Origin of the sequence: Pelomonas margarita (genome assembly GCF_043555875.1) — a bacterium.
Classification (GTDB): Bacteria; Pseudomonadota; Gammaproteobacteria; order Burkholderiales; family Burkholderiaceae_C; genus Pelomonas; species Pelomonas margarita.
This window is the reverse complement of the sequence record NZ_JBIGHW010000002.1, coordinates 109,020-164,995: the sequence shown is the minus strand read 5'-3', so window position 1 is coordinate 164,995 and position 55,976 is coordinate 109,020. Positions and strand designations below refer to the sequence as shown.

Annotated in this window: 48 protein-coding genes (2 of these 48 cut by a window edge); 26 read left to right on the top strand and 22 right to left on the bottom strand. The window is 68.9% G+C overall.

The annotated features are described in order from the left end of the window. The 5 genes from ACG0Z3_RS04360 to ACG0Z3_RS04340 all read right to left on the bottom strand — a co-directional run. Positions 1–799, bottom strand: partial view of a serine/threonine-protein kinase gene (locus ACG0Z3_RS04360; RefSeq protein WP_394395646.1) — the 5' end (the start) only. The gene continues 1,976 nt to the left of window position 1, outside the view; only the first 799 of its 2,775 coding nucleotides appear in the window; it begins with the start codon at positions 797–799; its stop codon lies beyond the left edge, outside the window. Further along, positions 799–1,392 (bottom strand): ECF-type sigma factor, encoded by a 594-nt coding sequence (locus ACG0Z3_RS04355; RefSeq protein WP_394395644.1) that lies wholly within the window; start codon positions 1,390–1,392, stop codon positions 799–801. Before ACG0Z3_RS04355 ends, ACG0Z3_RS04360 begins: the two co-directional genes overlap by 1 nt. Positions 1,393–1,414: 22 nt before the next feature. Beyond that, entirely contained in the window at positions 1,415–2,713 is a 1,299-nt protein-coding gene (locus ACG0Z3_RS04350; protein ID WP_394395641.1) for a tryptophan--tRNA ligase, read from the bottom strand. Positions 2,714–2,800: 87 nt separating this feature from the next. After that, positions 2,801–3,823 carry a LacI family DNA-binding transcriptional regulator gene (locus ACG0Z3_RS04345; protein WP_394395640.1) on the bottom strand — a complete coding sequence of 341 codons (1,023 nt, stop codon included), beginning with the start codon at positions 3,821–3,823 and terminating at the stop codon, positions 2,801–2,803. Positions 3,824–3,854: 31 nt separating this feature from the next. After that, on the bottom strand, positions 3,855–5,792 hold the full coding sequence (locus ACG0Z3_RS04340; protein ID WP_394395639.1) for a glycoside hydrolase family 3 protein: 1,938 nt from the start codon (positions 5,790–5,792) through the stop codon (positions 3,855–3,857). Between the two features lie 186 nt (positions 5,793–5,978). Between ACG0Z3_RS04340 and ACG0Z3_RS04335 the strand changes: the two genes are divergently transcribed. The 8 genes from ACG0Z3_RS04335 (at position 5,979) to ACG0Z3_RS04300 (ending at position 18,213) form a co-directional block, all read left to right on the top strand. Continuing rightward, positions 5,979–8,717 carry a TonB-dependent receptor gene (locus ACG0Z3_RS04335; protein ID WP_394395637.1) on the top strand — a complete coding sequence of 913 codons (2,739 nt, stop codon included), beginning with the start codon at positions 5,979–5,981 and terminating at the stop codon, positions 8,715–8,717. A gap of 54 nt (positions 8,718–8,771) precedes the next feature. Continuing rightward, complete coding sequence (locus ACG0Z3_RS04330; RefSeq protein ID WP_394395636.1) at positions 8,772–10,127, top strand: GH1 family beta-glucosidase; 1,356 nt, start codon at positions 8,772–8,774, stop codon at positions 10,125–10,127. A 135-nt stretch (positions 10,128–10,262) separates the two neighbouring features. Then, positions 10,263–11,495 (top strand): ABC transporter substrate-binding protein, encoded by a 1,233-nt coding sequence (locus ACG0Z3_RS04325; RefSeq protein ID WP_394395635.1) that lies wholly within the window; start codon positions 10,263–10,265, stop codon positions 11,493–11,495. Between the two features lie 163 nt (positions 11,496–11,658). Then, positions 11,659–12,534: a carbohydrate ABC transporter permease gene (locus ACG0Z3_RS04320; protein ID WP_394395634.1), complete on the top strand. Its 876-nt coding sequence runs from the start codon at positions 11,659–11,661 to the stop codon at positions 12,532–12,534. After that, positions 12,534–13,397 (top strand): carbohydrate ABC transporter permease, encoded by an 864-nt coding sequence (locus tag ACG0Z3_RS04315; RefSeq protein ID WP_394395631.1) that lies wholly within the window; start codon positions 12,534–12,536, stop codon positions 13,395–13,397. Before ACG0Z3_RS04320 ends, ACG0Z3_RS04315 begins: the two co-directional genes overlap by 1 nt. Further along, positions 13,394–14,449, top strand: coding sequence for an ABC transporter ATP-binding protein (locus ACG0Z3_RS04310; protein ID WP_394395628.1), 1,056 nt, complete (start codon positions 13,394–13,396; stop codon positions 14,447–14,449). Before ACG0Z3_RS04315 ends, ACG0Z3_RS04310 begins: the two co-directional genes overlap by 4 nt. A gap of 12 nt (positions 14,450–14,461) precedes the next feature. After that, positions 14,462–15,844, top strand: a complete 1,383-nt coding sequence (locus ACG0Z3_RS04305) for a glycoside hydrolase family 30 protein (protein WP_394395627.1) — start codon at positions 14,462–14,464, stop codon at positions 15,842–15,844. Between the two features lie 101 nt (positions 15,845–15,945). Beyond that, positions 15,946–18,213 (top strand): putative bifunctional diguanylate cyclase/phosphodiesterase, encoded by a 2,268-nt coding sequence (locus ACG0Z3_RS04300; RefSeq protein WP_394395626.1) that lies wholly within the window; start codon positions 15,946–15,948, stop codon positions 18,211–18,213. Here the strand turns inward: ACG0Z3_RS04300 and asd are convergent. Further along, positions 18,185–19,018, bottom strand: coding sequence for an archaetidylserine decarboxylase (gene asd, locus ACG0Z3_RS04295; RefSeq protein WP_394395625.1), 834 nt, complete (start codon positions 19,016–19,018; stop codon positions 18,185–18,187). The genes ACG0Z3_RS04300 and asd overlap by 29 nt on opposite strands. A 35-nt stretch (positions 19,019–19,053) precedes the next feature. On the opposite strand from asd, the gene trhO reads away from it, so the two are divergent. Further along, positions 19,054–19,851 (top strand): oxygen-dependent tRNA uridine(34) hydroxylase TrhO, encoded by a 798-nt coding sequence (gene trhO, locus ACG0Z3_RS04290; RefSeq protein ID WP_394395624.1) that lies wholly within the window; start codon positions 19,054–19,056, stop codon positions 19,849–19,851. Positions 19,852–19,863: 12 nt separating this feature from the next. Here the strand turns inward: trhO and ACG0Z3_RS04285 are convergent, their stop codons facing one another. From ACG0Z3_RS04285 to ACG0Z3_RS04270, 4 genes are all read right to left on the bottom strand, one after another. After that, on the bottom strand, positions 19,864–22,008 hold the full coding sequence (locus ACG0Z3_RS04285; RefSeq protein ID WP_394395623.1) for a peptidase domain-containing ABC transporter: 2,145 nt from the start codon (positions 22,006–22,008) through the stop codon (positions 19,864–19,866). A gap of 587 nt (positions 22,009–22,595) precedes the next feature. Next, positions 22,596–22,976, bottom strand: coding sequence for a hypothetical protein (locus ACG0Z3_RS04280; protein WP_394395621.1), 381 nt, complete (start codon positions 22,974–22,976; stop codon positions 22,596–22,598). A gap of 72 nt (positions 22,977–23,048) precedes the next feature. Continuing rightward, positions 23,049–23,645 carry a beta-barrel domain-containing protein gene (locus tag ACG0Z3_RS04275; RefSeq protein WP_474101252.1) on the bottom strand — a complete coding sequence of 199 codons (597 nt, stop codon included), beginning with the start codon at positions 23,643–23,645 and terminating at the stop codon, positions 23,049–23,051. A 76-nt stretch (positions 23,646–23,721) separates the two neighbouring features. Next, the gene (locus ACG0Z3_RS04270; RefSeq protein ID WP_394395620.1) at positions 23,722–24,426 is read right to left on the bottom strand and encodes a biotin/lipoyl-containing protein; all 705 of its coding nucleotides are present in this window, start codon (positions 24,424–24,426) and stop codon (positions 23,722–23,724) included. A gap of 246 nt (positions 24,427–24,672) precedes the next feature. On the opposite strand from ACG0Z3_RS04270, the gene ACG0Z3_RS04265 reads away from it, so the two are divergent. The 5 genes from ACG0Z3_RS04265 to ACG0Z3_RS04245 all read left to right on the top strand — a co-directional run bounded on the left by ACG0Z3_RS04265 (position 24,673) and on the right by ACG0Z3_RS04245 (position 30,203). Further along, entirely contained in the window at positions 24,673–25,974 is a 1,302-nt protein-coding gene (locus ACG0Z3_RS04265; RefSeq protein ID WP_394395619.1) for a UDP-N-acetylglucosamine 1-carboxyvinyltransferase, read from the top strand. Further along, positions 25,974–26,882: a TIGR02285 family protein gene (locus ACG0Z3_RS04260; RefSeq protein ID WP_394395618.1), complete on the top strand. Its 909-nt coding sequence runs from the start codon at positions 25,974–25,976 to the stop codon at positions 26,880–26,882. The genes ACG0Z3_RS04265 and ACG0Z3_RS04260 overlap by 1 nt, the downstream gene beginning before the upstream one ends. Continuing rightward, entirely contained in the window at positions 26,879–27,817 is a 939-nt protein-coding gene (locus ACG0Z3_RS04255) for a pseudouridine synthase (RefSeq protein WP_394395616.1), read from the top strand. Before ACG0Z3_RS04260 ends, ACG0Z3_RS04255 begins: the two co-directional genes overlap by 4 nt. Before the next feature lie 203 nt (positions 27,818–28,020). Continuing rightward, positions 28,021–29,109, top strand: a complete 1,089-nt coding sequence (locus ACG0Z3_RS04250) for a GGDEF domain-containing protein (protein ID WP_394395614.1) — start codon at positions 28,021–28,023, stop codon at positions 29,107–29,109. Positions 29,110–29,213: 104 nt separating this feature from the next. Continuing rightward, positions 29,214–30,203, top strand: coding sequence for a GGDEF domain-containing protein (locus ACG0Z3_RS04245; protein WP_394395611.1), 990 nt, complete (start codon positions 29,214–29,216; stop codon positions 30,201–30,203). Positions 30,204–30,326: 123 nt separating this feature from the next. Here ACG0Z3_RS04245 and ACG0Z3_RS04240 read toward each other — a convergent pair whose 3' ends face one another. Together ACG0Z3_RS04240 and ACG0Z3_RS04235 are read right to left on the bottom strand one after the other, a co-directional pair. After that, entirely contained in the window at positions 30,327–31,145 is an 819-nt protein-coding gene (locus ACG0Z3_RS04240; protein ID WP_394395609.1) for an HDOD domain-containing protein, read from the bottom strand. A 40-nt stretch (positions 31,146–31,185) separates the two neighbouring features. Then, positions 31,186–31,947: a sulfite exporter TauE/SafE family protein gene (locus ACG0Z3_RS04235; RefSeq protein WP_394395607.1), complete on the bottom strand. Its 762-nt coding sequence runs from the start codon at positions 31,945–31,947 to the stop codon at positions 31,186–31,188. Between the two features lie 442 nt (positions 31,948–32,389). Here ACG0Z3_RS04235 and ACG0Z3_RS04230 point away from each other — a divergent pair, with 442 nt between their 5' ends. Next, on the top strand, positions 32,390–33,784 hold the full coding sequence (locus ACG0Z3_RS04230; RefSeq protein WP_394395605.1) for a TIGR03790 family protein: 1,395 nt from the start codon (positions 32,390–32,392) through the stop codon (positions 33,782–33,784). 187 nt (positions 33,785–33,971) lie between these two features. Further along, complete coding sequence (locus tag ACG0Z3_RS04225; protein ID WP_394395603.1) at positions 33,972–34,361, top strand: hypothetical protein; 390 nt, start codon at positions 33,972–33,974, stop codon at positions 34,359–34,361. A gap of 81 nt (positions 34,362–34,442) precedes the next feature. Here ACG0Z3_RS04225 and ACG0Z3_RS04220 read toward each other — a convergent pair whose 3' ends face one another. Next, on the bottom strand, positions 34,443–34,997 hold the full coding sequence (locus tag ACG0Z3_RS04220) for a PEP-CTERM sorting domain-containing protein (RefSeq protein ID WP_394395601.1): 555 nt from the start codon (positions 34,995–34,997) through the stop codon (positions 34,443–34,445). Positions 34,998–35,428: 431 nt separating this feature from the next. Here ACG0Z3_RS04220 and ACG0Z3_RS04215 point away from each other — a divergent pair, with 431 nt between their 5' ends. Beyond that, complete coding sequence (locus ACG0Z3_RS04215; protein ID WP_394395600.1) at positions 35,429–37,996, top strand: S8 family serine peptidase; 2,568 nt, start codon at positions 35,429–35,431, stop codon at positions 37,994–37,996. Between the two features lie 102 nt (positions 37,997–38,098). On the opposite strand, the gene ACG0Z3_RS04210 is transcribed toward ACG0Z3_RS04215, so the two are convergent. Then, complete coding sequence (locus tag ACG0Z3_RS04210; RefSeq protein ID WP_394395599.1) at positions 38,099–38,482, bottom strand: hypothetical protein; 384 nt, start codon at positions 38,480–38,482, stop codon at positions 38,099–38,101. Between the two features lie 74 nt (positions 38,483–38,556). On the opposite strand from ACG0Z3_RS04210, the gene ACG0Z3_RS04205 reads away from it, so the two are divergent. Next, the gene (locus ACG0Z3_RS04205; protein WP_394395598.1) at positions 38,557–39,060 is read left to right on the top strand and encodes a CAP domain-containing protein; all 504 of its coding nucleotides are present in this window, start codon (positions 38,557–38,559) and stop codon (positions 39,058–39,060) included. A gap of 9 nt (positions 39,061–39,069) precedes the next feature. Here the strand turns inward: ACG0Z3_RS04205 and ACG0Z3_RS04200 are convergent, their stop codons facing one another. Together ACG0Z3_RS04200 and ACG0Z3_RS04195 are read right to left on the bottom strand one after the other, a co-directional pair. Then, complete coding sequence (locus ACG0Z3_RS04200; protein WP_394395596.1) at positions 39,070–39,723, bottom strand: response regulator transcription factor; 654 nt, start codon at positions 39,721–39,723, stop codon at positions 39,070–39,072. After that, the gene (locus ACG0Z3_RS04195; RefSeq protein WP_394395595.1) at positions 39,714–40,934 is read right to left on the bottom strand and encodes a sensor histidine kinase; all 1,221 of its coding nucleotides are present in this window, start codon (positions 40,932–40,934) and stop codon (positions 39,714–39,716) included. The genes ACG0Z3_RS04200 and ACG0Z3_RS04195 overlap by 10 nt, the downstream gene beginning before the upstream one ends. 85 nt (positions 40,935–41,019) lie before the next feature. On the opposite strand from ACG0Z3_RS04195, the gene ACG0Z3_RS04190 reads away from it, so the two are divergent. Both ACG0Z3_RS04190 and ACG0Z3_RS04185 read left to right on the top strand, forming a co-directional pair. After that, positions 41,020–42,549, top strand: a complete 1,530-nt coding sequence (locus tag ACG0Z3_RS04190; RefSeq protein ID WP_394395593.1) for an alkaline phosphatase PhoX — start codon at positions 41,020–41,022, stop codon at positions 42,547–42,549. Positions 42,550–42,565: 16 nt separating this feature from the next. Further along, positions 42,566–43,141 carry a PEP-CTERM sorting domain-containing protein gene (locus ACG0Z3_RS04185; protein ID WP_394395590.1) on the top strand — a complete coding sequence of 192 codons (576 nt, stop codon included), beginning with the start codon at positions 42,566–42,568 and terminating at the stop codon, positions 43,139–43,141. Here ACG0Z3_RS04185 and mnmA read toward each other — a convergent pair. Together mnmA and ACG0Z3_RS04175 are read right to left on the bottom strand one after the other, a co-directional pair. Further along, positions 43,132–44,256 (bottom strand): tRNA 2-thiouridine(34) synthase MnmA, encoded by a 1,125-nt coding sequence (gene mnmA / locus ACG0Z3_RS04180; protein WP_394395587.1) that lies wholly within the window; start codon positions 44,254–44,256, stop codon positions 43,132–43,134. The genes ACG0Z3_RS04185 and mnmA overlap by 10 nt on opposite strands. Positions 44,257–44,281: 25 nt before the next feature. After that, on the bottom strand, positions 44,282–44,779 hold the full coding sequence (locus tag ACG0Z3_RS04175; RefSeq protein WP_394395585.1) for an NUDIX hydrolase: 498 nt from the start codon (positions 44,777–44,779) through the stop codon (positions 44,282–44,284). Positions 44,780–44,864: 85 nt separating this feature from the next. Here ACG0Z3_RS04175 and ACG0Z3_RS04170 point away from each other — a divergent pair, with 85 nt between their 5' ends. The 5 genes from ACG0Z3_RS04170 (at position 44,865) to ACG0Z3_RS04150 (ending at position 50,062) form a co-directional block, all read left to right on the top strand. Next, positions 44,865–45,980: a Re/Si-specific NAD(P)(+) transhydrogenase subunit alpha gene (locus tag ACG0Z3_RS04170; protein ID WP_394395583.1), complete on the top strand. Its 1,116-nt coding sequence runs from the start codon at positions 44,865–44,867 to the stop codon at positions 45,978–45,980. 2 nt (positions 45,981–45,982) lie between these two features. After that, the gene (locus ACG0Z3_RS04165) at positions 45,983–46,300 is read left to right on the top strand and encodes an NAD(P) transhydrogenase subunit alpha part 2 (protein WP_394395580.1); all 318 of its coding nucleotides are present in this window, start codon (positions 45,983–45,985) and stop codon (positions 46,298–46,300) included. After that, entirely contained in the window at positions 46,300–47,721 is a 1,422-nt protein-coding gene (locus ACG0Z3_RS04160) for an NAD(P)(+) transhydrogenase (Re/Si-specific) subunit beta (protein WP_394395578.1), read from the top strand. The genes ACG0Z3_RS04165 and ACG0Z3_RS04160 overlap by 1 nt, the downstream gene beginning before the upstream one ends. A gap of 89 nt (positions 47,722–47,810) precedes the next feature. Beyond that, positions 47,811–49,484 (top strand): long-chain-fatty-acid--CoA ligase, encoded by a 1,674-nt coding sequence (locus ACG0Z3_RS04155; RefSeq protein WP_394395577.1) that lies wholly within the window; start codon positions 47,811–47,813, stop codon positions 49,482–49,484. A gap of 68 nt (positions 49,485–49,552) precedes the next feature. Further along, positions 49,553–50,062, top strand: a complete 510-nt coding sequence (locus ACG0Z3_RS04150; protein WP_394395576.1) for a hypothetical protein — start codon at positions 49,553–49,555, stop codon at positions 50,060–50,062. 117 nt (positions 50,063–50,179) lie between these two features. On the opposite strand, the gene ACG0Z3_RS04145 is transcribed toward ACG0Z3_RS04150, so the two are convergent. After that, entirely contained in the window at positions 50,180–50,740 is a 561-nt protein-coding gene (locus ACG0Z3_RS04145) for a thymidine kinase (RefSeq protein WP_394395575.1), read from the bottom strand. Positions 50,741–50,907: 167 nt separating this feature from the next. On the opposite strand from ACG0Z3_RS04145, the gene ACG0Z3_RS04140 reads away from it, so the two are divergent. Beyond that, on the top strand, positions 50,908–51,111 hold the full coding sequence (locus tag ACG0Z3_RS04140) for a hypothetical protein (RefSeq protein ID WP_268167836.1): 204 nt from the start codon (positions 50,908–50,910) through the stop codon (positions 51,109–51,111). A 23-nt stretch (positions 51,112–51,134) separates the two neighbouring features. On the opposite strand, the gene ACG0Z3_RS04135 is transcribed toward ACG0Z3_RS04140, so the two are convergent. The 3 genes from ACG0Z3_RS04135 to ACG0Z3_RS04125 form a co-directional block, all read right to left on the bottom strand. Next, positions 51,135–52,499: an efflux transporter outer membrane subunit gene (locus ACG0Z3_RS04135; protein ID WP_394395571.1), complete on the bottom strand. Its 1,365-nt coding sequence runs from the start codon at positions 52,497–52,499 to the stop codon at positions 51,135–51,137. A 5-nt stretch (positions 52,500–52,504) separates the two neighbouring features. Continuing rightward, positions 52,505–55,738 (bottom strand): efflux RND transporter permease subunit, encoded by a 3,234-nt coding sequence (locus tag ACG0Z3_RS04130; protein WP_394395570.1) that lies wholly within the window; start codon positions 55,736–55,738, stop codon positions 52,505–52,507. Positions 55,739–55,867: 129 nt separating this feature from the next. Beyond that, a protein-coding gene (locus ACG0Z3_RS04125; protein WP_394395568.1) for an efflux RND transporter periplasmic adaptor subunit crosses the window boundary here: on the bottom strand, positions 55,868–55,976 show its end. It continues 1,091 nt past the right edge of the window; the window shows 109 of its 1,200 coding nt (coding positions 1,092–1,200); its start codon lies beyond the right edge, outside the window — the gene reads right to left on this strand; it ends in the stop codon at positions 55,868–55,870.

Genomic DNA, 55,976 nt, shown 5'->3' with positions numbered 1-55,976 from the left:
CGGGCGCCGCGTAGGCCGGCGTTAGCCGCCGGCCAGACAGCTGCGTGAGCTGGCTGTCGGCCTGCTGGCCCGAGGAGTCCAACAGCCCGGCGATGCCGAAGTCCAGCAGCTTGGTGTTGCCGGCGTCGTCCACCATGACGTTGCTGGGCTTGAGGTCGCGGTGGACGATGAGCTGCGCATGCGCATGCTCCACGGCGCGAGCGATCCTGATCAGCAGGCGCATGCGCGCGCTCAGGTCCAGCCGCTGAGCGCGCACATGTTCGGACAGCGTGTGCCCCACCACATGCTCCAGCACCAGGAAGGCACGCCCGTCCTGCTCGCCGGCATCCAGCAGCCGGGCGATGCCGGGGTGGGTGAGGCGGCCCAGCAGCGCGCGTTCGCGGGCGAAGCGGGCGGCCAGGCCGGGGCCGGCCACGTCGTCGCGCAGCAGCTTGATGGCCGCCTGGCCCTGGTACAGCCCGTCGGCGCGCTCGGCCCGCCACACCTGGCCCATGCCGCCTTCGCCCAGCAGCTCGCACAGGCACCAGGCGCCGAAACGGTCGCCCGATCGCGGGGCGGCGGCGTCCGGGGCCGGGGCGGCCAGTGCATGCGCCAGCTGGTCACCGAAGCCGGACACGCCCAGCGTGACGGTCGCGCCGTCCGGCGGCAGCGCCGCCAGCATGCGGGCCAGCCGCGCGGCCAGCTCGGGCGGCTGCAGCGTGGCCAGCCGTTCGGCGCGGGCCACCGCCGGCAGCTCGGCCAGCTCGTCGAACAGCGGGGACAGCCGCTGCCAGTCCTCGGGCTGCAGGCCGGCGCTCATCAGTAGACGGTGTTTGGCGGGTCGCCCAGCAGTTCCTGCAGCAGCGCCCGGGCCTTCAGCAGCTCGCGGTTGATGCTGCGCGTGGAGACCTCGCGCAGCGCCGCCACCTCGGCGATGGTCAGGCCGGCGAAGCCGATCATCTCGATCAGCTCGTACAGCGGCTCGTCGAGCGCGCGCATGCGCGCCAGCGCCTGATCCAGGCCGATCAGATCCACGGCCTGGCTCTGCACGGCGGCCACGTCCCCGGCGGCCGACAGCGTCACCATGACGGCGTCGCCGCCGCGCTTGTCACGGCCCTCGGTGCGCAGGTGGTCGATGACGACCGAGCGCAACACGCGGCCCACGTAGGCGAAGAACTGGCCGCGCGTGTCGCCCTGCAGGCCTTGCTGGTCGGCCATGCGCAGAAAGCCTTCGTGTACGAGGGCCGTGGTGTCCAGCCCGCAGGCGCGGCCCTGGGCTCCGCTCTGCGCCAGCCGCATGCGGGCCACGCGCTTGATTTCGGGGTACAGCAGCGCGTAGAGCTGCTGCAGCGCCGCCGCATCGCCGCGTGCCGTGCCGGCCAGCAGCTCGGTGATCGCGGGGGTGGTGACCATCAGTGCAGCGAGGCCGCCCGGATCAGGCTGCGTCGGCCTGGAACGCAGCCAGCGCGGCGGCGATGTCGGCCTCGGCGGCCTCGCGCTGCACGGGGGCATCGGTGGTCAGCGCGGCGGCGCCGCCCTGCTTCAGTCGCGCCACCCACTGGCCGGCCTCGCGGCCCTGTTCAAAGGCCTGGCTCTGCAGCAGCAGCGCGCCGTCTGCCGACAGCAGCTTGAAGTAGAACTTGCCGTCAGCCTCGCGGTACTGCTTGAACACCGGCAGCGCGACCTTCTCGGCCTTGGCGACGGCCGTGGTGGCGGTCTGCGTGTAGGGGCGCAGGCCGACGGCCTCGCGCAGCGTTTTCAGGAAGGGCACGGCGATGGCGCGGGCCTTGGCGGCGCCGGCCTGCAGGATGGCTTCCAGCTCGGCGGGGTTGGCCATCAGCGCCTCGTAGCGGGCGCGCATGGGGCCGATCTGCGACTCGATCAGCGCCACAAGCTGCTGCTTGGCCTCGCCCCAGCCCAGGCCGGCGCGCAGCGCAGCGCGGAAGGCGGCGCGCTCGTCGACACTCGCGAACGCGTCGTAGAGCGCCACCAGCGTCTGGCCGTCGGGGTCCTTGGGCTCGCCGGGCAGCTTGCTGTCGGTGACGATGCGGGCCACCGCGTCTTGCAGCGCCTTGGGGCCGCCGTCAAAGAGCGGGATGACGTTGTCATAGCTCTTGCTCATCTTGCGGCCATCCAGGCCGGGCAGCAGCTCCATCTCGGCATCGGTGACGGCTTCGGGCAGCGTGAACAGCGCCTGACCGCGGCCGAACAGGTGGTTGAAGCGCTGGGCCACGTCGCGGGCCATCTCGATGTGCTGCACCTGGTCCTTGCCCACGGGCACCTTGTGCGCGTTGAACATCAGGATGTCGGCAGCCATCAGCACGGGGTAGCTGAACAGGCCCATGGTGACGTTGGCGTCCGGCTCCTCGCCGGCCGCCACAGCGGCGTCCACGGCAGCTTTGTAGGCATGGGCGCGGTTCATCTGGCCCTTGGCGGTGACGCAGGTCAGCAGCCAGGTCAGCTCGGGGATCTCGGGGATGTCGCTCTGGCGGTAGAGCGTCACGCGGTCGGTGTCCAGGCCGGCGGCCACCCAGGTGGCGGCGATGGAGCGGCTGGAGCGTGCGATGCGGTCCGGCTCGTCGCACTTGATCAGCGCGTGGAAGTCGGCCATGAAGAAGAAGCTCTCCACGCCGGGCGCCTGGCTGGCCAGCACCGCGGGGCGGATGGCGCCGGCATAGTTGCCGAGATGCAGGGTGCCGGTGGTGGTGATGCCGGTCAGGACGCGCTGGGACATGAGGGGATCGAGGGAGAAAGTTCGACCCGGATTGTGGCCTCTGCTTCGATGCGGCGAAAAGCGAAGGCCGACCAGGCGCGCCCGCGTTCAGCGGCGCGCGGCTGGGCGGGGGGCAGCCACTGACGCGCGCCAGGTGACGGTGATCTCGAACTCCCGCGAGACCGGCAAGGTGAGGTCGTAGCAGCGGTTGAGGAGCCAGTTCAGACCGGCCAGCGTGACTTCGCGGCTGGGCACGTGCACGGAGGTCAGGCGCGGCGCGGCGAACTCGGCGCTGGGCGAGTCGTCATAGCCCAGCACCGACACCTCGTGCGGCACCGACACGCCGCGCTCCTGGAAGTGCGCCAGCATGCCGATGGCCATCTCGTCGTTGGCGCAGAACACGGCGGTGGGCAGCTTCTTGTTCGTCAGCAGCGTGCCGGCGGCATCCCAGCCGGCCTGGTTGGAGAAGTCGCCGGGCACGGTCAGCACCTTGCCCATGTCCAGCCCGCGCGCGGCCAGCTCGCCCATGAAGCCGGCCAGGCGGGCCACGTTGTCCGGCGACGTGGTGGGGCCGGAGACGACCGCGATGTCCTTGTGCTTGTACTGCAGCAGTGCGCGGGCGGCCTGCACGCCGCCCTGCACGTGGTCGGCCATGAAGCACTGCTCCTTGATGCGATCGAAGTTGCGGTTCAGCACGACGACCTGGCGCTGCGCGGTGCCCAGCGCCTTGATGTCCTCGTCCTGGATGGCGTTGGACAGCACGATGAGGCCGTCGCAGTCGCGGTCCAGCAGGAAGCGCATGCCCTCGTTGGTCTCGACGCGTTCGTCCTCCAGCCCGTCGCCGAAGGCCACCACCATGTGCAGGCCCTGGCCGCGCAGCACGGTGTCGATGACGCGCAGGATGGGCGTGTAGTAGGTGCCGCGTAGGAAGGGGATGTAGACGCCGATCAGCTTGGACGTGCCGGCGCCGAGCGAGCGCGCCGTGTGCGAAGGACGGAACTTCAGCTGCGCGATGACCTTGCGCACCCGCTCGGCCGTGGCCGGCGCGACGGAACCGTTTCCGCTGATGACGCGTGATGCGGTGCCAACGCCCACGCCGGCCAGCCGCGCTACATCCTTGATCGTTGCCATTCGCCCTCTGCTCTTTGGAGCAAGGATTGAATCACAGGGGGCAGATGGGTTGCGGGTCGGCCGGCTCGGGCAAGGGCCGCGTGCTGGCTCGGGTCTCCTTGCCGCTCAGGCCGCCACCCACCGGCCACCAGGGCTTGGCCTCGTGGCTGCTGAACTGGCAGGGCCCGGCCGGCCAGGGGAAGGACAGCCGGCCCGTGAAGCCGGGCCAGGGCTTGCCGCCGGCCGGGGCGACGAGCACGTCCGTCAGGCCAGCGCCCTCGCTGCCCGGCTGCCACGCCGCGATGAAGGCGTCGCTCTTGTTGGCCAGGTCGTTCACGTACAGCGGCCGGCCCGAATACAGCAGCGTGACGACCGGCGCGCCGCGGCCGGCAACGCGCTGCAGCACGGCGGCGTCCTGTGGATGGCGGCGGCTGTGGCGAAGGTTCTCGGTGATGCGCACATCGCCCTCGCCCTCGGCGTAGGGCGTCTCGGCCAGCACAGCGACGACGGCGTCGAACTGCTTGGGGTCGTGCGTGCTGCCGTCGGCATCGAAGACGACGTTGGCCGCACCGAGGCGCTGGCGCAGCGCGGCCAGCAACGAGGTGGCTTGGGGAAAGTCGGCATTGGTGGTGTCGCGGCCCTGCCAGGTGATGCTCCAGCCGCCGGCCTGGTGGGGAAGGCTGTCTGCCGCCGCGCCGACGACCAGCACGCGGGCATTGCCCTTCAGCGGCAGCAGGCCGGGCCGGTGCTTGAGCAGCACCAGCGACTCGCGCACCGCGCGGCGCGCCAGTTCCGGCGCCTGCAGGGCCTCCACGGTGGCGGGCACGGCGGTCGGCACCGACATGCTGAACTTCACGCGCAGGATGCGTCGCACCGCATCGTCCAGCCGCGCCATCGGGATGCGCCCCTGCTCCACGGCGCGCACGGTGTTGTGGAAGAAGGCCTTCCACTTGAAGGGCACCATGACGACGTCGATGCCGGCGTTGATGGCCTGGGGGCAGTCTTCGTCCTTGCAGCCGGTCACCTGGCCGACGCCGTCCCAGTCGCTGACGATGAGGCCGTCGAACGCGAGACGCTCCTTCAGCAGGTCGGTCATCAGCGTCTTGTTGCCGTGCATCTTGCCGTGCGGCGTGAAGCTGGCGCTGTCGGTCCAGCTGCTGAACGAGGCCATCACGGTCAGCACGCCGGCATCCAGAGCGCCGAGGTAACCGGCGCCGTGCACGTGGGCGAGGTCGGCTGGCGAGGTCTGCGCCAAGCCCTGGTCGATGCCGCGGCGCGTACCGCCATCGGCGATGTAGTGCTTGGCTGTGGCCAGCACGCCGCGGCCGTCCTTCAGCCCGTCCTGCAGGCCTTCGACGGCGGCCTGGCCCAGCCGCTTCACGAGCGCCGGGTCGGCGCCGTAGCTCTCGTAGGTGCGTCCCCAGCGCACGTCCTGCACGACGGCCAGCGTCGGCGCGAAGGCCCAGTGCACGCCGGTGGCGCGCACAGCGCGCGCCGTGGCGCGGCCGATGTCGCGCACCAGGTCGGTGTTGCGCGTGGCGCCCAGTGCAATGTTGTGCGGGAACAGCGTGGCGCCGCGCAGGTTGTTGTGGCCGTGGACGGCGTCCGTTCCCCAGATCAGCGGGATGCCCGGCGTGGCCTGCAGCGCGGCGGCCTGAAACTTGTCGGACAGCTCGCGCCACTGTGCCGGCGTGGCGGCGCGGTCCTGCCCCGGCCAGCCGCCGCCGCCGTTGAGGATGGTGCCGATGGCGTACTCGCGCACCTCGTCAGGCGTGATGGCGCGGATCTCGGGCTGCGTGATCTGGCCGACTTTCTGGCGCAGCGACAGCGTCTTGAGCGCCGCCTCGACGCGGGCCTCCAGTGCGGCGTCGCGTTGCGGCTGGCGCACCGGCCAGGGCTGCAGAATGGCATCGGTTCCATCGGCGAGCGCGCCGGTGGTGGAGAGCAGCAGTGCCAGGGCCAGCCCCAGGGGGTTTTGTCTCATCGTCATGGCTTTCATCAGGGGACGTGACGGTAGTGGGTGAAGCAAAAAAACGTCAACCCCCGGGCCGGCTCGGTTGACAACATATTTGTCCAAGCTTTAGATTTGCGCCGCGTTTGGAACCGGTTCCACATTTTCTCCAAGTGGCCGATATCCAGACCAGCGAACAAGACGAACCAGACCCAGGAGACAACCATGACCCGCTCCCTGTCGCGCACCCCCTGGCGCGCCCTGACGCAGCTGCCCGAGCAGCGCCTGCGCCTCACCCCCGTCGCTGCGGCCGCGCTGCTGTGCGCACCGCTGCTGGCGGCAGCCCAGGCCGCACCGGCCGCTGAGCAGAAGCTCGAGACCGTCACGGTGACGGGCTTCCGCGCCAGCCTGGAATCCTCGATCAGCACCAAGCGCAATGCCGACGCCATCGTCGAGGCGATCTCGGCCGAGGACATCGGCAAGCTGCCCGACGTGTCCATCGCCGACGCGATCTCGCGCCTGCCGGGCCTCACCGCCCAGCGTGTGGCCGGCCGCTCGTCGGTCATCAGCATCCGCGGCATGGCGCCGCGCTATGGTGTGACGCTGCTGAATGGCCGCGAGATCGTATCCACGGGCGACAACCGCTCGGTGGAGTACGACCAGTTCCCCAGCGAGCTGATCAACGCCGCTACGGTCTACAAGACGCCGGACGCCAGCCTGTCCGCGCAGGGCCTGTCGGGCACCATCAACATGAAGACGCTGCGGCCGCTGGACTTCGGCAAGACGCAGGCCGTCGTCGGCGCCCGCCTGGAGCGCAACTCCAACGGTTCGCTGAACCCCGAGATCTCGGGCAACGGCAACCGCCTTTCGGCCTCGTACGTGACGCAGTCGGCCGACCGCACCTGGGGTGCGGCCGTGGGCTTCGCGCACCTGGATTCGCCCAACCAGGAGCGGCACTACAAGAGCTGGTGGTGGGCCAACACCAGCGTGTGGGGCTCGCCGCTGCCGGGAACGCCGACGGACTCCGTCGCGCTGCAGGGCTTCGAACTGGGCGCGGCGTCGTCCCGCCAGAAGCGCGACGGCCTGATGGCGGTGCTGGAGTACAAGCCCGGCAACGGCTTCCACAGCACGCTGGACGCCTACTACTCCAAGTTCGACCAGACCGAGGCCCGCCGCACGGTGATGTCGGACATGTCCGTGTGGTCCGGCGCCAGCTGGGCCAATGCGCAGACCACGGTGGTCAACGGCGACAAGCTGGTCACCAGCGGCACGGTGAACAACGTCAACCCGGTGGCGCTGACCACCTTCAACCAGCGTCAGGACGACGTGCGCGCCCTCGGTTGGAACAACGAGCTGAAGCTGGCCGACTGGAAGCTGGCGGCCGACCTGAGCTGGTCCAAGGCCAAGCGTGACGAACAGAACGCCGAGTTGGCCGCGGGTGCGACCTCGCGCGTTAGCCTGGGCCAGGTCAACATCGCCACTGGCGACGGTCTGTCGACCTTCCAGCCGAGCTTCGACTATGGCGACGGCAGCAAGGTCTACCTGACCGACCCGCCGAACTGGGGGCGTGATGGCCGCAGCCAGTTCCCCAAGGTGCGCGACGAGCTCAAAGCCTTGCGCCTGACCGCCGGCCGCAGCTTCGAGGGCGTGTTCAACAGCCTGGACGTGGGCCTGGACTACTCCGAGCGCGAGAAGCGCATGAACCGCACCGAGGTCAACTACAACCTCAAGAACAACCGCGCCCCCGTGCTGGTGCCGGCCAGCCTGCTGCGTGCGCCCACCGACCTGAGCTTCGCCGGCAGCAAGATCCGCATGGTCAATTTCGACCTGCCCGCCGCGCTGAGCCTGTACGACGCCGTGCCGACCTCGGAAGACCAGGCGCCGGGTCGCATCTGGGCCGTGCAGGAAAAGATCACGGCGGCGCATGCCAAGCTGGGCTTCGATGTCGAGTGGGGCCTGCCGCTGCGTGGCACGCTGGGCCTGCGCGTCGTGCACGCCCAGCAGTCCAGCGATGGTCAGCTGTGGAACGCGGTCACCAAGAAGGGCGACCCCATCAGCGGCAGCGCCAGCTACACCGATGTGCTGCCCAGCTTCAACCTGTCGGCCGACCTGACCGAGAAGACCATCCTGCGCTTCGGCCTGGCCAAGGTGCTGGCGCGTCCCAATATGGAAGACATGCGCGCCGGCATGTCCTACAGCCTCAGCGGCTCGGCGCCCTACCTGTGGTCCGGCAACGCCGGCAACCCGGCGCTGGAGCCCTGGCGCGCGGATGCGGTGGACCTGTCCGTCGAGCACTATTTCAGCAAGCGCAGCTATGTGGCGGCGGCGGCCTTCCACAAGAACGTCAAGAGCTCGGTCTACGGCCAGGGCAGTGACTTCGATTTCACCGGCTTCCCCAACCCCACGCCCAACACGCCAACCCGCAACGTCGGAACGCTGAACCGGCCCACCAACGGCCAGGGCGGCATGATCGCCGGCACCGAGATCAGCGCCTCGCTGGACGGCGGCCTGCTGACCCCGGCGCTGGACGGCATCGGCGTGAGCGTCAGCTACTCCAACACGCGCAGCTCCATGCACGAGGAGAACAACCCCAACAAGCCGCTGGATGGCCTGTCGGGCGTGGCGACCAACTTCACGCTGTACTACGAGCGTGACGGCCTCTCGGCCCGCCTGGGCAGCCGCCACCGTTCGCCCTTCGTGACCACGGTGCGCGGCACCTTCGGCGAGAACGTGCCCAGCATGATCTCGGGCGAAACCATCCTTGACGCGCAGCTGGGCTACGCCTTCGAGACTGGCAGCTTCAAGGGGCTGTCGCTGACGCTGCAGGTCAACAACCTGCGCGATCGCCCCTACCGTACCCGGGTGGGGGTGTCGTCCGGTGCCGCTGATCCGAATGCGACGCTGCCGGAGCGCTACACCTCGTACGGGCGCCAGCTGCTGCTGGGCGGCACGTACAAATTCTGACTCCGACCCATTTTGATAACTGCGCCGGCCGTCGTGCCGGCGCTCCAATTGCTCATGAGCTTCCAAAACGCCCCGACCCGCCAAGACTTCCCCGCCGACTTCCGTTGGGGCGTATCCACTTCCTCGTTCCAGATCGAAGGCGCCGGCGACGCCGACGGCAAGGGTGAATCGATCTGGGACCGTTTCTGCCAGGAGCCCGGCCGCATCCGCGACGGCGCCAACGGCCTGGTGGCCTGCGACCACTACCACCTGTACCCGCAGGACTTGGACATGGCCAAGGCCATGGGCGTCAACGCCTACCGCTTCTCCATCGCCTGGCCGCGTATCCTGCCCACGGGCCGTGGCGCGGTGAACGAGGCCGGCCTGGCCTTCTACGACCGCCTCGTCGACGCCATGCTCGAGCGTGGTCTGGACCCCTGGTGCACCCTCTACCACTGGGACCTGCCGCAGGCGCTGCAGACCCAGGGCGGCTGGACCTCGCGAGAGACGGTCGCTGCCTTCGTCGAGTACGCCGACATCGTCACCCGCCGCCTGGGTGACCGCGTCAAGCACTGGATCACGCACAACGAGCCGTGGTGCTCCTGCATGATGGGTTACTGGGAGAACGTGCACGCGCCCGGCGGCAGCAGCCTCGCCGACGCGCTGCAGGCCAGCCACCACGTGCTGCTGTCGCACGGACTGTCCATTCCCGTCATCCGCAAGAACGTGGCCGGTGCCGACATCGGTATCACGCTGAGCCTGCACCCCATCACCGCCGCCAGCGACAGCCCCGAGGACGCGGCCGCGCTGCAGCGCCACGACGGCCTGCGCAACCGTTGGTTCCTGGACCCGCTGTTCGGCCGCGGCTACCCGGCGGACACGCTGGCCCTCGTCGGCGACGCCGCCCCGACCGTGCTGCCCGGCGACCTGGACGCGATCGCCACGCCCACCGACTTCCTCGGCGTGAACTACTACTTCCCCGAGATGGTGAAGAACGATCCCGATCCGAAGACGGGTGGCCCGATGCGCGCCAGCCTCGTCGAGAAGCATGGCGTGGAGCGCACCGGCTTCGGCTGGGAGGTGTCGCCGCAAGGCCTGGTCGACCTGCTGGCCCGGGTGCAGCGCGACTACAACCCGGCCGTCATCCAGCTGACCGAGAACGGCTCCACCTTCGAGGACGTCCTGACGCCCGAGGGCCGCGTGCACGATAAGGAGCGCCTGTCCTACCTGCAGCGCCACCTGGCCGCACTCAAGGCTGCCGTGGATGCCGGCGTGCCGGTCAAGGGCTACTTCGCGTGGAGCCTGCTGGACAACTTCGAATGGGCCGAGGGCTACCTGCGCCGCTTCGGCCTGGCCTATGTGGACTACGCGACCCAGCGTCGCATCCTGAAGGACTCCGGCCTCTGGTATGGCCAGTTCCTGAACGAATAATTAACGCGGGTTCACCAGCTCGTTCGTGGGAACGGGCGGTTTCTAAATGAAATATTACAGGGTCATCCCGCAGGTCGGTTTTGCCGCCGCGGGGGACACTGCGGGCCTCGCTGCCCACAAGAATCCGGAGACAAGATGACCTATCCCCGCCTCGCCCTGCTCGCCGCCGCCCTCGCTGTGGCCGCCCTACCGGCCGCCGCCCAGGCGCCGCTGAAAGCCGAAGTCATCCACTGGTGGACGTCCGGTGGCGAGTCCGCCGCCGCCAAGACGTTGGCCGAGGCCTACAAGGCCCAGGGCGGCCAGTGGGTGGACACCGCCGTCGCGCTGGGCGAGCAGGCGCGCTCTGTCGCCATCAACCGCATCGCTGGTGGCAACCCGCCCACCGCCGCGCAGTTCAACACCACGCAGCAGTTCCGCGACATCGTCGAGCAGGGCTACCTGAACAACGTCGACGACGTGGCCAAGCGCGACGGCTGGGACAAGTTCCTGCCCGAGGCCGTGCTGAGTGCCATCAAGGTCAATGGCCACTACTACGCCGCACCGGTCAACATCCACAACATGAGCTGGTTCTGGTTCTCCAAGGCTGCCTTCAAGAAGGCCGGCATCGTGGAAGAGCCCAAGACCTTCGACGAGCTGTTCGCCGCGCTGGACAAGCTCAAGGCTGCCGGCCTCGTGCCGCTGGCGCATGGCGGGCAGCCGTGGCAGGACGGCATCGTCTTCACCGCCGTTCTGGCCCATTACGGCGGCCGCGAGCTGTACCTGAAGGTCTTCAAGGACCGCGACCCCAAGGCCATCCAGGGCGAGGCGTTCAAGAAGGTGCTGCTTGCCTACAAGAAGCTGCAGGGCTACACCGACAAGGGCTCGCCGGGTCGCAACTGGAACGACGCCACCGCCATGCTGATCAACGGCCGGGCCGGCGTGCAGATCATGGGTGACTGGGCCAAGGGCGAATTCGCGCAGGCCAGGCAGGAGGCCGGCAAGGACTACGGCTGCACGCCCGGCTTCGGCGCCAACGCGCCTTACATCATCCAAGGCGACGTGATGGTGTTCCCCAAGACGAACAAGCCCGACCAGATCAAGGCCCAGCAGCTGCTGGCCAGCGTCATCACGCAGCCGGCAACGCAGGTGGCCTTCAGCATCAAGAAGGGCTCCATTCCCATCCGCACAGACGTGGACGTGAGCAAGATGGACCTGTGCGGCCAGATGGGCGTGGCGGCGATGAAGGACAAGTCGCGCCACCTTGCCAACGGCGAGATCTACATCACGCCCGACCAGAACGGCGCGTTGCAGGACGTGCTGACCAGCTACTGGAACCGCAACCTGCCCGTCGAGAAGGTCCAGAAGGACATCGTCTCTGCGCTGAAATGAAGCCCCTCGCCCACTCTCGCCGCGCTGAACGCGGCCGAGCCTGGTCGGTCCCCCGAGGGGACGGCGATGCTTGCGGCATCGAGCCGCAAGCGCATCGCCCAACGGGCCGGCTTGGGAGCGGCCCGGCGCTCGGCCCGAAACACTCCATCTGGTAACGATCGTCATGAAGATTCGCTCCCTCGCGGCCTGGGGCGCGTTGCTGCCCCTGGCCCTCATCGTGGGTGTCGGCTATGTCGGCACCGTGCTGTGGACGTTGCGCACGTCCATGTCCAGCTCGCGCACCTTCCCCAAGGACGACTTCGTCGGCCTGCAGCAGTTCGAGCGCCTGCTGGACAACGAGCGCTGGCAGCTCGCCATCCACAACCTCGCCGTCTACGGCGTGCTCTACATCGTCGCGGCCATGCTGCTGGGCTTCCTGCTGGCCGTCTTCATCGACCAGAAGGTACGCGGCGAGGGCGTGCTGCGCACCGCCTTCCTGTACCCGTACGCGATGTCTTTCGTCGCGACCGGCTTGGTCTGGCAGTGGGTGCTCAACCCCGACAGCGGCCTGCAGAACGCGATGCAGCAGATGGGTTGGACGAACTTCACGTTCGACTGGATCGTCGATCAGGACATGGTCATCTACACCGTCGTCATCGCCGGCACCTGGCAGGGCGCAGGCCTCGTGATGGCGCTGATGCTGGCCGGCCTGCGCGGCATCGACGAGGAAATCTGGAAGGCCGCGCGGCTGGACGGCATTCCCACCTGGCGCGTGTATCTCTCCGTCGTGCTGCCCATGATGGGCCCGACGCTAGCGACCGTCTTCACGCTGCTGGCCACCGGCGTCGTCAAGGTGTTCGACACCGTCGTCGCCATGACCCAGGGCGGCCCTGGCACGGCGAGCGACGTGCCCGCCAAATTCATCATGGACCACCTGTTCGGCCGCGCCAACCTGGCACTGGCCTCGGCAGGCGCGGTGATGCTGCTGATCACTGTGTTGGCCCTCGTCGCGCCGCTGGCCTATGCCCGCAGCCGCAAGCAAGCGCAGGGAGGCCACTGATGAGCAAGCGCAAATCGACCGCCCTGTGGGCGCGGATCGGCGTCTACGCCTTCCTCGCCTTCGCCGCGGCCTTCTTCCTGCTGCCGCTGTACGTGATGCTCACGACCTCGTTCAAGAGCATGGAGGAGATCCGCCTCGGCCAGATCTTCGCGCTGCCGTCCAGCATCACCTTCGACGCCTGGCGCGCCGCGTGGAGCGAGGCCTGCACCGGCGTCAGCTGTGAGGGCGTGCGCGGCGGTTTCTGGAACTCCGTGACGATTGCCGTGCCGTCCGTCGTGCTGCCCATCCTGTTGGGCGCCATCAACGGCTACGCCCTGAGCTGGTGGAAGCCCAAGGGCAGCCAGTGGCTGTTCGGCGTGCTGATGCTCGGGGCCTTCATCCCCGTCCAGGTGATGATCTACCCGCTCGTCAAGCTGGAGGCGGCCATCGGCATCTACAGCAGCCTGCCTGGCATCGTGTTCGTGCACCTGGTGTTCGCCATGCCCATCATGACGCTGCTGTTCCGCAACTACTACGCGGGCCTGCCGAGCGAGCTGTTCAAGGCGGCGCGCGTGGATGGCGGCGGCTTCTGGCGCATCTTCATCCAGCTCGTGCTGCCGATGTCGACGCCCATGCTCATCGTCGCGGCCATCATGCAGATCACCGGCGTGTGGAACGACTACATCCTGGGCCTGACCTTCGCCGGCCGTGAGAACCAGCCGATGACGGTGCAGCTCAACAACGTCATCAACACGACGACGGGCGAGCGCCTCTACAACCTCAACATGGCCGCGACCATCCTTACGTCGGCCGTCCCCCTTCTTGTCTATCTGATCTCCGGCCGCTGGTTCGTGCGCGGAATCGCTGCCGGAGCCGTGAAATGAGTGGCGTGAACATCCAGGGCCTGAGCATCAAGTTCGGCGCCAACGAAGTCATCAAGGGGCTGGACCTGCAGGTCCGCGAGGGAGAGTTCCTCGTGCTGCTGGGCCCGTCGGGCTGCGGCAAGTCCACGCTGCTGCACAGCATCGCCGGCCTTATTGACGTGTCGGGCGGCAGCATCCACATCGGCGGGCAGGATATGACCGACGCCGAGCCCAGCGAACGCGGCATCGGCATGGTGTTCCAGAGCTATGCGCTGTACCCGACGATGACCGTCGAGAAGAACATGAGCTTCGGCCTGCGCGTGGCCGGTACGCCCAAGGCCGAGATCGAGCGCCGCGTCAACAAGGCGGCGCAGATGCTGCAGCTGACGCCGCTGCTGGGCCGCAAGCCGGCGCAGCTGTCCGGCGGCCAGCGCCAGCGCGTCGCCATCGGGCGGGCGCTGGTGCGAGAGGCCGGCGTGTTCCTGTTCGACGAGCCGCTGTCCAACCTCGACGCCAAGCTTCGCGCCGAGCTGCGCCGCGAGCTCAAGCTGCTGCACCAGACCCTGGGCAGCACCATGATCTACGTGACGCACGACCAGGTCGAGGCCATGACGCTGGCCTCGCGCATCGTCGTCATGAAGGGCGGCGTCATCCAGCAGATCGGCACGCCCGCCGAGGTCTACGAGACGCCGGCCAACCTGTTCGTCGCCGGCTTCCTCGGCGCGCCAGCCATCAACCTCGTGCCCGTCACGGTCGCGGCCGATGGCGTCACGGTGAACGGCGCGCTGTCGCTTCAGCTGGCGGCCGGCCGTGCGAAGGCCGGCCAGCAGCTGGTGCTGGGCATCCGCCCCGAGCATGTGCGCCTGCAGGCCGACGGCCGCTGGCGCGCCACCGTCGAGCTGGTCGAGCCTATGGGCAACCACCAGGTCGTGTGGATGACGTCCGGCGGCCAGGGCCTGTCGGTCGTCGTGCACGACGGCCGGCGCATCACGGCCGGCGAGACGCTGGCCTTCGACGTCGACGAATCCCTGCTGAGCGTCTTCGATGCCGCCAGCGAACTTCGCCTGAACTGACCCACCCCTGCCATGAAGAAAATTCTGCTGGCCCTCGCGGCCACCTGCGCCCTCGGGGCTAACGCCTCACCTGTGCGTGCTTTCCTGACCACGGCGGATCAGCAGCAGCTGATGGCGCCCAGCGCGGTGGCGGCGCCGGCCACGGCTGATCCGGTCATCCGCATCGACCCCCGCCGCCAGTACCAGCGCATGGCCGGCTTCGGCGCGTCCATCACCGAGGCCTCGGCCTGGTTGATCCGCAACGGCATGAGCCCCGCGCAGCGCGACGCGCTGATGAAGGAGCTGTTCACCCGCGAAGGCCAGGGCCTGGGCTTCGACCTGACGCGGTTGACCGTCGGCGCCTCCGACTTCTCGCGCCGCCACTACAGCCTGGCCGACATGCCGCGTGGCCAGACCGACCCCGAGCTCAAAAGCTTCTCGCTGGCGCTGGAGCGTGAGGACGTCATCCCCGCCGTCAAGCAGGCGCTGGCGTTGAACCCGCAGCTGCAGGTCATGGCCTCGCCGTGGAGCGCGCCGGGCTGGATGAAGACCACCGACAGCCTCGTGCAGGGCCAGCTCAAGCCCGAGCACTACGGCGCCTTTGCGCGCTACATGGTGCGCTACGTGGAGGAGATGAAGGCCGAGGGCGTGCCGCTGTTCGCGCTGACACTGCAGAACGAGCCGCACTTCGAGCCCGGCGACTACCCCGGCATGCGCATGACGCCGCGCACCCGCGCCGAGGTCGTCGGCAAGCACCTCGGCCCGCTGCTGGAAGCCAAGGGGATGAAGACGCAGATCCTGGAGTGGGACCACAACTGGGACGAGCCCTGGAGCCCGCTGTCCATGCTGTCCGACGCGACGGCGCGCAAGTACGTGTCGGGCGTGGCCTGGCACTGCTATGCGGGTGATGTGTCGGCCCAGTCGCAGGTGTCCCGGCACTACCCTGAGCTGGACGTCTGGTTCACCGAATGCTCCGGTGGCGAATGGAAGCCGCAATGGGCCGAGACGCTGCCATGGATGATGCGCCACCTCATCATCGGCAGCACCCGCCACGGTGCGCGCGGCGTGCTGATGTGGAACCTGGCGCTGGACCCCAAGCACGGCCCGCACCTGGGCGGCTGCAAGGACTGCCGCGGCGTCGTCACCATCGACCCCAAGGATGGCAAGGTCACGCGCAACATCGAGTACTACGCCTTCGGCCACGCCAGCCGCTTCGTGCGCCGCGACGCGCGCCGCGTGGACTCGACCGGCGGCACGCAGACGCTGGACCATGTCGCCTTCACCAACCCCGACGGCAGCACGGCCCTCATCGTCAGCAATTTCGGCGCAAAGCCGCAGCGCTTCACCGTGCTGGGCGCCGGCCAGCGCTTTGCTTACGAACTGCCGGCTAGCGGCGTCGTGACCTTCACCTGGTGAGGCCTGCGGGGCGGCCGCGCTGCGGCGCCCCGGCAACGAGGGGCTGACCGCGGGCTTGCGCCTACTGGCGCCGGGGGGGCGTCCCTCGCTAGGATGGCCCAATGACCGGGTCGCTCTTGATCAGCACCAGCCTCATCGCCATGCTGGGCGCGGCGCTGCTGGTGCTGGCGCGGCTGGAGCCCGGCCACCCCCACATCACCGACTGGGGCTGGAGCCATGTCTTGCTGGCCCTCGGGCTGGCGCTGGGCGTGGCGCTGGCGCCGCCTCACCTGGACCTGCCGCTCTACAAAGCCCAGGCCACGGTCGCCACCGCCAGCATCATCAGCTCGCTGGCGCTGCAGCTGGCGGGCTCGGCCCGCTACCGCGGCCTGGCCTGGCACTGGCGCCTCGCGGCGCCGGTGTTCGGGCTGCTGCTCGTCCTGATCCTCGGGCTGGCCCTGGTGCAGCAGCGCTACGCCATCGTGGCCGCCGCGGCCGTGCTCACGCTGGGCAGCTGGCTGGCCGCCTGGTGGTTGTGGCGCGGTGGGGCGCGGTCCGAGCGCTTCGTGGCCGGCTGCTTCGCCGCGTCGGGCCTGGTGCACCTCAGCGGCCCCGTGCTGGACCCGCTGGCCCGCTCCGGCATCACGCATGCGATGGGCACCTACGTGCAGGTGGCGCTGGCCATGGCGCTCATCCTGCTGTCGGTGCGGCGCGCGCACCGAGAGACGCAGCGGGTCAATTTACGGTTGCGGCAGCTCTACGAGCAGTCCATGCAGGGGCTGCTGGTGGTCTGCGAGCGCCAGGTCGTCTATGCCAACCCGGCGGCGCTGGCGATGTTCGGCTTCGACCGCGTGGCCGACATCGGCAGCGTCGGTCCCCTGATCGCGTCCAGCGAGCTGGACGCGGCCCGCAGCCGCTACGAGCAGCTGCTGCGCGACCGCCACGGCCACATCAGCTGGGAGGGCGAGCGCCATCGCCGCGACGGCAGCGTCGTTTATGTGCGCGGCACGTCCAGCTACTTCGAGTGGGAGGGCCAGCCCGCGCTGCTGGTGCTGATGCTGGACGACACCGAGCGCCAGCGCGCCACCGAGGCGCTGCGCCGCCAGGCCCTGCACGACGAGCTCACCGACCTGCCCAACCGCCACGCCGCGCTGGCCCGGCTGGCTGACGCCACCGCGCCGGGCAGCCCCGGCTTCGCGCTGCTGTCGGCCGACGTGGACCGCTTCCAGCTCGTCAACGAGAGCCTGGGCCACGCCACCGGCGACGCGCTGCTGCAGGCTATCGCCGCGCGGCTGCGGGCGGCGCTGCCGCCCGAGGTCATGCTGGCGCGGCTGGGGGAAGACCAGTTCCTGCTGCTGCAGCCTGGTGTGCTGGACGACGCGGCCGCGCTGCTGGCCGGCCAGCGCCTGCTGGCCCAGCTGAACGCGCCGTTCAGCGTGGGCCACCGGGCGCTGTATGTGCACGTGTCGGTCGGCGTGGCGCGCTACCCGGCCCATGGTGCCGACGGCACGGCCCTGCTCAGTGCGGCCGAGCTGGCCATGCACCAGGCCAAGCAGCAGGCCGGCGCGGCGGCGGTGGTGTTCCAGCCCGGCATGGCGGCCGGCTCGGGCGGGCTGCTGGAGATCGAACAGGCGCTGGCCGCGGCCATCGACAACGGCGAGTTCCAGCTCGACTACCAGCCCAAGTTTGCGGCCGGCACAAGGCGGCTCGCCGGCTTCGAGGCGCTGGTGCGCTGGCAGCGCCCGGGCCAGGGCCGCGTCAGCCCAGCGGACTTCATCCCCGCCGCCGAGCGCACCGGCCAGATCGTGGCGCTGGGCGCCCTCATCCTGCGCGAGGCCGTGCAGCAGCTGCGCGGTTGGCAGCAGCAGGGCCTGGCCTGCGTGCCCGTGGCCGTCAACGTGTCGCCGCTGCAGCTGCAGGACCTGGGCTTTGCCGACTGGCTGCTGGCGCTGGTGCAGGCCCACGGCGTGCCGCCAGGGCTGCTGGAGGTCGAGATCACCGAAACCGCCGCCATGGCCCATATGGAGCGCGTGCTGCCGCAGCTGGCCCGGCTGCGTGCGGCCGGCATGGGCGTTGCGTTCGACGACTTCGGCACCGGCCAGAGCTCGCTGACGCTGCTGCGCCGCCTGCCCATCACCACGCTCAAGCTGGACCGCAGCATGGTGGAGCCTCTGCCCGAGCCCTCGGCCGGCGCCGTGGTGCGTGCGGCCTGCGTGATCGCCGAGGCGCTGGGCCTTACCGTCGTCGCCGAGGGCGTGGAGACCGAGGTGCAGGCGGCCGAGGTAGAACGCCTGGGCTGCACCCACCTGCAGGGCTGGCTGCTGTCGCGGCCGCTGCGGGCCGATGCCGCCACGCAGCTGCTCAGCGCGCCATCGGATCGCCCATCCTGATCGCGCCGCCCGGCTGCCAGCCGGGGTTGAACTGCAGGCCGCTCTTCTCGAACAGCATGACGACCGTGGAGCCCAGCAGGAAGCGGCCCATCTCGTCGCCCTGCGCCAGCGTGACCTGGCCGGGCGCGTAGTCCCAGGCCTTCACGGTGCCGCCGCGCTTGATCTGGCCGTGCCACACGGTGGCCATGCTGCCCACGATGGTGGCGCCCACGAGCACCAGCACGTAGCGGCCCAGGGCGTCGTCGTCGAACACGCACACCACGCGCTCGTTGCGCGCGAACAGCCCCGGCACGCCGCGTGCCGTGGTCGGGTTCACCGAGAACAGCTCGCCCGGCACGTGCACCATGCGCACCAGCCGGCCGGCCGCCGGCATGTGGATGCGGTGGTAGTCCTTGGGGCTGAGGTAGAGGTTGGCGAACAGCCCGTCCTGGAAGCGCGCGGCCAGCTCGGCGTCGCCGCCCACCAGCGCCGTCGTCGAGAACGCCTGGCCCTTGGCCTGGTAGACCTGATCGCCCTGGATGCGGCCCACCTGGCTGATCGCGCCGTCCACCGGGCAGATCAGCGGTGCGCTGGCCAGTGGCCGCGCGCCGGGCTTGAGCGCGCGGGTGAAGAAGTCGTTGAAGGTCTTGTACGCCGTGATGTTCGGCTCGGCGGCCTCGGCCATGTTGACGCCGTAGCGGGCGACGAAACGGCGGATCGTCGACGTCGTCATGCGGCCGCGCGGCTTGCTCGCGATGCGGCCGGCCAGGCGCGTCATCGCGCCTTTGGGCATCAGGTACTGGGGAAGGACTTTGAGGCGGGACATAGGGGGCGGAGTTTAAGAGTCGACAATTCGGGCCCATGTCCTTTGTGCACAGCTCCTTCTACCGTTTTACCCCGATGGCGGACCCGACCGCCTTTGCCGGCTGGCTGCGCGAGCGCGGCGCTGCGCTGCGGCTGGGCGGTGTGATCCTCGTGGCCGAGGAAGGCCTGAGCGCGGCCATCGCTGGCGAGGCCGACGCGGTGCAGGCGTTCGAGGCTGAGTTGCAGCAGCAAGCCGGTTTTGCCGGCCTGCACTTCAAGCACAACCCCTGCGAGCGCCCGCCGTTCAGCCTGCTCAAGGTCAGCGTCAAGCGCGAGATAGTCGCCTTCGGCGTTCCCGGGGTGTCCGGCGGCGCGGCCAGCGACACGCACGTCAGCCCGCAGCGCTGGCGCGAGCTGCTGGACGACTCCGACACCGTCGTCCTCGACAACCGCAACACGTTCGAGTTCAAGCTGGGGCGCTTCCGTGGCGCCATCGACCCCGGCGTGGCCCACTTCCGCGACTTCCCGGCCTACGTCGAGGCGCATCGGGACGAATGGCAGGGCAAGACCGTCGCCATGTACTGCACTGGCGGCATCCGCTGCGAGAAGACGGCGGCGTGGATGCAGGCGCGCGGCCTCAAGGTGGCGCAGCTGGACGGCGGCATCCTGAACTTCCTGGAGGCCTTCCCCGACGCGGCGGCCGATTGGGAAGGCGAGTGCTACGTCTTCGACAAGCGCATCGCCATTGACGCCGCCGGCCGAGAGACGGGCACGACGGCGGAGGCGGTCTTCACCGACCCGGCGGATGCCTGGCGACTGAACCGGGCCAAGCGGCTGGACCCCGGCGAAACCTGAAGCCGCGCCTGTTCACGCCGGCACGGCGTCGGGCGCCGCTGCAGTGGTTGGCGTCGGCATCGCCCGCGCCACGTCCACCACCTGGCCGCCCTTGACCTGCACCACCCGCTGCGCCCCGGCAATCGTCTCCGGCCGGTGGGCAATGATCAGCCGCGTCAACTGCATGTGCGCAATGGCAGCCGTCACGGCGCGCTCATTGGCAATATCCAGGTGACTGGTGGCCTCGTCCAGCGCCAGCACGCGCGGCTGCTTGTAGAGCGCGCGGGCCAGCAACAGGCGCTGCTTCTGGCCGCCCGACAGGCCCGAGCCCAGGTCGCCCACCAGCGTCTCGTAGCCCATGGGCATGCGGCAGATGTCGTCGTGCAGTTGTGCCATCTGCGCGCAGACCTGCACGCGCTCGCGGTCCGGCTGCACGTCGAAGAAGGCGATGTTGTCCGCCAGGCTGCCGGTGAGCAGCACGTCTTCCTGCATCACGGTGCCGATCTGGCGGCGGAAGTTCTGCACGCCGATGTGCTGGATGCGTTGCCCGCCGTAGAGCACCTCGCCCTCGGTGGGTTTGAGCAGGCCCAGCGCGATCTTCAGCAGCGTCGTCTTGCCTGCGCCCGACGCGCCCACCACGGCCACGCTTTCGCCAGCTTCGATGCGGAAGTTTGCATCCTTCAAGATCCACGGCTCGCCCTCGCCGTAGCGGAAGCTCACGTTGCGCAGTTCGATGCTGGGCACGAGGTGGGTCAACTCGTTGTGCGGCACCTCGTCCTTCTCGGGCGGTTCCAGGCAGATATCGGCCAGGCGTTCGGCGTGCAGGCTGAGCATCTTCAGGTCCACGGCGTAGTTGATCAGCGCAGACACGCGGCCCGCGAACTGGCCCTTGTAGGCGAGGAAGGCGAACAGCATGCCGATGGTCATGCCCGCGCCCGAACTGGCGCCGCCGCTGGTCATGCCGCCCATGATGAGCTTGGCGCCCAGCCACAGCACGAGCAGGTTCTCCAGGCCGAAGATGAAGGTGTTGGCCGTGGAGAAGCCCATGCCCATGCGGGCGGTGCGTAGATCGCGGTTTTGCACTTCGACAATTAGGTTCTGCCAGCGGGCGCGACGCTCCTCCTCGCGGCCAAATAGTTTCAGCGGCGCGATGGCGCGCAGTGTTTCCAAGAAGTGGGTGTTTTCCTTGGCCGCGATGACCAAACGTTCTGCAGCGGCGTCACGAAAGGGGCGGTAGGAGACCCAACGAAGCAGTCCGTAAATCGCCACGGCACCTACTGTCACGGTGGCGAGCGTTGGAGCGTAGATCAGCATCATCACGAGCGCGGCTACTGCCATCAGACCGTCCAACACCGCCTCAATGGCGGCCGTTGTCAACGTCTGTTGGATGGACTGCACGGCACCGAAGCGCGATGTGATGTCGCCCAGATGACGTTTCTCGAAGAAGGCGACGGGTAGCTTGACGAGGTGCGAAAAAACATTGCTCGCCCACTGAAGAGACAGAGTCTGGCTCAAGATGATCACCATCCAAGAGCGGGCTAAGCCGATCATGGTCTGTGCCACGAGTAGTAGTGCGAAGCCAATCACCAGCACGGTCAGCATACTGCGGTCGCCAGAGGTCAACACGTCGTCCACAACTATCTGATTGAACAACGGCGCGGCGATTGCAAACAGCTCCAGCACCGCAGCGACCACGAAGATTTGCAGCAGCGAGTGCCAAAGCCCTATCACCTTGCCGGTGAGCGCGCGCAAGCTCACACGGGTGGCTGGAGCTTGGGCTTTGAATTCTGCAGTTGGAGTGAGTTCGAGCGCGACGCCAGTGAAATGTCGGGACGCTTCAGAAAGCGAGAGTGTTTGTTCGCCGACAGCGGGGTCGAGGATGACGACGGTGTTGCGCCTTACCTTTTTTAGCACGACGAAGTGGTTGAGATTCCAGTGCAAGATGCTTGGTATCTTCAACTGACAAAGCTCTTCCATCGACACGCGCAATGCCCGGCCAGCCAGTTGCAGCTGCTGCGCAGCCTGCATGACACTTTTCAAGGTCATGCCCTTGGATGCGATACCGAGTTTGCGTCGCAAGTCAGTAACATCGATATGCTGACCAAAGTGGCCGGCTGCCATTGCCAAGCAGGCTAGGCCGCATTCGCTAGATTCAGATTGCAGGACTAATTTAACCATGAAGGGTTGCCGAGATCTGATCTGCTGTCTTAAATTCCTTCCAAGTCGGTGCCTCAGTGTCCTTGGGATTCTTGGGGTATGCCAATGAATTATTGGTGATTGTCAATTAATACTGCCTTCCAGGCGCGTATGGTGGGTGGCTTCAATGAGATTTCCGACTAGCAAGGCACCTCAAAAAACCATGGGTTCCGACTTTCATTGGGCCCTGACCATCGGTTCTCTCACATGTGTGATGTGGCCGTAACTTGATTGATAGCTAGGCGTCATGAATGGTTTTCTGAGGTGGTTTTCTATTCGGGTGTTGACTTGGGCGTTCGCTTGAGTCCACGCCATATCAGGTGGTAGGCAAGTATTGATGCAAAACCTACGCCAGTGCCTATGAGGTGTGTACTCCCGAGGGCCGCGCCTATTGAGCCTACGATTAAGCCCACGGCACCTAACACCATTGCATCGCGCGTATTGGACTTTTCATCCTGCCTCTTCTTTAGTATGCGCGCCATTAGGTGGGCGGCAAGATAAAAGAATAGTGCACCTCCCATGGCCCCAGCAACTAGAAAAAACATTCTAAAACCTCCGGGCGTGTCTGGTTATCGGCTTGAGTGCTGTGGTGGAGTGGATTTGTTCCACAAATAACTGTATCCCTGCTTCACCGCAAAGCCTACGCCAGCGGCAGCGACAGCAGAGCCGCCAAATCCGATTACAAGAGCTCCGGCGGCAGTGCCAATTGCCAAGGCACCGATCTGCTGCTCGACGTTCAGCGTCGTGGCTGCCGTCTGACCCTGATAGTTGCCGTAGATGTGAATCTCCTTTGCGCCAAATCCGTTGATCCGTTCCGTCACTGTAAATGTCATTCCGATTTCGGAGTCCCAGCAGGTGAAACCGCTAGCGCCGCCGTCGTCCTTAAACCGGGCACACTCCCATTCTCCACCGGAAACTTCAATAAGTTCATGGTCAGCAATTTGTCGCATTTGGAGGATTCCTCTGGATCTTCATTAAGGCTGATTTGACGGCCAGCCGGTTCCGCAACTGCGCTCTTCAACTCATTCCCCCAGCCGGGGTTTAGTCTCGTCGCCCAGATCCCTTCTACCGCCTGCCACGGCTGGCGCCGGTTCGAGCAGCCACTCCCACACCTTCCGGCTGTCCTGCCGCACATCCGCATTCAGGCTCATACCGGCAGCCAGTGATGTAGGTTTTCCATAGGTCGTCACGCTTTGCTCCTTCAGGCGCACCGTGATGCGGTACATCGGTTCGTTGGCCTGTGCCGCCGCTAGCAGCGCCTGGGCCTGACCCGCCGGCAAATCGGCCGGTGCAATGGGGCTGCGGCTGACGGTAGTCACCTGGCCTTCGGCCATGCCGAACTTCTGGTACGGGAAGGCCGCATAGCGCATCCATACGGACTGGCCCGGCTGAACGAAGCCGGCGGTGCGGCTGGGCGCAAAAAGCTGCGCCTGCAACTCAGCCGGATCAACTCCCGCCGGGCCGGCAGCGGTCGGCACGACGCTCACCAGCGTTTGCCCCGCCTGCACCGCTTGGCCAGCGCCCAGCGTCAGCGCGCTGACCCGCCCCGTCTGCGGGGCGGAAAGCGTTAGGCCATTGCGGCCATCGGCCTCTGTGGCTTCCTGGTTGAGCACTGCCATGCTGCGGTCGAGTTGCGCGAGGGCGGTCTGCGCCTGGGTGTCCAGCACCTGCCGATCCGCACGCGCGGTCTGCAGGTCACGCTGCAAGGCCTGCAGATTTCGCTCCGCATTGCGCTGCCGCAGTTGCAGGTCCAGCAGTTCTTCCTGCTTCTGCTGCACCTGCGCCGCAGCGACAAAGCCGTCCCGCGCCAGTTGCTCCTGCCGCTCCACGCTTTTCTGGGCCAGTTGCAGGCGCAGGCGGTGGGTGTCCAGTTCCGACAAGGCCTGGCGCTCCTCGGCCTGCAGGTTCTGCAGGCGTTGCTGCAGCGCCTCCTGGCGTTGGCGCAGGTTCTGTTCCGTCAGTCGGCGTTCGGTCTCCAGGCTGGCGCGGCGTGCGGCGTGCGGCGAGCGCCTGGGCGGTCAGCAAGGCAGCATCGCCCTGGGCCGTGATGCGCTCAGCCTTGATGCGCAGTAGCGGCTGACCGGCCTGCACCTCTTCGCCTTCGCGCACCAGCACTTCGGCAATGGTGCCGGCCTGAGGCGCAGCGACGTTGAGCAGTCCACCCACCGGCAGCAGCACGCCATGCACCGTGGCCTTGCGGGTGACTTCACCCCAGCAGGCGAACGCGATGAGCGCCGCTGCCATGGCCAGCGAAGCGCCGGTGACGACGCTGAAGCTCAGCGGCCGGCCGATGCGGATGCTGCCCAGCCACTGCGCCTGGCGGGCTTCCAGCACTTCCTGGCGGAAAAGCGGCAGTGCCGGCTTGGCGGTATCGGAAGAAGTCTGCGCGGGCTGACTCACGGCGATCTCGGGCTTCGTTGTCGTTGCTTCGTCTGAGCGGCGTTCCTCTCGCCATCTCAACGTGGTCGGAATTCTGCGAAGCGGTCCGAGCGGCGTGACCTAGCAAACCTTCCAGGTCACCGGGGTGAAGATTCACGCGGCTGGTGGCTTGGCTGGGCCAAGCGAATCACCTAACGCGAAACCTCGTGCCAGGCGCCTGAGGCCCAAGCAGAGACAATCGCGCCCTCACGCTGAGAAACACTCTTCATGTCCCACCTGATCGTCCACGGCGGCACGCCCCTTTCCGGCCGCATCACTCCCTCGGCGAACAAGAACGCCGTCCTGCCCATCCTGTGCGCCACGCTGCTGACCCAAGCGCCCGTGCGCCTGCGCGGCGTGCCCGAGATCACCGACGTGAAGAAGATCGTCGAGGTCTTCCGCAAGCTGGGCTCCCAGGTCGAGCTGGACTTCAAGACCGGCATCCTGGACGTCCATCACAAGGACACGCGGTTCGATCCCGCCACCGACCGCCTGCCCGAGGAGATGCGCTCCTCCATCATGCTGGTGCCCGGCCTGATGGCGCGCTTCGGTGCCGCGCGCATCGAGGACGACGTCAAGGGCTGCACGCTGGGCGCCCGCGAGATCGACCCGCACGTGGAGGTGTTCCAGCGCTTCGGCGCGGATGTGGAGCGCCTGCCCGACGGCCTGGTGCTGAAGGTGGACCGCCCGCTCAAGGCCAACGACCACTGGACCGACTACGCCTCCGTCACGACGACCGAGAACTTCGTGCTCTGTGCCGCTCTGGCTGATGGCGTCTCCACGCTCACCAACGCCGCCAGCGAGCCGCATGTGCAGGAGTTCTGCAACTTCATGTCGCTGCTGGGCGCGAAGATCGAAGGCCACGGCACGTCCAAGCTGAAGATCACCGGCGTGCAGGAGCTCGGCGGCGCCGACTACACCTTCACCGAAGACTTCCACGAGATCGTCACCTTCCTCGCGTTGGGCGCCATCACCGGCGGCAACGTGCAGGTCAAGAACGGCGCGCCGGAGATGTTCCCGCTGCTGGACCGCACCTTCGCGAAGTTCGGCGTGCAGATCGTCCACGAGGACGGCTGGAGCCGCTGCGTCGTGGACGGCCCGCTGAAGGTCAAGGAGCCCTTCACGCGCAACATCCTGCAGAAGGTCGAGGCCGCGCCCTGGCCCTATGTGCCGGTGGACCTGCTGCCCATCTTCGTGGCCCTGGGCGTCAAGGCCGAGGGCAGCGTGATGTTCTGGAACAAGATCTACGACGGCGCCATGGGCTGGACGTCGGAGCTCGCCAAGTTCGGCGCGCACGCCTTCCTCAGCGACCCGCACCGCATGATCACCTTCGGCGGCAAGCCGCTGAGCCCCGCCGAGGTGGAGAGCCCGTACATCATCCGCGTCGCCATCGCGCTGCTGATGGTGGCGGCCAGCATCCCCGGCAAGAGCGTGATCAAGAACGCCACGCCCATCCGCCGCGCCCACCCCAACTTCGTCGAGCACATCGGCGAACTCGGCGCGCGCATGGAGTGGGTCGAAGGAGACTGATGGCGATGTGGCGCTGCCTGAGCGCTGCGGTGGTGTTCGCGGCGACGGCAGCGCAGGCGCAGCCGCCGGCCGACACCATCCGCTGGGTGGCGCAGGACCTGCCGCCGCATTTCAGCTTCCACGAAGGCCATGCGCCGCGCAGCGTGGCTGAGCTGGGTTCCGGCGAGGTGGCGAGCTTCATGCGCGTGCTGCTGCCCCGCATGGCCGGGTTCCGGCACGAGTTCGTCGAGGCTGGCACGGCGCGCTACGAGGCACTGAGCCGCACCGGTCAGACGCTGTGCTCCACGCTGCACGTGCGCACACCCGAGCGGCTGGTGTGGGCCTACTTCTCGCACCTGTACCCGCCGCTGGCGTCGCGCGAGGTGCACGTCATCGTGCGGCGTGAGGCGCTGGGCCACGTGATGGCGCACCCGCCCGCCGATGGGCGCGTGGTGCTGGCCGACCTGCTGCAGCGCTCCAAGCTGCGGCTGCTGGTGGCGCGCGACCGCGCCTTCGGGCCCAAGATCGACGCGCTGCTGGCGCAGCAGGCCGTGCCGCGCCTGAGCGTGGGCGCGCAGCCGGGCACGCAGCTGATGGACATGCTGCGTGCTGGCCGCATGGACTACACGCTGGATTACCCCGCCGCCATGCACGACTACCTGCGCCGCAGCGGCGACGCCGCCGCGCTGGTGGCGCTGCCCGTGGCCGAGGGCCGCAGCACGCTGGTGGCCACGGTGTCCTGCAGCCGCACGCCGCTGGGCCTGCGCCACATCGAGGCCATCGACGCGGCGGTACGCGAGCTGGCACGCGACCCCGACCGCGAACGCTGGGTGCGTGCATGGCGCGGCGAGGCGCTGTCGGGGCCTGACCTGAAACGGCTCAACGCCTACATGGACGAGCGCGCCCGCAGCGGCCCGCGCATCGAATGAGCCGGCCGCCCAAGCCGGCGCTGCCCCTGCGCAACGGCGTGGCCGCCAGCGCCGTGTTCTGCCCGCCCGGGCCCTGGCCCACGCTGACCGCCTTCCTCGCCGAGCGCCTGCCGCGCGTGGCCGACTGGGCCGAGCGCCTCGCGCGGGGCGACGTGGTCGGCGATGACGGCGCCCCCGTGGCCGACGCGCCCTACCGCGCGCAGCGCCGCGTCTACTACTGGCGCCACCTGGACGACGAGCCCGCCGTGCCCTTCGAGGCCCGCATCGTCTTCCAGGACGAGCACCTGCTGGTGGCCGACAAGCCGCACTTCCTGCCCGTCACGCCCAGCGGCCTCTACGCCCGGCAGACGCTGATGGCGCGGCTGCGCCATGCGACGGGCCTGGTCGACCTCATCCCCATCCACCGGCTGGACCGCGAGACCGCCGGGCTGGTGGTCTTCGGCGTGCGGCCGCAGGACCGGGATGCCTACCACCGGCTGTTCCGCGATCGCGCGGTCGACAAGGTCTACGAGGCCATTGCGCCCGCCGGCCCCGGCCCCTGGCCGCGTACCGTGCGCCACCGCCTGGCCGAGCCCGACGGCGACGACTTCATGCAGATGCAGGTCGTGCCCGGCGAGCCCAATGCCGAGACGTGCATCGACCTGGTCGAGCTGCTCGCCAATGGCCTGGCCCGCTACGAACTGCGCCCGCGCACCGGCCAGCGCCACCAGCTGCGCGTGCAGATGAACGCGCTGGGCCTGCCCATCGTTGGTGACCGCATCTACCCCGTGCTGCAGCCGCACGAGAACCCGCCGCGTTTTGATGCGCCGCTGCAACTGATCGCGCGCGAGATCGCATTCACGGACCCGGTAACGGGCGCGCTGCGGTACTTTTCACGTGACACCGCCACAATCGCGCTGCATGACGCTGCCCCTCGCCCAGTCTCGCCCCGCTGATCGCGGGCGCCCCTGGGCGGTCTTGCAGACCGCGCAGCCGACGGAGCGGCTACCCTTCGGCAGGCACGACAAGTCCACAGGACTTGCCGTGTCCGGCCTCAGCCCCCGAGGGGATGGCGATGCCTGCGGCATCGAGCCGCGAGCACACGCCTCAGCGGGCCGGCTTGAGGCGGCCCGGCGCTCGGCCCGAACACAACACTGATATGAACTCGTCCACGCCCGAAGCCCAAGTCCAGGAACTGCGCCGCCAGCTGCAGTCGCTGCTCGACGCCGCCAAGGCCAACGAGCGCAAGCTGGACCGCTTCGACGCGCTGGAGCGCCGCCTCATCGCCGTCGGCTCGATGGAGGAGCTGGTCAACCTGCTGCTGGTGGACTGCCGTGCCGACTTCGGTCTGGACGCCGCCGAGCTGTGGCTGCTGGACCCCGACGGCGAACTGCAGCGCGCGCTGCCGGCCCTGCCCATGGTGCGGGCGCCGCGCCTGCTGGACAGCCACGCCGCGCTGAAGGACCTGTTCGGCGGCGTGCGCATCACGCGGCTGGTGGGCCCGGGCCATGACGAAGCGCTGGTGGCCAAGGCCTTCGGCCCGGGCACGCTGGTGCGCTCGGCGGCGCTGCTGCCGCTGATTCGCCAGGGTGTGCTGATCGGCAGCCTGCACTTCGGCGCCTGCGACCCCGAGCGCTACGACGCCTACTCCGGCACCAAGTTCCTGGACCGGCTGTCGGCCATCGCCGCCATCGCGATCGAGAGCATGCTCAACCGCGAGCGGCTGCGCCGCGCCGGCATGACCGACGGCCTCACCGGCGTGCACAACCGCCGCTACTTCGACCATCGCAGCCTCATCGAGTTTAGCCAGGCCGTGCGCCACCGCTACCCGCTGGCCTGCCTGTTCCTGGACATCGACCACTTCAAGGCCATCAACGACAGCCACGGCCACCCCACGGGCGACGAGGTGCTGCGCCAGGTGGGCGGCCTCATTCAGCGCTCGCTGCGCACCGGCGACCTGGCCGCGCGCTACGGCGGCGAGGAGTTCGTCGTGCTGCTGCCGCGCACCGACCTGGCCGGCGCCCGCGAGGTGGCCGAGCGCATCCGGCAGATGGTGCAGGAGGCGCCCTTCGTGACGCCCGAGGGCGGCACGCTCAGTGCCACGCTGTCCGCCGGCCTGGCCATGCTGCCGGCCGACGCGACCAGCTTCGCCGACCTGCTGACCGCCGCCGACCGCGCGCTCTACGAAGCCAAGCGCGCCGGCCGCAACCGCACGGTGGCCGATGACCTGATGCCCGCCGGCGCCTGATCGCGCCAGCCCCAGCTGGGGCCGAGGAAAACCCCGACGCCATCGGCGCCCAAGGCAGGCAGCATGGCGCGTGACAACTTGCGCGCAGTCGCAGCGCTATGCCGATGAACACCGATTCCCTCGCCCAGCCCCAGGACGACGCTGCCATGCCGCGCCGTCTGGGGTCGCTGCGGCTGCGGCTGACGCTGGGCGTGCCGCTGCTGACGCTGGCCATCGTCGTGGTGTTGACGTGGAGCCGTGCCGGCCCGGCGGCGCCCGTCGACGAATTGGGGCGCATCGTCTGGCAGGTGCTGCTGCTGAGCGTGGCGCAACTGCTGCTCATCGAGGCCTTGCTGCTGCGGCCGCTGCAGCGGCTGGCGGCCGGCTGCGAGGCCATGGAGTCCGACGCCATGCCGTTGCAGCCCGAGGGCGCTCGCCCCGCGCCCGGCCTGGCGGCCGAGCTGGACCGCATCGGCCACGCGATGCGCCGCGTGCACGGCTCGCTGCGCCAGCAGGATCAGGATGCCCAGGCGCTGCGCCGCGAACTGGCCCACCAGCGCCTGCTGCTGGAGCAGGCCCAGGCGGCGCTGGAGGCCAACCGGCGCGAGCTCGCCAGCCTGGAGCGCACCGATGCGCTGACCGGCCTGGCCAATCTGCGCGCCTTCGACGAGGCGCTGCGGCGCGAGTTCAAGCGCGCGCAACGCCAGCGCGGCCTGCTGGCGCTGGCCGTGCTGGACCTGGACGAATTCAAGCAGTTCAACCAGCGGCATGGCGCGGCGACCGGCGATGCGGCCCTCAAGCGCGTGGCGACGCTGCTGAACGAGCGCTTCAAGCGCGACACCGATGTCGTCGCCCGCCTGGGCGGCGAGGAGTTCGTCGCGCTGCTGCCCGGCGTGGGCATGGCCGAGGCGCAGGGCGTGCTGGAGCTGCTGCGCGACGACCTACGCTCGCTCGGCCTGCCCGATGGCCAGGGCCAGCTGACCCTCAGCGTGGGACTGGCCGCCGTCAGCCCGGCCCATCCCTACCTGAGCGCCCAGGCGCTGATGCAGGCAGCCGACGAGGCGCTCTACATCGCCAAGCACGCGGGCCGGGACCGATTGAGCCTGGCGGCTTGAAGCGTAGGGCGGGTCGTGACCCGCCGCTGTGGTGGCCTGCGATGAAACTGCACGCGAGCAAGCCGCAAGCACATCGCCGGCGGGCCCGCTTGGGCCGCCCCCCAGTGGCAACACCGCGCGGAATCAGCGCCCGTGTTCCTGCGCGGCCTGCAGCTGCTCGTTGACGCGCCGTGCCGCGCGCAGCACCAGTGTCTCGTCCAGCTGCGCCTGCGGGGCGATCTGGCTGGCGATGTCGTCCAGCTGATCGACATGGTTCAGCAGCGCCCAGGCCACCGTGGAGATGGCCGCCACGCTGCGGCGGGCCAGGTTGTCGGGCATGGTCAGCGAGCCCTGGATCTCGACGTGATGGCGCACGCTGGCCACGGCGGCCGGCGCCAGGCCCCAGCTCTCGCACAGCGCGGCGCCTAAAGCGTCGTGGCTGACGCCGAAGGCCGTGCGCTCCAGCTCCACCAGCTCGGCGTCGCGCGTGGCTGCGCGCAGCATGGCCGGGTAATGCGCGGGCGCATGGCGGTACAGCACCGCCTTGCCGCATTCCTCGAACAGGCCCGCCGAGTGCGAGGCCCACGGATCCACGCCCAGCATCTGGCCCATGCGGCCCATCAGCAGGCCGCGCTGCGACGCGCGGGTCCATACCGATTCCAGCTCGGCAGCCGCCGGGAAGGCCGCGCGCAGGCCCATCTCGAACGTGATGGCCGCGACCTCGCGCATGCCCAGATACGTCAGCGCCTGCTGCACCGTCTGCACGCGGCCGCGCAGGCCGTACAGCGACGAGTTGACCGCCTTCATGACGGCCGCAGCCAGCGCCATGTCGGTCTCGACCAGCGAGGACATCGCCTGCAGATCGATGTCCTCGGCTGCCATCAGCAGCGACAGCTTGACCAGGACCTCCGGCTGGGTCGGGATCTCGATGTCCAGGTTGCGCAGTTGGGGATCGACGGGCATGGCGGGTGTCAGGAGCTCCGGGGAATGGCCGGATCGTAGATCAGCGGAAGAAGGCGTCCCAGGCAGTTTTGACGATGAGCACACCCACCACCGAGATGAAGACGCCGCGCACGAAACCCGCGCCATGCTTGAGCGCCATGCGCGTGCCCAGCAGGCTGCCGACGATGTTGGTGACGGCCATCACGGCCACGACATGCCACCAGATGTGGCCTTTGCTGACGAACAGCGCGATGGCGAAGGCATTCGTCAGCAGGTTCATCAGCTTGGCCGTGGCTGAGGCGTGCAGGAAGTCGTAGCCGAGCACGCGCACGAACAGGAACACGAAGAAGCTGCCAGTGCCCGGGCCAAACAGGCCGTCGTAGAACCCCACGCCCAGTGCGATGCCGCCAGCCACCAAGGCCTCGGCCCGGCCCGTGAAGCGCGGGGCATGCTCCCGCCCCAGGTCCTTCTTGGCCAGCGTGTAGAGGAACACCGCCAGCAGCACCAGTGGCAGCGCCTTGCGCAGGCCGTCGGGGTTCACCAGCGTCAGCGTCCAGGCGCCGGCAAAGCTGCCCCCGCCGGCCAGCGCGGCTGCTGGCAGCAGGCGGCGCCAGGGCAGTTGCACGCGGCGCACGTACTGCCAGGTGGCCCAGCCCGTGCCCCAGATCGCCGCCGCCTTGTTGGAGCCCATCAGCGTGGCCGGTACGGCCGTCGGGAAGGTGCTGAACAGCGCAGGCAGCAGGATGAGCCCGCCGCCGCCGGCCACCGCGTCGATGAAACCCGCGAGCAGGGAGGCGAGGGCGACAGTGGCGAGTTCGAGCATGCAGGAGTCCATCAACGCGCCCGGGCCTTCGTGCATTCGTTAGGGCCGAGCGCCGGGCCGCTCCCAAGCCGGCCCGTCTGGCGATGTGCGGACGGGGCAGGCCCCGCGAGCATCGCCGTCCCCTAGTGGGACCGGCCGGGCTTGCCCGCGTCCAGCGGCGCAAGACCGGACGAGGGGCAAACAAAATAAAACGGCCACCAAGGGGTGCCTTGGTGGCCGGTGAGATTGTCTTCGGGATGGCGAAGCAACCTTGCTGTATGTCTCCTCACACCCGCCAGGCAGTCACTGGGCTTGCAGCCCCTGACCGCGTCGAGTGAGAAGAATGTATTGCCCCGCCTCGGTGCATGAAACTGGGGTAAGCCCGGGTTCGCGGCGCGCGAAGGGGCGGATATGCGCCAAAGTGGTGCAAAAACAGCGCCTCGGACCACGGGAGAATGGGGCCATGAAGCGCCTGTCCTGCCTGTTGACGACCCTGTGCTTGGGCCTGCTGAGCGCCTGCGGTGGCGGCGGATCGGGGAGTGCCGGCAGCAGCGGGACGACGAGCGAGACGGCACCTCCCGGCATAGGGCAGACGCTCACGCTGACCCTGCCCGCAAGCGGGCTGGCGGCCGCCGATCTGGGCGTCATCGTGGCCGAGGGCGATGCGGTCAGCGAGGCCATGGCGGCGGCCTATGTGGCGGCGCGCGGCGTGCCGGCGGCCAACCTGATCCGGGTCAAGGTCAACACGGCTGTCGCCAGCCTGTCGGCCGCCGATTTCCTGTTGCTCAAATCCGACATCGATGCGCGGCTGCCGGCCTCGGTGCAGGCCACGTTGCTGGCCTGGGCCGCACCCAGCCGGGTGGCGGGCGCCTGCAGCATGGGGATCACCAGCGCGATGGCGCTGGGCTACGACACCCGCTGGTGCAACCCCAGCCCGGCAACCGACACCTGCGCCAGCACCGCCGCGTCGCTGCTGTTCGACCGCGAGACGCGACGGCCGCAGGCGGACGTACAGGTGCGGCCGTCCATGCTGCTGGGCACCAGCACGCTGGCGGCGGCGCAGGCGCTGATCGGCCGCGGTGTGGCGTCCGACGCCACGCGGCCGGCCGGCGAGGGCTGGCTGGTGCGCACCACCGACAGCGCGCGCAGCGTGCGCTGGACCGACTTCCAGTCGCTGCCGGCGGCCTGGAGCGGCGCGCTGGCGCTGAACTACGTGGACAACAGCAGTGGCGTGGCGGCGGCCAATTCCCTGTCGGGCAAGACCGATGTGCTGTTCTACCTGACCGGGCTGACCCAGGTGGCCAACCTGTCCACACTGCAGTTCCGCCCGGGCGCGCTGGCCGATGCGCTGACCTCCGTGGGCGGCCTGCTGCCCGGTGGCGGCGGGCAGATGCCCATCACGGCCTGGCTGGATGCCGGCGCGACGGCCAGTTACGGCACGGTGGAGGAGCCGTGCAACCATACGCAGAAGTTCTCCCGCGCGTCCGTGCTGATCGACCACTACTGGCGCGGCGCTACCGCCATCGAGGCCTATTGGAAGGCGGTCGAGTGGCCCGGTCAGGGCCTGTTCATTGGCGAGCCGCTGGCCCAGCCCTTCCGGGACGCGCCCAGCTTTGCCATCGTGGGTGGTGAATACCAGATCCGCACGCGTTCGCTGCGGCCCGGCAGCCGCTACGCGCTGCAGTACCGGCTCGGCGGCGACAGCGCCTGGACGACGCTGGCCAGCTTCACCGGCACGCGCGGCCAGGCGCTGGACGGCCGGGCTCCGCTGCCGCCCGCGGCGGCCGTGCAGATCCGCTGGCAGGGGCCGTGCCCTGCCGATGCCGCCAGCAGCTGCACGCTGGCGCAGTCGCCGTGAGGCGCGGTCGGCGTGCAGGCCGCGCTATCCTCGCCGCACCGTTGAGCGCCGACTTTCTTTGTCGGCGAATGACCTATCCATGCATGAGCCGCGTCCGCCCCAGCCTCGACCCCGACCTGTCATCACGCCGGGCCGCCTTGGGGCGGTGCGCGCGGGGCTGGCAGCATGCCTGCTGGCGGTCAGCGGCATGACGGCTGCGCAGTCGCTGCCGGCGGACCGTGCCGAGAACGCCGTGGCCCCGCGCGTCCGGGCGGGCATGGTGAGGCCGGTGTCGGGCGCCTCGGTCACGCTGGCGGATGTCGAGGCCGCAGTGCGGGCCGACGCTGCCCAGGCCTGGCAGTTGGCGGGTGGTGGCGTGTTGCAGGTGCGCACCGAGGACGTGGACTGGGCGGATGGATCGCTGGGTTGTGCGCGGCCCGGCATGACCTACACGATGGCGCTGCAACCGGGGTGGCGTCTCGTCGTGCGCCATGAGCAGCGTGAAGCCGTGTACCACGCCAGCCGGCGCGGCCAGTGGCTGCTGTGTCCGGGCGGGGCGGCGGGGCTGCCGCCTGTGGGCGCTGCGTCGTCGCGCTGACCCAGCGCGCCGGCCCTAAAACCAAGGGGCCGCGTGATGCGGCCCCTTGGTGATCTGATCACGCCGTCGCCGGCGAGGGGGTCAGGACTTGCGGCGACGCGCCACGGCGCCAACACCCAGCAGGGCCAGGCCCGCGAGGCCGAACGAGGACGGCTCGGGGATGTAGTTCACCGTCAGGCTGCCGCTGGCCCACGTGCCGTCTGTGCCGTTGAAGTCATCGGTGAACTCGAAGAACTCGAAGTTCAGTCGACCGTCGGCCCCGAGCAGGAAGTCCAGGCCCAGGCCGACCAGGTCGGCCGATCCGCTGTAGGTGGCGGTGCCCGAGCTGTCCTCACCCAGGCCCGGGAACAGGGAGACGCCGCTGCCGCCGGCGCCGGTGTTCAGATCGACGCCCATTTCGGACAGCCAGCTGCTGCCTTCGGTGGCTAGGCTGACGCTCCACGAGATGCCGGTGATGCGGACGTTCGAGAAGATGTCGATATAGCGCGTCTCGTTCGAGGCATCGCCGAACCCGGCGTTGCTGGCAATGCCCGCCACGTCGAGCGTGACGGTACCTGCGTGGGCTGCTCCGGCCGTCAAGGCCGCAGCAAACAGTGCTGCGCTGATCGCGCCGCGCTTGAGTTGACTGACTTGCATGGATTCTCCAGGTTCGGTGATTCACGGCCAGCCCGTTCCGGCCGTGAACACAAAGTGGCTGCAATTTGCCATCCCGTGTTGATCGCTACAAGCTGAGAAGCCCCGGATGAAAAGTCGACACCCCTTGACTCGGTGAGGGTACTTACCCGTGTCTTCAGGGCCTGCCGAAAGAGGAGGGGGCAGGTTTTGCCTGCATGGCAAGGCGTGTCTGGTGCGCGGTGGGCACCCTCACTCGAGGGGGGGCTCGTTGCCGCTGTCATGGGGGCAGCGTGAGCCGGGAGGGTGGCTGTGGGGAAAGCACGGATCCAAACACCGGAACAAGTGGAGAGCATCCGCACTTTCGTCATCGGAGAAGTCGTATGTCCACCTGGAAATTGAGCCGCAAGCCCGTCATGTTGGCGATTGCTGCGCTTTCAACCGTCTCGACGGCCATGGCCCAGTCGATCCCTGTTTCCCAGGCTGAAGGCAACCGCCTGTGGTTCGTCGAGTTCGCTGGCAAGACGGTGGCGGATGGCGCCAGCCTGTCGGCCGTGCAGGCCGAGCAGGCCGCGTTCCGCGCTGCTGCGGCGGCGGCCAAGGTGTCTTATCAGGAACGCCGCGCCTTCAATTCGCTGTTCAACGGTCTGGCCGTGTCCGTCGGCGCCATCGAGCGCGCCAAACTGGCCCGCGTGGCGGGCGTGAAGGCGCTCCATCCCATCGAGATCATCCAGGCGCCGACTCCCGAGCAGGTGGCCGGCTCTGCGATCGAGCTCAGCCGCGCACTCTCGCTGACCGGTGCTGCCGTCGCGCAGAACTCGCTGGGCCTCACGGGCGCCGGCGTGAAGGTCGGCATCATCGACACGGGCGTCGATATCGACCACCCGGCGTTTGGCGGCACTGGTGTCAACGGCACGACGCCGTTCCCGAGCGCGCGCGTGGTGGCCGGCTGGGACCTGGTCGGCGATGCGTTCAACGCCGACTCGAGCAGCGCCTCGTACAACCCGGTGCCGTCCCCCGATGGCAACCCGGACGACTGCGGCGGTCATGGCACGCACGTGGCCGGTATCGTCGGGGCCAACGGGGGCGGCCTCAAGGGCGTGGCACCGGGTGTCACCTTCGGCGCCTACCGCGTCTTCGGCTGCAATGGCAGCACCACCGCCGACATCATGCTGGAGGCGATGGAGCGTGCGCTGGCCGATGGCATGCAGGTCATCAACCAGAGCATCGGCGCCAGCCGCCAATGGCCGCAATACCCGACGGCACAGGCCGCATCGCGCCTGGCCAAGAAGGGCGTGGTGATGGTCGCGTCGATCGGCAACAACGGCCCCGGCGGCAGTGCGCCGGATGGGCTGTATGCCGCCGGCGCCCCCGGCGTGGGCGAGAGCGTGATCGGCGTCGCGTCGTTTGACAACGCGCAGATCTCTTTTGCCGTCAATGGCACGCCTTACGGCTACAACCCCGCCACCGGTGCGCCGGCAGCACCCACCAGTGGCAGCTTGTCGATGGCCCGGACCGGTGCGGCTGACCAGCCGACCCTCGGAACAACGGCGCCGGATGCCTGCGCGGCCTTGCCGGCGGGAAGCCTTGCCGGCAAGGCGGTGCTGATCCGGCGCGGCGCCTGCGGCTTCTACGACAAGGCCCTGAACGCCCAGAACGCGGGCGCGGCTGCCGTCGTGCTCTACAACCACTCGGCTGGCGCGCTCGGCGCATCGGTGGCCGGCGTCCAGTCGATCACGATCCCGGTCGTGGGCATCACCGCAGAGCAAGGCGCGGCGCTGCATGCCGCCATCGGTGCCGGCCCGACCACGTTGAACTGGACGGCCGAGAGCGTCGGGTTCCCGTTCGGCACGGGCGGTTTGATCTCGGGTTTCTCCTCGTTCGGCATGGCTGCGGACCTGAGCTTCAAGCCTGACCTGGGCGCCCCAGGCGGCAGCATCTTCTCGGCCTACCCGCTGGAGCTGGGCGGTGGTGCCACCTTGAGCGGCACGTCGATGTCGTCCCCGCATGTGGCTGGCGCCGCCGCGCTGATCCTGCAGGCCCTGCCGAACGCGGCGCTGGGCCGCGAGGGTCCGGTCGTCGGCCGCAACGCGCTGCCCATGATCAACATGCTGACGCGCCTGCAGAACACCGCCAAGCCCAAGGCCTGGTCGGGTAACCCGTCACTGGGTCTGCGTGAGCATGCCTTCCGCCAGGGCGCCGGCATGATCGACATCGTGGCTGCGGTGAAGGCTCAGCAGTTCGTGCTGCCGAGCAAGATTTCCACGGGCGAGAGCGCGGCCGGATCGACGGTGCAGAAGCTGACCCTGCGCAACGATGCCGCGGTGCAGGTGACCTACACGCTGGGCCATGCGGCCGGCGTGGCTGCCGGCCCCAACACGCAGACCGGCGCCAGCTACAACATCTCCGGGGTCTACAACTCGCCCGCGACCGTGACCTTCAGCAGCCCCACCGTCGTGGTGCCTGCCAAGGGCGTGGCGACGGTGACCGTGACGATCACGGCCAACCCCGCTTTGGTCGACCGCGGGCTCTATGGGGGCTACATCACCTTCACGCCCGACGCCGACGGCACGTCCATCCAGGTCCCCTACGCGGGCTTCAAGGGCGACTACCAGTCGACCCAGGTGCTGACGCCCACGGCCAACGGCTTCCCGTGGCTGGCCAAGCTCAGCGCCGGCTCGTACAGCAAGCAGGCTGCAGGCGCCGTCTACACGATGGCGGGTAACGACCTTCCCATCGTGCTGCTGCACCTGGATCACCAGTCGCGCACCCTGAGGCGCGAGGTGCTGGATGCGACGACGCTGGCCAGTCGCGGCCTCATCGGCGAGGAGCATTACCTCGGCCGCAGCGGCACGCCGGGCGGCTTCTCCGCCAGCGGCTGGGATGGGACGACGACGCAGGGTGTGCTGCCGAACGGCAGCTACATCATCAAGCTGTCCGTGCTGAAGGCCCTGGGCGATGCGGCCAACCCGGCGCACTGGGAAACCTGGAGTTCCCCGGCACTGACGATCGCGCGTCCCTGACGTGTGTTTGCGCCCCCGCTGCGGGGCATCGAAAGCGGGCCCTGCGAGGCCCGCTTTTTCTTGATCTGCCGCACGGCCCGGCGGCCGGGAAGGCGGATCTGGCTAGCGGGTGATCGGGCCTGGCCGCGTCTGGCAGCGACGGGCCACGCACTGGACGGCCGGCGCCGGGACGACGGCGCAGTTGGACACGCGGCCGTCGCGACGATCCTGGCGGCTGCGCAGCGCACGGTGCTCGTCCGCCAGCCGCTCCAGCGTGGCACCCTGCGTGTAGCGCACCGACCAGGGCAGATAGGCCTCCGGTCCGCCGCAGGCCTTGGCGCCTACGCTGAGCACGCGGCAGTCGGCATCCCCCTCGCAGGGGGCCTCGCCGATGGCGGTCTCTATGGCCTTCATCGCGTCGGCGGCGCTGCGCGCGGTGTCGACGGCATGGGCCGGTGCGAGCAGCGTGGCGGCCAGCAGCGGGGGCAGGAGATGGGCGGTGTTCATGGCCGCATGCTGGGCCTGCGGCGGCCGCTTGGCAACCGCCCGTTGCGGCCCGCTGGCCCGCATACGATGCCGCCATGCGTGCATGGTTGCTGTTGCTGGGCTGTCTTGGTGGGGCCGCGCCGTGGGCCGCGGCGCAGGCGGGCTGCGAGGTCGAGGCCGAGGCGGCGCAGCGGGCCCTGGCGGCGTTGCGCAGCCAGCCTCGCGCCTGCGGCAGCGTTCACTGGCCGGCCGTGCCGCCGCTGCGCTGGCAGCCCCTGCTGGACGCCTCGGCGCGCCGGCATGCCGCCGAGCTGGCGGCGCAGGACCGGCTCAGCCATGCCGGCGCGGGCGGGGCCTCGCTGCGGGCGCGGCTGCGCGAGGCGGGCTACGTGATGCAGGTGTCGGCCGAGAACCTGGCCGGCGGCCCCGAGACGCTGGACGAGGTGCTGGCCCAGTGGCTGGCCAGCCCGGCGCATTGCGAGCACCTGATGGCCGCCGATCTGCAGGAGTTCGGCCTGGCCTGCGCGGCCCATCCGCACAACCAGCGCCGCTACTGGGTTCTGCAGCTGGCCACGCCTGCCGGCGGGTCGGCGCGTTAGGACATCGCCTTAAATCCAGCCCAGATCGATGGCGCGCAGCACGGCCTGCGTGCGGTCGCGCACGCCCATCTTGGAGAAGATGGCCGAGCAGTGGTTCTTGATGACGCCCTCGCTGTTGCCCAGTAGGCTGGCGATCTCGGTGTTGCTGCGGCCGCTGGCCACCAGGCGCAGCACCTGCAGCTCCTTCGGGCTCAGCGGGTCGGGGTGATCGGCAGCCGTGAACGCGCGCTCGCCGCCCTTGGCCTCCATGCGTGTCGTCAGCGACGGGCGCAGCGCGGTGCCGCCGGCATGCACGTCGCGCAGCGCCTGCAGCAGCGTGTCGGGGCTGATGGCCTTCAGCAGAAAGCCCTTGGCACCGGCGCGGGCCGCCTCGTCGAAGGTGGCGGTGTCGTCGAAGGTGGTCAGCAGGATGACCGGCAGGCGCAGCGCGCGCGCGGCGAGCGCGCGGATCAGGCCCAGCCCGTCCAGGCGCGGCATGCGCATGTCGGACAGCACGATGTCGGGCATGGCCTCGGGCGAGGCGCCGGCCAGCCATTCCAGCGCCTCGGCGCCGTCGTTCGCTTCGCCGACCACCTGCACCTCGTCGTGCAGCGCCAGCAGGCCCTTCAGGCCCTCGCGAACCAGTTGCTGGTCTTCCACCAGCAGGATCTTGATCACACCCATCGCGGACATCTCAGCTCGATTCGAAATCCCGGGCTGGTGCGCGTCACGCGCATCTGCCCCCCCAGTTCGGCCATGCGCTCGGCCATGCCGGACAGGCCGTTGCCGTAGCCCTCGGCCCCGTTGGCGAGCCGGCCCGGCGCACCGCAGCCATCATCGTCGATGCTGACCGTCACGTGATTGCCCGCGCCCTGCAGTTCGACCCGCACGCGGCGGGCGCCGGCATGGCGCACGCTGTTGGTGACGCCCTCCTGCACGCAGCGCAGCAACGCGTGCGCGGTGCGCGGGCCGAGGTCGCGGGCGGCATCGTCCAGCGCCAGCTCGATGCGCGTGCTGGCAATGCCCTCGGCCAGCGCCTGCAGCGCGGCGGACAGGTCGATGCGCTGCGAGCTGCGCTGCTGCGACACGGCCTCGCGCACATCGGCCAGCAGCTGCGCGGCCACACCTTCGGCACGCGCGAGCGCCTGGCCCGCGCCGCCGGCGTCGGCCCGTGCCAGCAGCGCGCCGCCCAGCTGCAGCTGCAGGTTCAGTGCGGTCAGGTGGTGGCCCATCAGGTCGTGCAGCTCGCGGGCGATCTGCATGCGCTCGCTGTAGCGCATCTGCTCGGCCAGCAACTGCTCGCCGGAGAGCTGCTCGGCCAGCACGGCCTGCAGCCAGCGGCGCTTCTCGGCCTCGGCAGCGGCCATGCGGCCGAGGCCGAAGGCCAGGCCGTGCAGCGCCAGCATCGAGGACAGCAGGCCGAACTGGTCCAGCCAGGCATTGGCCTCGGGGCCGGCGTAGATGCCGGTGTTCAGCAGCACCTGCGCGGCGCCGAAGCCCAGCGCCATGCGCGCCGGCAGCAGCACGGCGGCCAGCGCTGTGACGAGGAAGGGCAGGCCCGGCGTCACGCCGTAGGCCAGCAGGTCCACCAGCAGCAGCCAGCCCAGCCGCCGGTTCACGGCGACGACGCTGGCGCCCCGGCTGGCCAGGCGCCACATCAGCGCGACGAAGGCCAGCAGCAGGGCCACGCAGATCAGCAGCAGGCCGCGGTCGTTGGCGTCGCCGCCGAGCTGGCGCCAGATGTTGGACACCAGGCCGTCATAGGGCTCGGTGCGCGCACCGAACAGGGCGGCGCCGGCGCTCACCAGCTCCATCGCACACACCACCAGCGCGGCCAGGCGCAGCACGAGGCCGGGTTCGGCCAGGCGGGCGAGCAGACGGTCCAGACGGTTCATGGCGGCGCATTGTCAACGTCATTGCGGCTTCATCGGGCGTCGCGAGCATGCGCACTTCCTCATCACCGGTCGTTGGAGCACACACATGGATCAAGCAGACACGGGCCGTCGCGGCCTGCTCAAGGGTGGCGCCGCTGCCGTGGCGGCCGCCTTCGCCGGCCCCATCGGCGCGCTGGCCACGCGTGTGGCCGAGGCCAACACCGGTAGCTGCGTGGCGGCCGGCGCCTCGTCCCTGCTGGACAGCCCTTACGGTGCCACGGCACCGGTCAACGATCTGACGACCGGCCTGCCGCTGATCGAGCTGCCGGCGGGCTTCAGCTACAAGAGCTACGGTTGGCGCGGTGACGTGATGTCCGACGGCCTGGTGACGCCCGGCGCCCATGACGGCATGGGCGTCGTCGTGCAGCGCCGCGTGGGCCGCAGCACCGAGATCATCCTGGTGCGCAACCACGAGCACAGCACCAGCAGCAATGCAGCCAACATCGTGGGTGCGGGCCGCGCCAACGTCGCCAAGTACGACACGGGCATCACCGGTGCCAGCTATCAGGTTGGCGGCAATACCAACCTGGTCTGGCGCGATGGCAACTGGGTGGGCAGCTACGCCAGCCTCGGCGGCATCTACCGCCCCTGCGCCGGCGGCGCCAGCACCTGGGGCTCGTGGATGTCCAACGAGGAGATCCGCAGCAACAGCGTATCCAGCACCGGCAAGAAGCATGGCTATGTGTTCGAGGTGCCCGCCGACACCAGCCTCACGGCGGCCAACCCGGAGCCCATCATTGCGATGGGCCGCATGGCCCATGAGGCCAGCGCCATCGATCCGGCCACGGGCTACTGGTATCTCACGGAAGATCAGGGCAATGCCAATACGCTGTATCGCTTCCGCCCCGCCAACCTGGCTGGCGGCCTGAACAGCCTGCACGCCGGCGGCACGCTGCAAGGCCTGCGCGTGCGTGCGGTGGCGAACGCCGACCTGCGCGACCCCACGCTGTGCCAGGAGTACCTCTGCGACTGGGTGGACGTGGCCAACCCCGACCTGGACGGTGCGACGCTGCCCACCATCAACGGCAATGTGTCGGCCAGCGGCCCCTACCGCCAGGCTTATGCCAACGGCGCGGCCATCTTCGGCGCCACCGAGGGCTGCTGGGTGGCGGGCGGCATCGTCTACTTCACCGACAAGCAGGTCACCACCAGCCCGGCTCGCGCCGGCCGCATCTGGGCGCTGCACCTGGCCAGCATGACGCTGAAGGCCATCTTCGTCAGCAACAGCCTGCAGGTCGGCAACTCGCCCGACAACCTGTGCGTCAGCCCGCGCGGCGGCGTGCTGTTCTGCGAGGACGGCGGCACCGGCGGCCCCGGCAACACGCCGGCCATCACGGCCCAGTACCTCAAGGTGGTCACGCCCACCGGCGGCAGCTATGTGTTTGCCAAGCACAACTACAACTTCACCCGTGCCCAGCTCGACGCAGTCGGCAAGACCGGCGCCACCGCTGGCGACCAGCGCAATTCCGAATGGGCCGGCTGCGTCTTCAGCCCGGACGGCCGCGTGCTGTTCGTGAACCTCTACACCGGCGTCACGCTGGCCATCACCGGCCCGTGGACGCGCGGCAGCCTTTGATTCCCGGAGCCTCACCATGACCAAGACCCTGATCGCCGCCGCGCTCGCGCTGGCCGCCGCCTTGCCCGCCCAAGCCCTGAGCTTCGAGGGCGCGCTCACGCAAGGCGCCACCGTGGCCACGGACTACAGCAGCACCGGCCTGCTGTCCTTCGACCTGGACCTGGGCAGCAGCGCGCCCGCCGTGCTGACCTGGCGCCTGGACGAGGACGACCTGCTGGCGCCCATCGGCCTCAACGCCGTCATCCGCAACTACACCGGCGTCGGCCTGCGAGGCCTGACGCTGACGCTGGACCGTGGCAGTTTCGGCAGCGTCGGCAGCGTGACGCGCCCGTTCAGCGGCGAAGCCTCATCGGTGACGGGCAGCGGCGGCACGCGCACCGTGACGTTCTCGTCCGAGGAGTTTCTGGACGTCGAGCTGGGCAACGCGTTGGGCGGCGCCGGCAAGACCGACTGGACCTTGGCCCAGGCGGACCTGCAGGCCGGCGACCGCATCAGCCTGACTGTCAGCGCCGTGCCCGAGCCTGAGCAGTACGCGCTGCTGCTGGCCGGGCTGGCAGCCATTGGGCTGGCGGTACGCCGTCGTCAGGCCTGAGCCGGCAGGGCGGCGGCAATGACGCCGCCCCCCAGGCACACGTCGCCGTCGTACAGCACGGCGCTTTGGCCCGGTGTGACGGCCCATTGCGGCTCGGTGAAGCGCAGCCGCAGCCGGCCGGCTTCGTCGTAGCCGACGGCGCAGGCGGCGTCGGCCTGACGGTAGCGCGTCTTGGCCGCGGCCAGGCCGGCGGCGGGCGCGTGGCCGGCGATCCAGCTCAGGTCGTCGGCCAGCAGCGCGGGGCTTTGCAGCAGCGGGTGGTCGTGGCCCTGCACGGCGATCAGCGTGTTGGTCGGGATGTCCTTGGCGGCCACGAACCAGGGGGCGTGCTCGCCGCCGCCACGCGGCGCCTTCTTGTCCTTCACGCCGCCGATGCCCAGGCCCTGGCGCTGGCCCAGCGTGTAGAAGCTCAGGCCCAAATGCTGGCCCAGTGTGCGGCCGCGCTCGTCCTTGATGGGGCCGGGCTGGTGCGACAGGTACTTGTTCAGGAACTCGCGGAACGGCCGCTCGCCGATGAAGCAGATGCCGGTGGAGTCCTTCTTCTTTGCGTTCGGCAGGCCGATGTCGGCGGCGATGCGGCGCACCTCGGTCTTGGGCAGGTGGCCCACCGGGAACATCGCCTTGCTCATCTGCGCCTGACTCAGCCGGTGCAGGAAGTAGCTCTGGTCCTTCAGCGGGTCCAGACCCTTGAGCAACTGGAACTCGCCGTCGACCTCACGCACGCGAGCGTAGTGACCCGTTGCGATCTTCTCGGCGCCCAGGCGCATCGCGTGGTCGAGAAACGCCTTGAACTTGATCTCGGCGTTGCACAGCACATCGGGGTTGGGCGTACGGCCGGCCTGGTACTCGCGCAGAAAGCTCTCGAAGACGCGATCCTTGTACTCGGCCGCGAAGTTGACATGCTCGATCTCGATGCCCAGCACGTCGGCCACCGAGGCGGCGTCCAGGAAGTCCTGACGCGTCGAGCAGTACTCGTCGTTGTCATCGTCTTCCCAGTTCTTCATGAAGATGCCGATGACCTCGTGGCCCTGTGCCTTGAGCAGGTGGGCGGTCACGGCCGAGTCCACGCCGCCGGACAGGCCGACGACGACTCGATGCTTTTTCTCGGAGCTCATGGGCGGGATTGTCCCAAAGCGGCGCTCAGCCTTTCACGAGCGGGGTCGTCAGCGAGGCGTGCGAGAACACCGCCTCCAGCGGCAGCCGCCGGCCGGCGGCATGGTCCTGCACGCACTGCAGCACCAGCGGGCTGCGGTGGCGCTCGGCGCAGGCGGCCACCTCGTCCAGCGTCATCCACAGCGTGCGGTGGATGCCCGCGTCCAGCGCGCGGCCGGCGATCTCGTCGCCCGCTGCACCACTGAAGGCCAGCCGAACATAGGTCACATCCTCTAATCGCGCCGGCCGCACGAAGCGGGCCAGGTAGACACCCAGGAAATGCTCGGGCGTGAAGGGCCGCGCGGTTTCCTCCAGCGCCTCGCGCACGACGGCCTCGATGGGACTTTCGCCCAGCTCCACATGGCCGGCGGGGTTGTTCAGCATCAGGCCCTCGGCTGTCTCTTCCTCGACGAGCAGGTAGCGCCCGTCGCGCTCAATCACCGCCGCGACAGTCACGCTGGGACGGAATCTCTCTGTGGCAACCATGAAACTTCCTCGCGAATTCCCGCACGGGGCGACACGGGGCATTGTGTAAGCTGGGACGCAACACCTGCCCCTTCGAGGAGCCCGCATGCAGATTGGTGTCCCGCGCGAACGCGCGGCCGGAGAGTCCCGTGTGGCCGTCACGCCCGAGACGGCCAAGAAGCTGAAGGCCGCCGGCCACGTGCTGCGCATCGAAGGCGGTGCCGGCGTGGCGGCCAGCGTCACCGATGCCGCTTACGAAGCGGTGGGCTGCGAGATCGTCGACCAGGCCGCCGCGCTGGGCAGCGAGCTGGTGCTGAAGGTGCGTGCGCCGGCCGGCGACGAGCTGGCGCTGATGAAGCCCGGCACGGCGCTGGTCGGCATGCTCAACCCCTTCGATCGCGACGGCCTGGCCGCGATGGCCGCCGCCGGGCTGACGAGCTTCGCGCTGGAAGCCGCGCCGCGCACGACGCGCGCGCAGAGCATGGACGTGCTGTCCAGCCAGGCCAATATCGCCGGCTACAAGGCCGTCATGATCGCGGCCGATCGTTACCAGCGCTTCTTCCCCATGCTGATGACGGCCGCCGGCACCGTGAAGGCGGCGCGTGTCGTCATCCTGGGCGTCGGCGTGGCGGGCCTGCAGGCGATCGCGACGGCCAAGCGGCTGGGCGCCGTCATCGAGGCCAGCGACGTGCGGCCGTCGGTGAAGGAGCAGGTCGAGTCGCTGGGCGCCAAGTTCATCGACGTGCCCTACGAGACGGCCGAGGAGAAAGAAGCGGCCGAAGGCGTGGGCGGCTACGCGCGGCCGATGCCGCCGAGCTGGCTGGAGCGGCAGAAGGCGGAGGTGGCCAAGCGCGTGGCGCAGGCCGACATCGTCATCACCACCGCCCTCATCCCCGGCCGCGCCGCGCCTGTGCTCGTTACCGAGGACATGGTCAAGGCCATGAAGCCCGGCTCGGTCATCGTTGACATCGCCGCCCCGGCCGGCGGCAACTGCCCGCTGACGGAGGCGGGCAAGACCGTCGTGAAGCACGGCGTCGTCATCGTCGGCGAGACCAACCTGCCGGCGCTCGTCGCGGCTGATGCGTCGGCGCTGTACGCGCGCAACGTGCTGGACTTCCTGAAGCTCGTCATCACCAAGGAGGGCACGCTCACCGTGCCGCTGGATGACGACATCGTCGCGGCCTGCCGCGTGACGCAAGACGGACAAGTGACGAGGGGCTGACCATGGAACTGGTTGATCACACCATCATCAATCTCATCATCTTCGTGCTGGCCATCTACGTGGGCTACCACGTCGTCTGGACGGTGACGCCCGCGCTGCACACGCCGCTGATGGCCGTGACGAACGCGATCTCGGCCATCGTCATCGTCGGCGCCATGCTGGCGGCGGCGCTGACCGAGACGCCCTTCGCCAAGGGCATGGGCGTCGTGGCCGTCGCGCTGGCGGCGGTCAACATCTTCGGCGGCTTCCTCGTCACGCGGCGCATGCTGGAGATGTTCAAGAAGAAGGACAAGCCCACCGCCAAGAAGGAGGGCGCGTGATGAGCATGAACCTGGTCACGCTGCTGTACCTCATCGCCAGCGTCTGCTTCATCCAGTCGCTGAAGGGCCTGTCGCATCCGACGACCTCCATCCGTGGCAATGTCTTCGGCATGACCGGCATGGCCATTGCCGCGTTCACGACGGCGGCGCTCATCGTCAAGCTGGCCGGCTCGGCCACCGGCCTGGGCTGGGTGATGCTGGGGCTGGTTGTCGGCGGTGGCTTCGGTGCCTGGAAGGCCAAGACGGTCGAGATGACCAAGATGCCCGAGCTGGTGGCCTTCTTCCACAGCATGATCGGCCTGGCGGCCGTGGCCATCGCGGCCGCGGCGGCCTACGAGCCCTGGGCCTTCCAGATCACCGCCAAGGGTGGCGACATTCCTGGCGGCAATCGCATCGAGCTGGCGCTGGGCGCCTTCATCGGCGCGGTCACCTTCACCGGCTCCGTCATCGCCTGGGGCAAGCTGTCGGGCAAGAGCAAGTTCCGCCTGTTCCAGGGCGCGCCGGTGGTCTTCAAGGGCCAGCATGCGCTGAACGCGGTGCTCGGGCTGGCGGCGGCCTTCTTCGTGTTCGGCTTCTGGCACAGCCAGAGCCAGATGGACTTCTGGATCGTCATCGCGCTGGGCCTGGTGCTGGGCGTGACGCTCATCATCCCCATCGGCGGCGCCGACATGCCGGTGGTGGTGAGCATGCTGAACAGCTACTCCGGCTGGGCGGCGGCGGGCATCGGCTTCTCGCTGAACAACAGCATGCTGATCATTGCCGGCTCCTTGGTGGGCAGCTCGGGGGCGATCCTGAGCTACATCATGTGCAAGGCGATGAACCGCTCGTTCTTCAACGTGATCCTGGGCGGGTTTGGTGGCGACGCCGCGACCGCTGTATCTGGCGGCGGCGTGCAGCGCAACGTCAAGAGCGGCAGCGCTGACGATGCCGCCTTCGTGATGGGCAATGCCGAGACCGTCATCATCGTGCCCGGCTATGGCCTGGCCGTGGCGCGCGCTCAGCATGCGGTGAAGGAGCTGGCCGCCAAGCTGACCGAGAAGGGCGTGACGGTGAAGTACGCCATCCACCCGGTGGCCGGCCGCATGCCGGGGCACATGAACGTGCTGCTGGCCGAGGCCGAGGTGCCCTACGACCAGGTCTTTGAGATGGAAGACATCAACGCCGAGTTCGCGCAGGCCGACGTGGCCATCATCCTGGGCGCCAACGATGTCGTGAACCCTGCCGCGCACGTGAAGGGCAGCGCCATCCACGGCATGCCGATTCTTGAGGCCTACAAGGCCAAGACCATCATCGTCAACAAGCGCTCCATGGCTGCGGGCTACGCTGGCCTGGACAACGAACTGTTCTACATGGACAAGACCATGATGGTGTTCGGCGACGCGAAGAAGGTGGTCGAGGACATGCTGAAGGCTGTGGAGTAGGGGGCTGCTTCCCCCCGCTATCGAATCCCCTGACCGGCCCACCGCTGGCCATCGGCCAGAATCCGTGCCAACCCATAAGGAGACAAGGCATGGAGCCCATCTGGCTGAAGTACTACCCGGCGGAGGTGCCGCGCGACATCAATGTGTCGCTCTACCCCAGCCTGGTGGACCTGCTCGATACCTCGTTCAAGAAGAACGCCGACAAGGCGGCCTACCTGATGATGGGCAAGAGCGTCAGCTTCGCGCAGGTGGACGAGGCCTCGCGGGCGCTGGCGGCGTATCTGCAGGGGCTGGGCCTGGAGAAGGGTGACCGCGTCGCCCTCATGATGCCCAACTTGTTCCAGTACCCGGTGGCCGTGGCCGCCGTGCTGCGGGCAGGCTATGTGGTGGTCAACGTCAACCCGCTGTACACACCGCGCGAGCTGGAGCATCAGCTCAAGGACTCGGGCGCCAAAGCCATTGTCATCATCGAGAACTTCGCCTCGGTGCTGCAGCAGGTCATCCAGCACGTGCCCACCAAGCACATCATCCTCGCCGCCATGGGCGACATGCTGGGCCTCGTCAAGGGCAGCCTGGTCAACTACGTCGTGCGCAAGGTGAAGAAGATGGTGCCGGCCTTCGAGCTGCCGGGTGCCGTGCGCTTCAATGATGCGCTGGCCAAAGGCCGCAGCCTCACCTACAAGGCGCCCAAGCTGGGCCCCGAGGACATCGCCGTGCTGCAGTACACCGGCGGCACGACCGGCGTGTCCAAGGGCGCGGTGCTCAAGCACCGCAACCTGGTTGCCAACATCCTGCAGGCCGAGGCCTGGTACCAGCCGGCGCTGAAGAAGATCCCGGCGGGCCAGCAGGTGGTCACGGTTTGCGCGCTGCCGCTGTATCACATCTTCGGTTTCAACACGAACATGATGCTGTCCATGCACATGGGCGGCGCCAATGTGCTGATCCCCAACCCGCGGGATCTGCCGGCCATGTTCAAGGAGCTCAGCGCCCACCGCTTCCACAGCTTCCCGGCTGTCAACACGCTGTTCATGGCCATGGCCAACCACGCCGACTTCAACACGGTGGACTGGAGCCGGCTGGTTATCTCGGTGGGTGGCGGCATGGCGGTGCAGCAGGCCACGGCCAAGCTGTGGCTGGAGAAGACCGGCTGCCCCATCGTCGAGGGCTACGGCCTGTCCGAGACCTCGCCCACCGCCACCTGCAACCCGACCGACAGCACCGCCTACACCGGCACCATCGGCCTGCCCATGCCGCTGACCGAACTCAAGCTGCTCGACGACGACGGTCACGAGGTGCCGGCCGGCCAGCCGGGCGAAATCGCCATCCGCGGCCCGCAGGTCATGGCCGGCTACTGGCAGCGCCCGGACGAGACGGCCAAGGTCATGACGGCCGACGGCTTCTTCCGCACCGGCGACATAGGCACCGTGGACGAACGCGGTTACTTCAGGATCGTCGACCGCAAGAAGGACATGATCCTCGTCAGCGGTTTCAATGTGTATCCGAACGAGGTCGAGGACGTGCTCACGCAGATGCCCGGCGTGCTGGAGTGCGCCGCTGTGGGTGTGCCGGACGCCAAGGCCGGCGAGGCGGTGAAGGTGGTCATCGTGAAGAAAGACCCGAATGTCACCGAGGCTGATGTGCGCGCGTATTGCGAATTGAACCTGACGGGCTACAAACGTCCCAAGATCGTCGAGTTCCGCACCGACCTGCCCAAGACGCCCGTGGGCAAGATCCTGCGCCGCGAGCTGCGGGACAAGACCTGATCGCCCGTTTTCCTACGTGACGATGGCCTGACGCCGGCACCCGCCGGTGGTGGGTGGGGTTCTGCACCGTGCTTGATCAGCTGCTTTCCAAAACCGAGGCCGGCCGTGCCGAGATCCGCGCACGCGCGCTGCCGCTGTCTCGCGCGGCGCGCAACCTGCTGCTGGTGCTGGACGCCACCAAGACCGCCAGCGATTGGTTGGGCCTTGTTGCCGGGGCCACGCCCGCGGATCTGGATACGCTGATCCAGCAGGGCCTCATCGCCGCCGAAGGCCGCGCCGCGCCGCGCCCGGCGGCGGCCGTGCCGCCGGCAGCCACGCCGGCTGCTGCGGCTGCACCCTCCTCGGCGCCTGCTTCGGGCTCGCCGCTGCTGGACCGGGCGGCGCTCTACACCTACCTCAGCGGCCAGGCCACCAAGCTGCTGGGCCCGTTCAAGGGCTATGCCTTCGCGCTGGAGGTGGAGCGCTGCGACAGCCTGGCGGAGCTGCAGGCCCTGGCGCTGCAGCTGGTCGAGCGTGTGCAGAAGGCCAAGGGCGAGGCTGCCGCCGCCGCGGTCCGTGAGGCGCTGGGCCTTCGTTAACGGGCCGAGCGCTGGGCCGCTCCCGAGCCGGCCCGGCTGGCGATGTGCTCGCGGTTCGATACCGCAAGCATCGCCGTCCCCTCGGGGGACCGGCCAAGGTACTCCTTGGACGAGGGGCTAGCCTTGTCTGAAGCAGCGCCCGCACACCGAGCGGTAGCGCGCGTTGCCGCCGATCTCCACCTGCGCGCCCTCGGTGACCTTGCGGTTGCCGGCGTCCACGCGCATGTTCATCGTCGCCTTGCGGCCGCAGTCGCAGATGGTCTTCATCTCGTCCATCTCGTCGGCCAGCGCCAGCAGCGTGGCCGAGCCGGGGAAGAGCTCGCCCTGGAAGTCGGTGCGCAGGCCATAGCAGATGGCCGGCAGGTTGCGCAGGTGGGCCATTTCATGGAGCTGCTGCACCTGCTGCTTGGACAGGAACTGCGCCTCGTCCACCAGGATGCAGGCGATGCCGGGTGAGGCGTCCATCAGCGCGACGAAGTCGGTCGTGGCGTCGAACTGTTCCACCTCGCGCTGCGGCCCCAGGCGGGACGTGACGAAGCCGTGGCCGTAGCGGTCGTCCAGGCGCGCGGTGAAGATGCGCACGCGGTGGCCGCGCTCCTCGTAGTTGTGCGCCACCTGCAGCAGGGCGGTGGACTTGCCGGCGTTCATCGCGGCGTAACGGAAGAAGAGCTTGGCCATGGGGTGTCTTCGAGAGGGATCGCATTGTCCCCGCTCGCCGACCCCGCAGATCAGGGCCGGGTAAGCCCGTGGTTTGCGGTGTTTTCAGGGTGTCTCTGCGGGGTTGCGAGGTGGCGTTGTCATCTGCGCCGTGCCTCAATGCATGCTTCACCCCGACCTGTCTGAAGATGAGCAAAGACACCGTCACCGCGGTCCGCCAGGATGGCCTGCGCTATGCGTCGAAAGTGGGCGGTTCGCCCTTCCTCGGCAGCGGCCACACCCGCTCCTGCTTCAAGTGCGGCAAGCACAGGTCGCCGGCCAGCCTGCAATCCATCCGGCTGCTGGGCCGCAACGAGGTGGTCTGCAAGCCCAGCTGCAAGTCGCTGCCCTGATGCTGCCCTGAGCCGCGCGGCGCTCAGGCGCCGGGCCAGCCGCCGCCCAGCGCGCGGATCAGCCCTATCGTCGCCTGGTACTGCGCCGAGCGCACCTGCAACGCGGCGCGCCGGTTGGCCAGCTCGCTGCGGCGGGCGTCCAGCAGCTCCAACTGGCTGACGAGGCCGTTGCGGTAGCGTGTGTCCGACAGCTTGAGCGCCTGGCCAGCCGCGGCCACGGCGCGGGCATTGGCGTTGCCTTGTGCCTGCAGCAGCGCCAGCGCGCCGAGCTGGTCTTCCACGTCCTTCAGCGCCAGCAGGAACTGCTCGCGGAACGCGATGGCGCTGCCCTGCAACGCCGCCTGCGCCGCGTTGACGCCGGCTTCACGGCGGCCACCGTCGAAGATCGGCAGCGCGGCCAGCAGGCCCACGCCCCAGGTGCTGGCGCCGCTCTTCAGCAGGTCGGACAACTCGCCGGACACGCCGCCGCCTTGCGCCGTCAGTGACAGGCTGGGCCACCAGGCGGCCTGCGCTACGCCGACGCGGGCCTGCGCTGCCTGCAACTGGCTGCGCGCGGCGGCCAGGTCGGGGCGGCGCTGCAGCAGTTCAGATGGCAGGCCGGCGGGCACGGCGGGCAGCGCGGTCGCCCAGGTCGCCGGTGCCAGGCGGAAGCTGGACGCTGGTTCGCCCAGTAGCACGGCCAGCGCCGTCTCCAGCTCGACGCGGCGGCGGTCCAGCGCCAGCGCTTCAGCCTCGTTGGCGGCCAGCTCGGCGCGCACGCGGGCCAGGTCCAGGTCGGCCACATCGCCGGCGCGGGCGCGCTTCTCCGTCAGCGCCAGCGTCTCGGCGTAGGCTGAGACGGTGCCCTGCACGAGGTCGCGCTCGGCGTCCAGTGCGCGCAGCGCCAGATACCCGCGCGCCACGTTAGCCTGCACCAGCAGGCGCGCGTCGGCCAGCAACTGCTCGCGGGCCAGCACATCCAGCGCGGCGGCGTTGCGCTCATGCAGCAGGCGGCCGCCGAGGTCCAGCTCGTAGGCCAGGTTGAGTCCGGCGCTGTACTGCGTGGCGCCTGGCGCACCCGGCGTGAGCGTGTTGCGGCCGGCGCCGGCGGAGGCGCCGAGTTGCGGCAGGCGCGCGGCCTGGGCCGAGCCCAGCGAAGCGCGGGCCTGCGACAGGCGGTTGGCGGCCAGCTGCACGCTGGTGTTGGCCGCCATCGCGCGGCCGACGAGCTCGTCCAGCACGGGGTCGGCAAACGGCTGCCACCAGCTGGCGGTCAGCGCAGGCGCGGCGTTCGCGACCGTCTTGTAGGCGGCGGGTGCCTGCGGCAGCTGGGCGGGGTCCACCGAGCCGATCGAGGCGCAGCCCGCCAGCAGCAGCGCTGCGAAAAGTGGGGTCAGGGTCAATTTCATGATGATCACTTGCCTCGTTGCGGCAGGGCGTCGGCCACAGGCGCGACGTGCTGCGTGGGACTTTCAGAAGCAGCCGGTGCCGCCACCTGGCCACCGTGGTGGCGCAGAGGGGCGTTGCCCGTCAGGCGGCGGAGGATGACGTAGAACAGCGGCGTCAGGAACAGGCCGAAGAAGGTCACGCCGATCATTCCGGCAAACACCGCCACGCCCATGGCTTGGCGCATCTCGGCGCCGGCGCCGGTGCTGAGCACCAGCGGCAGCACGCCCATGACGAAGGCCATCGACGTCATCAGGATGGGCCGCAGCCGCAGGCGCGCCGCCTCCAGCGCTGCCTGCACCGGGGTGCGGCCGGCGAACTCCAGCTCGCGGGCGAACTCGACGATGAGGATGGCGTTCTTCGCACTCAGGCCCACCAGCACGATGAGGCCGATCTGCGTGAAGACGTTGTTGTCGCCACCGTCCAGCCACACACCCGCCATCGCCGCCAGCAGGCCCATGGGCACGATGAGCAGGATGGCGATGGGCAGCGTCAGGCTCTCGTACTGCGCGGCCAGCACCAGGAAGACCAGCAGGATGGCCAGCGGGAACACCCAGGCCGCCGAGTTGCCAGCGATCTTTTCCTGGTATGTCAGGTCGGTCCATTCGAAGCTGATGCCTGGCGGCAGCGTCTCGGCGGCGAGGCGCTCCACGGCGGCCTGGGCCTGGCCCGACGAGAAGCCGGGCGCGGCGCCGCCGTTGATGTCGGCGGACAGGAAACCGTTGTAGCGCATGGCACGTTCCGGCCCGAAGCTGGGCTGCACCTTCATCAGTGCGGACAGCGGCACCATCTCGCCCGACGACGAGCGCACTTTCAGCGCACCGATGTCTTCGGCACGGGCGCGGTAGGCGGCGTCCGCCTGGACGCGGACCGAGTAGGTGCGGCCGAACTTGTTGAAGTCGTTGACGTACAGGCTGCCAAGGTAGATCTGCATGGTCTCGAACACGTCGGTCACGGCCACGTCGAGTTGACGGGCGCGGGTGCGGTCCAGGTCAGCGAACAGCTGCGGCACGTTGACCTGGTAGCTGGAGAACAGGCCCGCCAGCTCCGGTGTCTTGTAGGCCTTGGCCATGAAGGCCTTGAGCGCGGCGTCCAGCGCCTCGTAACCCAGGCCGCCGCGGTCCTGCAGCTGCAGCTTGAAGCCGCCGGTGGTGCCCAGGCCCTGCACGGGCGGTGGCGGGAACATGACGATGAAGGCGTCCTCCACCGCGCCGTATTGCGCGTTCAGCTTGCCAGCGATGGCGCCCGCCGACAGCTCGGGCGTGCGGCGCTCGTCGAAGGGCTTGAGCGTCGCGAACACGATGCCCGAGCTGGCGCTGTTGGTGAAGCCGTTGATGGACAAGCCGGGGAAGGCAACCGCGTGCTCCACGCCCGGCGTCTTGAGCGTGATGTCGGTCATGCGGCGGATGACGTCCTCGGTGCGGTCCAGCGTGGCGCCATCAGGCAGCTGCGCGAAGCCGATCAGGTACTGCTTGTCCTGGCCGGGCACGAAGCCGCCGGGCACGGCCTTGAACAGGCCCGCTGTGGCCGCCACGAGGCCCAGGTAGATCACCATCATCAGCGCCTTGCGCGACATCAGCGTCTTCACGCCGCTGCCGTACCTGTCGGCGCTGCGCGTGAACAGCCGGTTGAAGCGCGCGAAGAAGCCGCCCAGCACGCGGTCCATGCCGCGGGTCAGCGCATCCTTGGGGGCCTGGTGGTCCTTCAACAGCAGCGCGGCCAGCGCGGGCGACAGCGTCAGCGAGTTGATCGCCGAGATCACCGTCGAGATCGCGATGGTCAGCGCGAACTGCTTGTAGAACTGGCCCGTCAGGCCGGTGATGAAGGCCAGCGGTACGAACACGGCGATCAGCACCAGCGCGATGGCGATGATGGGGCCCGAGACCTCGCGCATGGCCTGGTAGGTCGCGTCGCGCGGGCTCAGGCCGGCCGCGATGTTGCGCTCCACGTTCTCCACCACGACGATGGCGTCGTCCACGACGATGCCGATGGCCAGCACCAGGCCAAACAGGCTCAAGGCGTTGATCGAGAAGCCGAAGCCATGCATCACCGCGAAGGTGCCGACGATGGACACCGGCACGGCCAGCAGCGGGATGATGGAAGCGCGCCAGGTCTGCAGGAACAGGATGACGACCAGCACCACCAGCGCGACGGCTTCCAGCAGCGTGTGTATGACGGACTCGATGGAGGCTCGGACGAACTGCGTCGGGTCGTAGACGATGGTGTAGTCCACGCCCTCGGGCATGGCGGCCTTCAGATCGGCCATCGTGGCGCGCACGTTGGCCGAGATGTCCAGCGCATTGCCGCCCGGGGCCTGGAAGATGGGCACAGCGACGGCGGACTTGTTGTCCAGCAGCGAACGCAGCGCGTACTCGGACGCGCCCAGCTCCAGCCGGCCCAGGTCACGCAGCCGCGTGACGGCGCCTCCTGAACCGGTCTTCACGATGATGTCGCCGAACTCCTCGACCGACTGCAGCCGGCCCTGCGCGTTGACGGACAGCTGCAGGTCCACGCCCGCCAGGCCCGGCGACGCGCCGACGACGCCGGCCGCGGCCTGCACGTTCTGGCCGCGGATGGCGGTGACGACGTCGCTGGCCGACAGGCCGTGCTCGGCCACCTTCTGTGGGTCCAGCCAGATGCGCATCGAGTAGTCGCCCGCACCGAACAACTGCACTTGGCCGACGCCCTGGATGCGCGCCAGGCGGTCCTTGACGTTGAGCAGCGCGTAGTTGCGCAGATAGGTCATGTCGTAGCGGTCGTTGGGCGAGGTCAGGTGCACGACCATGGTCAGGTCGGGGCTGCTCTTGACCGTCGTCACGCCCAGGCGCTTGACCTCCTCTGGCAGCCGCGCCTCGGCCTGGCTGACGCGGTTCTGCACCAGCTGTTGGGCCTTGTCGGGGTCGGTGCCGAGCTTGAAGCTGACGGTCAGCGTCATCAGGCCGTCCGTCGTCGCCTGGCTGCCCATGTAGAGCATGTCCTCGACGCCGTTGATGGCCTCCTCGAGCGGTGTGGCCACCGTCTCGGCGATGACCTTGGGGTTGGCGCCGGGGTACTGGGCGCGCACGACGACCGACGGCGGCACGACGTCGGGGTATTCCGAGATCGGCAGCGCGCGGATCGACAGCAGGCCGCCGATGAAGATCAGCAGCGACAGCACGCCCGCAAAGATCGGGCGGTCGATGAAGAATTTGGAGAGATTCATTGAGGTTGTCCTTCCTGGACTGCGACGCCGCTAGGCCGTCGCAAGGTCGAGCGACAGCCGTGGATCCGGCTTTGCCGGTCCACTGGCTGTGCCCCCTTGAGGGGGCGCGCGAAGCGCGTAGGGGGTGGGCTAAATCTTTGCGCTCAGTTCCGGTTTGGCGTCCATCGCGACGTCCTTGGGCGCGAGGACCGAGCCCGGTCGCACGCGCTGCACGCCGCCGACGACGATGCGCTCGCCA

Bases quoted from the DNA above. Each gene is read 5' to 3' on its own strand.
- ACG0Z3_RS04355 (WP_394395644.1), bottom strand. From the start codon at position 1,392: ATGGTCACCACCCCCGCGATCACCGAGCTGCTGGCCGGCACGGCACGC.
- ACG0Z3_RS04350 (WP_394395641.1), bottom strand. From the start codon at position 2,713: ATGTCCCAGCGCGTCCTGACCGGCATCACCACCACCGGCACCCTGCAT.
- ACG0Z3_RS04345 (WP_394395640.1), bottom strand. From the start codon at position 3,823: ATGGCAACGATCAAGGATGTAGCGCGGCTGGCCGGCGTGGGCGTTGGC.
- ACG0Z3_RS04340 (WP_394395639.1), bottom strand. From the start codon at position 5,792: ATGACGATGAGACAAAACCCCCTGGGGCTGGCCCTGGCACTGCTGCTC.
- ACG0Z3_RS04335 (WP_394395637.1), top strand. From the start codon at position 5,979: ATGACCCGCTCCCTGTCGCGCACCCCCTGGCGCGCCCTGACGCAGCTG.
- ACG0Z3_RS04330 (WP_394395636.1), top strand. From the start codon at position 8,772: ATGAGCTTCCAAAACGCCCCGACCCGCCAAGACTTCCCCGCCGACTTC.
- ACG0Z3_RS04325 (WP_394395635.1), top strand. From the start codon at position 10,263: ATGACCTATCCCCGCCTCGCCCTGCTCGCCGCCGCCCTCGCTGTGGCC.
- ACG0Z3_RS04320 (WP_394395634.1), top strand. From the start codon at position 11,659: ATGAAGATTCGCTCCCTCGCGGCCTGGGGCGCGTTGCTGCCCCTGGCC.
- ACG0Z3_RS04315 (WP_394395631.1), top strand. From the start codon at position 12,534: ATGAGCAAGCGCAAATCGACCGCCCTGTGGGCGCGGATCGGCGTCTAC.
- ACG0Z3_RS04310 (WP_394395628.1), top strand. From the start codon at position 13,394: ATGAGTGGCGTGAACATCCAGGGCCTGAGCATCAAGTTCGGCGCCAAC.
- ACG0Z3_RS04305 (WP_394395627.1), top strand. From the start codon at position 14,462: ATGAAGAAAATTCTGCTGGCCCTCGCGGCCACCTGCGCCCTCGGGGCT.
- ACG0Z3_RS04300 (WP_394395626.1), top strand. From the start codon at position 15,946: ATGACCGGGTCGCTCTTGATCAGCACCAGCCTCATCGCCATGCTGGGC.
- asd (WP_394395625.1), bottom strand. From the start codon at position 19,018: ATGTCCCGCCTCAAAGTCCTTCCCCAGTACCTGATGCCCAAAGGCGCG.
- trhO (WP_394395624.1), top strand. From the start codon at position 19,054: ATGTCCTTTGTGCACAGCTCCTTCTACCGTTTTACCCCGATGGCGGAC.
- ACG0Z3_RS04285 (WP_394395623.1), bottom strand. From the start codon at position 22,008: ATGGTTAAATTAGTCCTGCAATCTGAATCTAGCGAATGCGGCCTAGCC.
- ACG0Z3_RS04280 (WP_394395621.1), bottom strand. From the start codon at position 22,976: ATGCGACAAATTGCTGACCATGAACTTATTGAAGTTTCCGGTGGAGAA.
- ACG0Z3_RS04275 (WP_474101252.1), bottom strand. From the start codon at position 23,645: ATGGCAGTGCTCAACCAGGAAGCCACAGAGGCCGATGGCCGCAATGGC.
- ACG0Z3_RS04265 (WP_394395619.1), top strand. From the start codon at position 24,673: ATGTCCCACCTGATCGTCCACGGCGGCACGCCCCTTTCCGGCCGCATC.
- ACG0Z3_RS04260 (WP_394395618.1), top strand. From the start codon at position 25,974: ATGGCGATGTGGCGCTGCCTGAGCGCTGCGGTGGTGTTCGCGGCGACG.
- ACG0Z3_RS04255 (WP_394395616.1), top strand. From the start codon at position 26,879: ATGAGCCGGCCGCCCAAGCCGGCGCTGCCCCTGCGCAACGGCGTGGCC.
- ACG0Z3_RS04250 (WP_394395614.1), top strand. From the start codon at position 28,021: ATGAACTCGTCCACGCCCGAAGCCCAAGTCCAGGAACTGCGCCGCCAG.
- ACG0Z3_RS04245 (WP_394395611.1), top strand. From the start codon at position 29,214: ATGAACACCGATTCCCTCGCCCAGCCCCAGGACGACGCTGCCATGCCG.
- ACG0Z3_RS04240 (WP_394395609.1), bottom strand. From the start codon at position 31,145: ATGCCCGTCGATCCCCAACTGCGCAACCTGGACATCGAGATCCCGACC.
- ACG0Z3_RS04235 (WP_394395607.1), bottom strand. From the start codon at position 31,947: ATGCTCGAACTCGCCACTGTCGCCCTCGCCTCCCTGCTCGCGGGTTTC.
- ACG0Z3_RS04230 (WP_394395605.1), top strand. From the start codon at position 32,390: ATGAAGCGCCTGTCCTGCCTGTTGACGACCCTGTGCTTGGGCCTGCTG.
- ACG0Z3_RS04225 (WP_394395603.1), top strand. From the start codon at position 33,972: ATGACGGCTGCGCAGTCGCTGCCGGCGGACCGTGCCGAGAACGCCGTG.
- ACG0Z3_RS04220 (WP_394395601.1), bottom strand. From the start codon at position 34,997: ATGCAAGTCAGTCAACTCAAGCGCGGCGCGATCAGCGCAGCACTGTTT.
- ACG0Z3_RS04215 (WP_394395600.1), top strand. From the start codon at position 35,429: ATGGCCCAGTCGATCCCTGTTTCCCAGGCTGAAGGCAACCGCCTGTGG.
- ACG0Z3_RS04210 (WP_394395599.1), bottom strand. From the start codon at position 38,482: ATGAACACCGCCCATCTCCTGCCCCCGCTGCTGGCCGCCACGCTGCTC.
- ACG0Z3_RS04205 (WP_394395598.1), top strand. From the start codon at position 38,557: ATGCGTGCATGGTTGCTGTTGCTGGGCTGTCTTGGTGGGGCCGCGCCG.
- ACG0Z3_RS04200 (WP_394395596.1), bottom strand. From the start codon at position 39,723: ATGGGTGTGATCAAGATCCTGCTGGTGGAAGACCAGCAACTGGTTCGC.
- ACG0Z3_RS04195 (WP_394395595.1), bottom strand. From the start codon at position 40,934: ATGAACCGTCTGGACCGTCTGCTCGCCCGCCTGGCCGAACCCGGCCTC.
- ACG0Z3_RS04190 (WP_394395593.1), top strand. From the start codon at position 41,020: ATGGATCAAGCAGACACGGGCCGTCGCGGCCTGCTCAAGGGTGGCGCC.
- ACG0Z3_RS04185 (WP_394395590.1), top strand. From the start codon at position 42,566: ATGACCAAGACCCTGATCGCCGCCGCGCTCGCGCTGGCCGCCGCCTTG.
- mnmA (WP_394395587.1), bottom strand. From the start codon at position 44,256: ATGAGCTCCGAGAAAAAGCATCGAGTCGTCGTCGGCCTGTCCGGCGGC.
- ACG0Z3_RS04175 (WP_394395585.1), bottom strand. From the start codon at position 44,779: ATGGTTGCCACAGAGAGATTCCGTCCCAGCGTGACTGTCGCGGCGGTG.
- ACG0Z3_RS04170 (WP_394395583.1), top strand. From the start codon at position 44,865: ATGCAGATTGGTGTCCCGCGCGAACGCGCGGCCGGAGAGTCCCGTGTG.
- ACG0Z3_RS04165 (WP_394395580.1), top strand. From the start codon at position 45,983: ATGGAACTGGTTGATCACACCATCATCAATCTCATCATCTTCGTGCTG.
- ACG0Z3_RS04160 (WP_394395578.1), top strand. From the start codon at position 46,300: ATGAGCATGAACCTGGTCACGCTGCTGTACCTCATCGCCAGCGTCTGC.
- ACG0Z3_RS04155 (WP_394395577.1), top strand. From the start codon at position 47,811: ATGGAGCCCATCTGGCTGAAGTACTACCCGGCGGAGGTGCCGCGCGAC.
- ACG0Z3_RS04145 (WP_394395575.1), bottom strand. From the start codon at position 50,740: ATGGCCAAGCTCTTCTTCCGTTACGCCGCGATGAACGCCGGCAAGTCC.
- ACG0Z3_RS04140 (WP_268167836.1), top strand. From the start codon at position 50,908: ATGAGCAAAGACACCGTCACCGCGGTCCGCCAGGATGGCCTGCGCTAT.
- ACG0Z3_RS04135 (WP_394395571.1), bottom strand. From the start codon at position 52,499: ATGAAATTGACCCTGACCCCACTTTTCGCAGCGCTGCTGCTGGCGGGC.
- ACG0Z3_RS04130 (WP_394395570.1), bottom strand. From the start codon at position 55,738: ATGAATCTCTCCAAATTCTTCATCGACCGCCCGATCTTTGCGGGCGTG.